This is a genomic window from Nonomuraea indica, from assembly GCF_002850745.1.
GTDB lineage: Bacteria > Actinomycetota > Actinomycetes > Streptosporangiales > Streptosporangiaceae > Nonomuraea > Nonomuraea indica.
On the sequence record NZ_KZ559466.1, the window covers coordinates 100,512 to 155,846 of the forward strand.

The 55,335-nt window shown below is 71.4% G+C and carries 54 protein-coding genes and 1 tRNA gene (1 of these 55 cut by a window edge); 32 read left to right on the forward strand and 23 right to left on the reverse strand.

Features of this window, described 5'->3' with window-relative positions; translation table 11 throughout:
- Positions 1-31 precede the first annotated feature (31 nt).
- The 6 genes from CXR44_RS00465 to CXR44_RS00490 form a co-directional block, all read right to left on the reverse strand.
- Complete coding sequence (locus tag CXR44_RS00465; RefSeq protein WP_101782835.1) at positions 32-754, reverse strand: DUF305 domain-containing protein; 723 nt, start codon at positions 752-754, stop codon at positions 32-34.
- 69 nt (positions 755-823) lie between these two features.
- Positions 824-1,063 (reverse strand): SHOCT domain-containing protein, encoded by a 240-nt coding sequence (locus CXR44_RS00470; protein ID WP_101783441.1) that lies wholly within the window; start codon positions 1,061-1,063, stop codon positions 824-826.
- Between the two features lie 85 nt (positions 1,064-1,148).
- Positions 1,149-1,853 (reverse strand): hypothetical protein, encoded by a 705-nt coding sequence (locus CXR44_RS00475; protein WP_101782836.1) that lies wholly within the window; start codon positions 1,851-1,853, stop codon positions 1,149-1,151.
- A 118-nt stretch (positions 1,854-1,971) separates the two neighbouring features.
- Positions 1,972-2,832 (reverse strand): universal stress protein, encoded by an 861-nt coding sequence (locus tag CXR44_RS00480; RefSeq protein WP_101782837.1) that lies wholly within the window; start codon positions 2,830-2,832, stop codon positions 1,972-1,974.
- A gap of 196 nt (positions 2,833-3,028) precedes the next feature.
- On the reverse strand, positions 3,029-3,556 hold the full coding sequence (locus tag CXR44_RS00485; RefSeq protein WP_180903134.1) for a DUF6448 family protein: 528 nt from the start codon (positions 3,554-3,556) through the stop codon (positions 3,029-3,031).
- Between the two features lie 286 nt (positions 3,557-3,842).
- Entirely contained in the window at positions 3,843-5,015 is a 1,173-nt protein-coding gene (locus tag CXR44_RS00490; protein ID WP_101782838.1) for a serine hydrolase domain-containing protein, read from the reverse strand.
- Positions 5,016-5,278: 263 nt separating this feature from the next.
- Here CXR44_RS00490 and CXR44_RS41505 point away from each other — a divergent pair, with 263 nt between their 5' ends.
- Positions 5,279-6,448: a sensor histidine kinase gene (locus CXR44_RS41505; RefSeq protein WP_180903135.1), complete on the forward strand. Its 1,170-nt coding sequence runs from the start codon at positions 5,279-5,281 to the stop codon at positions 6,446-6,448.
- Positions 6,445-7,098, forward strand: a complete 654-nt coding sequence (locus tag CXR44_RS00500; protein WP_101782840.1) for a response regulator transcription factor — start codon at positions 6,445-6,447, stop codon at positions 7,096-7,098. Before CXR44_RS41505 ends, CXR44_RS00500 begins: the two co-directional genes overlap by 4 nt.
- 50 nt (positions 7,099-7,148) lie before the next feature.
- On the opposite strand, the gene CXR44_RS00505 is transcribed toward CXR44_RS00500, so the two are convergent.
- Together CXR44_RS00505 and CXR44_RS00510 are read right to left on the reverse strand one after the other, a co-directional pair.
- On the reverse strand, positions 7,149-8,309 hold the full coding sequence (locus tag CXR44_RS00505; RefSeq protein ID WP_101782841.1) for a CU044_5270 family protein: 1,161 nt from the start codon (positions 8,307-8,309) through the stop codon (positions 7,149-7,151).
- Positions 8,306-8,857, reverse strand: a complete 552-nt coding sequence (locus CXR44_RS00510; RefSeq protein WP_101782842.1) for an RNA polymerase sigma factor — start codon at positions 8,855-8,857, stop codon at positions 8,306-8,308. Before CXR44_RS00510 ends, CXR44_RS00505 begins: the two co-directional genes overlap by 4 nt.
- Positions 8,858-9,016: 159 nt before the next feature.
- Here CXR44_RS00510 and CXR44_RS00515 point away from each other — a divergent pair, with 159 nt between their 5' ends.
- Positions 9,017-10,192: an acetate/propionate family kinase gene (locus CXR44_RS00515; protein WP_101783443.1), complete on the forward strand. Its 1,176-nt coding sequence runs from the start codon at positions 9,017-9,019 to the stop codon at positions 10,190-10,192.
- A gap of 42 nt (positions 10,193-10,234) precedes the next feature.
- Here CXR44_RS00515 and pta read toward each other — a convergent pair whose 3' ends face one another.
- A complete protein-coding gene (gene pta / locus CXR44_RS00520) occupies positions 10,235-12,310 on the reverse strand; it encodes a phosphate acetyltransferase (RefSeq protein ID WP_101782843.1) in 2,076 nt (691 codons plus the stop codon).
- A gap of 111 nt (positions 12,311-12,421) precedes the next feature.
- Between pta and CXR44_RS00525 the strand changes: the two genes are divergently transcribed.
- Positions 12,422-13,024, forward strand: coding sequence for an NTF2-like N-terminal transpeptidase domain-containing protein (locus CXR44_RS00525; RefSeq protein ID WP_101782844.1), 603 nt, complete (start codon positions 12,422-12,424; stop codon positions 13,022-13,024).
- Between the two features lie 45 nt (positions 13,025-13,069).
- On the opposite strand, the gene CXR44_RS00530 is transcribed toward CXR44_RS00525, so the two are convergent.
- Positions 13,070-13,747 (reverse strand): response regulator transcription factor, encoded by a 678-nt coding sequence (locus CXR44_RS00530; protein WP_101783444.1) that lies wholly within the window; start codon positions 13,745-13,747, stop codon positions 13,070-13,072.
- Positions 13,744-14,793 carry a sensor histidine kinase gene (locus tag CXR44_RS00535; protein ID WP_101782845.1) on the reverse strand — a complete coding sequence of 350 codons (1,050 nt, stop codon included), beginning with the start codon at positions 14,791-14,793 and terminating at the stop codon, positions 13,744-13,746. Before CXR44_RS00535 ends, CXR44_RS00530 begins: the two co-directional genes overlap by 4 nt.
- 87 nt (positions 14,794-14,880) lie before the next feature.
- Between CXR44_RS00535 and CXR44_RS00540 the strand changes: the two genes are divergently transcribed.
- Positions 14,881-15,954, forward strand: coding sequence for a hypothetical protein (locus CXR44_RS00540; protein WP_101782846.1), 1,074 nt, complete (start codon positions 14,881-14,883; stop codon positions 15,952-15,954).
- A 43-nt stretch (positions 15,955-15,997) separates the two neighbouring features.
- On the opposite strand, the gene CXR44_RS00545 is transcribed toward CXR44_RS00540, so the two are convergent.
- Positions 15,998-16,843, reverse strand: a complete 846-nt coding sequence (locus tag CXR44_RS00545; protein WP_101782847.1) for an MBL fold metallo-hydrolase — start codon at positions 16,841-16,843, stop codon at positions 15,998-16,000.
- Between the two features lie 993 nt (positions 16,844-17,836).
- On the opposite strand from CXR44_RS00545, the gene CXR44_RS00560 reads away from it, so the two are divergent.
- From CXR44_RS00560 to CXR44_RS41510, 5 genes are all read left to right on the forward strand, one after another.
- Entirely contained in the window at positions 17,837-18,232 is a 396-nt protein-coding gene (locus CXR44_RS00560) for a DoxX family protein (RefSeq protein ID WP_101782848.1), read from the forward strand.
- 426 nt (positions 18,233-18,658) lie between these two features.
- The gene (locus CXR44_RS00565) at positions 18,659-19,042 is read left to right on the forward strand and encodes a DoxX family protein (protein WP_101782849.1); all 384 of its coding nucleotides are present in this window, start codon (positions 18,659-18,661) and stop codon (positions 19,040-19,042) included.
- 76 nt (positions 19,043-19,118) lie between these two features.
- Entirely contained in the window at positions 19,119-20,051 is a 933-nt protein-coding gene (locus tag CXR44_RS00570; RefSeq protein WP_101783445.1) for an NAD-dependent epimerase/dehydratase family protein, read from the forward strand.
- Positions 20,048-20,971 (forward strand): RNA polymerase sigma-70 factor, encoded by a 924-nt coding sequence (locus CXR44_RS00575; protein ID WP_101782850.1) that lies wholly within the window; start codon positions 20,048-20,050, stop codon positions 20,969-20,971. Before CXR44_RS00570 ends, CXR44_RS00575 begins: the two co-directional genes overlap by 4 nt.
- Before the next feature lie 8 nt (positions 20,972-20,979).
- A complete protein-coding gene (locus CXR44_RS41510; protein ID WP_281260229.1) occupies positions 20,980-21,114 on the forward strand; it encodes a hypothetical protein in 135 nt (44 codons plus the stop codon).
- A 320-nt stretch (positions 21,115-21,434) separates the two neighbouring features.
- Here CXR44_RS41510 and CXR44_RS00585 read toward each other — a convergent pair whose 3' ends face one another.
- Complete coding sequence (locus CXR44_RS00585) at positions 21,435-22,469, reverse strand: helix-turn-helix domain-containing protein (protein ID WP_101782852.1); 1,035 nt, start codon at positions 22,467-22,469, stop codon at positions 21,435-21,437.
- Positions 22,470-22,585: 116 nt separating this feature from the next.
- Here CXR44_RS00585 and CXR44_RS00590 point away from each other — a divergent pair, with 116 nt between their 5' ends.
- From CXR44_RS00590 to CXR44_RS00625, 8 genes are all read left to right on the forward strand, one after another.
- Complete coding sequence (locus CXR44_RS00590) at positions 22,586-23,482, forward strand: alpha/beta hydrolase (RefSeq protein WP_101783446.1); 897 nt, start codon at positions 22,586-22,588, stop codon at positions 23,480-23,482.
- A 49-nt stretch (positions 23,483-23,531) separates the two neighbouring features.
- On the forward strand, positions 23,532-24,809 hold the full coding sequence (locus tag CXR44_RS00595) for a serine hydrolase domain-containing protein (RefSeq protein WP_245898707.1): 1,278 nt from the start codon (positions 23,532-23,534) through the stop codon (positions 24,807-24,809).
- A 42-nt stretch (positions 24,810-24,851) separates the two neighbouring features.
- A complete protein-coding gene (locus CXR44_RS40475; protein WP_245898709.1) occupies positions 24,852-25,463 on the forward strand; it encodes a hypothetical protein in 612 nt (203 codons plus the stop codon).
- Positions 25,460-27,277, forward strand: a complete 1,818-nt coding sequence (locus CXR44_RS00605) for an ABC transporter ATP-binding protein (protein WP_101782854.1) — start codon at positions 25,460-25,462, stop codon at positions 27,275-27,277. Before CXR44_RS40475 ends, CXR44_RS00605 begins: the two co-directional genes overlap by 4 nt.
- The gene (locus CXR44_RS00610) at positions 27,274-29,049 is read left to right on the forward strand and encodes an ABC transporter ATP-binding protein (RefSeq protein ID WP_101782855.1); all 1,776 of its coding nucleotides are present in this window, start codon (positions 27,274-27,276) and stop codon (positions 29,047-29,049) included. Before CXR44_RS00605 ends, CXR44_RS00610 begins: the two co-directional genes overlap by 4 nt.
- A gap of 89 nt (positions 29,050-29,138) precedes the next feature.
- Positions 29,139-29,798, forward strand: a complete 660-nt coding sequence (locus CXR44_RS00615; protein WP_101782856.1) for a TetR/AcrR family transcriptional regulator — start codon at positions 29,139-29,141, stop codon at positions 29,796-29,798.
- A complete protein-coding gene (locus tag CXR44_RS00620; protein WP_101782857.1) occupies positions 29,795-30,682 on the forward strand; it encodes an amidohydrolase family protein in 888 nt (295 codons plus the stop codon). The genes CXR44_RS00615 and CXR44_RS00620 overlap by 4 nt, the downstream gene beginning before the upstream one ends.
- On the forward strand, positions 30,679-32,238 hold the full coding sequence (locus tag CXR44_RS00625; protein ID WP_180903136.1) for an AMP-binding protein: 1,560 nt from the start codon (positions 30,679-30,681) through the stop codon (positions 32,236-32,238). The genes CXR44_RS00620 and CXR44_RS00625 overlap by 4 nt, the downstream gene beginning before the upstream one ends.
- Before the next feature lie 126 nt (positions 32,239-32,364).
- Here CXR44_RS00625 and CXR44_RS00630 read toward each other — a convergent pair whose 3' ends face one another.
- A complete protein-coding gene (locus tag CXR44_RS00630; RefSeq protein ID WP_101782859.1) occupies positions 32,365-33,312 on the reverse strand; it encodes a quinone oxidoreductase family protein in 948 nt (315 codons plus the stop codon).
- Between the two features lie 92 nt (positions 33,313-33,404).
- Between CXR44_RS00630 and CXR44_RS00635 the strand changes: the two genes are divergently transcribed.
- Entirely contained in the window at positions 33,405-33,857 is a 453-nt protein-coding gene (locus CXR44_RS00635) for a MarR family winged helix-turn-helix transcriptional regulator (protein ID WP_101782860.1), read from the forward strand.
- 179 nt (positions 33,858-34,036) lie between these two features.
- On the opposite strand, the gene CXR44_RS00640 is transcribed toward CXR44_RS00635, so the two are convergent.
- Positions 34,037-34,594 carry a TetR/AcrR family transcriptional regulator gene (locus CXR44_RS00640; RefSeq protein WP_101782861.1) on the reverse strand — a complete coding sequence of 186 codons (558 nt, stop codon included), beginning with the start codon at positions 34,592-34,594 and terminating at the stop codon, positions 34,037-34,039.
- Between the two features lie 112 nt (positions 34,595-34,706).
- On the opposite strand from CXR44_RS00640, the gene CXR44_RS00645 reads away from it, so the two are divergent.
- A complete protein-coding gene (locus CXR44_RS00645; RefSeq protein WP_219601619.1) occupies positions 34,707-36,233 on the forward strand; it encodes a carboxylesterase/lipase family protein in 1,527 nt (508 codons plus the stop codon).
- Positions 36,234-36,268: 35 nt separating this feature from the next.
- Here CXR44_RS00645 and CXR44_RS00650 read toward each other — a convergent pair whose 3' ends face one another.
- Complete coding sequence (locus CXR44_RS00650) at positions 36,269-37,471, reverse strand: MFS transporter (protein ID WP_101782862.1); 1,203 nt, start codon at positions 37,469-37,471, stop codon at positions 36,269-36,271.
- 86 nt (positions 37,472-37,557) lie between these two features.
- On the opposite strand from CXR44_RS00650, the gene CXR44_RS00655 reads away from it, so the two are divergent.
- Complete coding sequence (locus CXR44_RS00655; RefSeq protein WP_101782863.1) at positions 37,558-38,016, forward strand: winged helix-turn-helix transcriptional regulator; 459 nt, start codon at positions 37,558-37,560, stop codon at positions 38,014-38,016.
- 162 nt (positions 38,017-38,178) lie between these two features.
- Here the strand turns inward: CXR44_RS00655 and CXR44_RS00660 are convergent, their stop codons facing one another.
- The 3 genes from CXR44_RS00660 to CXR44_RS00670 form a co-directional block, all read right to left on the reverse strand.
- The gene (locus CXR44_RS00660) at positions 38,179-39,741 is read right to left on the reverse strand and encodes an ABC transporter permease (protein ID WP_101782864.1); all 1,563 of its coding nucleotides are present in this window, start codon (positions 39,739-39,741) and stop codon (positions 38,179-38,181) included.
- Complete coding sequence (locus CXR44_RS00665) at positions 39,738-40,634, reverse strand: ABC transporter ATP-binding protein (RefSeq protein WP_101783449.1); 897 nt, start codon at positions 40,632-40,634, stop codon at positions 39,738-39,740. The genes CXR44_RS00660 and CXR44_RS00665 overlap by 4 nt, the downstream gene beginning before the upstream one ends.
- A gap of 87 nt (positions 40,635-40,721) precedes the next feature.
- Positions 40,722-43,382 (reverse strand): helix-turn-helix transcriptional regulator, encoded by a 2,661-nt coding sequence (locus CXR44_RS00670; protein WP_101782865.1) that lies wholly within the window; start codon positions 43,380-43,382, stop codon positions 40,722-40,724.
- An 897-nt stretch (positions 43,383-44,279) separates the two neighbouring features.
- Between CXR44_RS00670 and CXR44_RS38740 the strand changes: the two genes are divergently transcribed.
- Positions 44,280-44,717: a hypothetical protein gene (locus CXR44_RS38740; protein WP_144069824.1), complete on the forward strand. Its 438-nt coding sequence runs from the start codon at positions 44,280-44,282 to the stop codon at positions 44,715-44,717.
- A 911-nt stretch (positions 44,718-45,628) separates the two neighbouring features.
- Positions 45,629-46,246: a tyrosine-type recombinase/integrase gene (locus CXR44_RS00675; protein WP_219601620.1), complete on the forward strand. Its 618-nt coding sequence runs from the start codon at positions 45,629-45,631 to the stop codon at positions 46,244-46,246.
- A gap of 80 nt (positions 46,247-46,326) precedes the next feature.
- Here CXR44_RS00675 and CXR44_RS00680 read toward each other — a convergent pair.
- Positions 46,327-46,400, reverse strand: a tRNA-Pro gene (locus CXR44_RS00680).
- A 95-nt stretch (positions 46,401-46,495) separates the two neighbouring features.
- On the opposite strand from CXR44_RS00680, the gene CXR44_RS00685 reads away from it, so the two are divergent.
- The 4 genes from CXR44_RS00685 (at position 46,496) to CXR44_RS00700 (ending at position 48,564) form a co-directional block, all read left to right on the forward strand.
- A complete protein-coding gene (locus CXR44_RS00685; protein WP_101783450.1) occupies positions 46,496-46,921 on the forward strand; it encodes a helix-turn-helix domain-containing protein in 426 nt (141 codons plus the stop codon).
- Between the two features lie 68 nt (positions 46,922-46,989).
- Positions 46,990-47,538 carry a hypothetical protein gene (locus CXR44_RS00690; protein ID WP_101782866.1) on the forward strand — a complete coding sequence of 183 codons (549 nt, stop codon included), beginning with the start codon at positions 46,990-46,992 and terminating at the stop codon, positions 47,536-47,538.
- Positions 47,539-47,544: 6 nt separating this feature from the next.
- Positions 47,545-48,363 (forward strand): hypothetical protein, encoded by an 819-nt coding sequence (locus tag CXR44_RS00695; RefSeq protein ID WP_101782867.1) that lies wholly within the window; start codon positions 47,545-47,547, stop codon positions 48,361-48,363.
- 6 nt (positions 48,364-48,369) lie between these two features.
- A complete protein-coding gene (locus tag CXR44_RS00700) occupies positions 48,370-48,564 on the forward strand; it encodes a hypothetical protein (protein WP_101782868.1) in 195 nt (64 codons plus the stop codon).
- 202 nt (positions 48,565-48,766) lie between these two features.
- Here CXR44_RS00700 and CXR44_RS00705 read toward each other — a convergent pair whose 3' ends face one another.
- Together CXR44_RS00705 and CXR44_RS00710 are read right to left on the reverse strand one after the other, a co-directional pair.
- Entirely contained in the window at positions 48,767-49,123 is a 357-nt protein-coding gene (locus CXR44_RS00705; protein WP_245898710.1) for an ATP-binding protein, read from the reverse strand.
- A gap of 76 nt (positions 49,124-49,199) precedes the next feature.
- A complete protein-coding gene (locus tag CXR44_RS00710) occupies positions 49,200-49,973 on the reverse strand; it encodes a SigB/SigF/SigG family RNA polymerase sigma factor (protein ID WP_101782870.1) in 774 nt (257 codons plus the stop codon).
- Between the two features lie 177 nt (positions 49,974-50,150).
- Between CXR44_RS00710 and CXR44_RS00715 the strand changes: the two genes are divergently transcribed.
- Positions 50,151-50,507, forward strand: a complete 357-nt coding sequence (locus tag CXR44_RS00715) for an STAS domain-containing protein (protein ID WP_101782871.1) — start codon at positions 50,151-50,153, stop codon at positions 50,505-50,507.
- Between the two features lie 21 nt (positions 50,508-50,528).
- Here CXR44_RS00715 and CXR44_RS00720 read toward each other — a convergent pair whose 3' ends face one another.
- Entirely contained in the window at positions 50,529-51,236 is a 708-nt protein-coding gene (locus CXR44_RS00720) for an ANTAR domain-containing response regulator (RefSeq protein WP_245898712.1), read from the reverse strand.
- Between the two features lie 73 nt (positions 51,237-51,309).
- Between CXR44_RS00720 and CXR44_RS00725 the strand changes: the two genes are divergently transcribed.
- The 4 genes from CXR44_RS00725 to CXR44_RS00740 all read left to right on the forward strand — a co-directional run.
- Positions 51,310-53,142, forward strand: a complete 1,833-nt coding sequence (locus tag CXR44_RS00725; protein ID WP_245898714.1) for a SpoIIE family protein phosphatase — start codon at positions 51,310-51,312, stop codon at positions 53,140-53,142.
- A gap of 124 nt (positions 53,143-53,266) precedes the next feature.
- Complete coding sequence (locus CXR44_RS00730; RefSeq protein WP_101782874.1) at positions 53,267-54,370, forward strand: glycosyltransferase; 1,104 nt, start codon at positions 53,267-53,269, stop codon at positions 54,368-54,370.
- A gap of 62 nt (positions 54,371-54,432) precedes the next feature.
- On the forward strand, positions 54,433-55,026 hold the full coding sequence (locus CXR44_RS00735; protein ID WP_101782875.1) for an FMN-binding negative transcriptional regulator: 594 nt from the start codon (positions 54,433-54,435) through the stop codon (positions 55,024-55,026).
- 223 nt (positions 55,027-55,249) lie between these two features.
- On the forward strand, positions 55,250-55,335 hold the start of the coding sequence (locus CXR44_RS00740) for a hypothetical protein (protein ID WP_101782876.1). 577 nt of this gene lie beyond the right edge of the window; only the first 86 of its 663 coding nucleotides appear in the window; it begins with the start codon at positions 55,250-55,252; its stop codon lies beyond the right edge, outside the window.

The window sequence follows — 55,335 nt, forward strand, 5'->3', positions numbered from 1 at the left end:
GGCCGCGTTGACCTGCCCATGGGCGGCCGGCTCAGCTGCCGGTGGGCGACGGCTCTGGGCTCGTGGGCGACGGCTCAGGGCCCGTGGGCGACGGCCCGCCGGGCATGCCCTGCATACCGTGCATGCCCGGCATGCAGGGCATGCTTCCCCAGCCGTACCACTGGCCCAGCCACTGGCGCATCTGCATGGCCTCGCCGTGCTGGCCGTCGCGCACCGAGCGGGCGAACTCCACGACCTCGGAGTGCTCCGCCTGGCCCCGCATGAGCAGCTGCTGCGACATCATGATCGCCATCATGTGGTGCGGGATCATGTCCTGCAGGAACGCCTTGTCCAGTTCCTCACCGGACAGCCCTTCCAGGTCCCGCATCATCGTGGTGGTCGGGGTCGGCGTGGGACTGGACGGGTACCACCGGGCCAGCCAGCCCTTCATCCGCTCGACCTCGGCGCTCTGCGTCTCCACGATCGTCCGCCCGAGCCGCCGCATCTCCGGCCGGTCCGAACGCTCCAGCTGCCGGGCCGCGGTCACCGCCTCCTCGTGGTGCGGCACCATCTCGCTCAGGTACGCGTACTCGCCCGCGATCGGCCGCATCTGCCCCATGCCCGGACAGGTCGTCGTCCCCGACGGCGTGCCCGTGGGACTGGGCACGGGTGTCGGCGATCGGCCGCTCATGTCCGCGGCGGCGGCCCCCGCCGTCGCCACGGCGGCGAGCAGCGCCCCGGCGGCCACCCCGGTCTTCAGTGAGCGTCGGCTCATGTCTTCCCCCGCTCGTACGTCCTTGCCGGTCAGGGCCCCGGCGGCCCCGTCACCGTGCCCGGCGTCCCGTCACCGTGTCCGGCTGCCCCGTTCGAGGCGTTCCCGGGCCTCGTCGTAGGCCGCCGCGTCGATCTCCCCCTTGGCGAACCGCCGGGCCAGGATGTCCTCCGCGGTGTCCCGGCCGCGGTCCCCGCGCTCCAGCGTCCGCGCGACCCGGAGAGCCGCCCAGACGACCGCCCCGATGAGGACGATCCACACGATGGTCATCAGGATCATCCAGCCCATCCCCGGGCCGTACCCGTACATCATCACGACCACCTCCGCCCTCCACTCTCCGCCGTTCGGCTCGCGGACGACAGGGACCAAGGTCACCAGATGGCCGCGCTGTGGAGGGTCAGTGGGCGAAGACTCCGCGCACCTTGGACCCGCGTTCGACCTCGGGGCGCACGAGCATGGCGACCGAACCGGCTCCGATCCACAGCGCGAAGGCGATGCCCATGGCGTAGGCCAGGCCCATCATCGCCCCGGTCGGGGCCGTGAAGAAGCTGCCGACGCCCACGACCAGCCCGAGGACGGCGACGGCCATCCCGAGCCAGCCGAGCCACGGCCCGGCCAGTTCCCGGCGCACCATGGCGGCGCCGGTGCTCACCGCGAACAGCGCCACCAGCAGGCCGAGCGGCCCGAGGGAGAGCAGGTGGACGGCGTACAGGACGCGCACCGCCTCGACGTCCCCGACCCGTGCGGGCGGGGCGGTCAGCATGGCCAGGGCGGTCATCGGCACCATGGCCAGCGCGCACACCGTGGCCAGGCTCGCCCCGGAGACGAGCACCACCGGGGAGAACGCCTCCGCGCCACCCTCGGCCCGCTGCAGGACGTGCCGCAGATGCGCCACGAACCACAGGAACACCACCGCGGCCAGCGTGGTGAGCATGGACGCCGTGAGGATGGCGGTTCGGCGATCCTCGAGGTAGCGCAGGATCGAGCCGGGGCCGGTGGTCAGCTCCGGCGGGTTCAGGACCATCATGAAGGCGAGGAGCAGCAGCACCGCGGCGGCCAGCCCGCCGGCCGCGCCGAGCCGCTCCCAGGTTCGCTCTTTCATGGCCGCCTCCCGTGGTGGGGAGTCCCGGGACACACCGTCGCCCGGGTCGGATTTCTCGTCCCATATGTACCCATTTGGGGTTTCTCCACTTCTCCCTGGTGACACCCCCGGCGCGCGCTCAGCCACGGACCACGAGGACCGGCGCCCGCGCGTGGTGGAGCACCGCATGAGTGGTGCCGCCCAGGAGCACGGCCCGCGTCGCTCCGTGCGAGGCCGCCACGACGACGACATCGGCCTCCGCCGAGGCCCGGACCAGCGCCTTGGCCGGGTGTTCGTGGACCACCTGCTGGACGACCTCGACGTCCGGGAACCTGTCCCGCCATCCGGCGAGGACCTGCGCGAGCCGCAGCGCCTCGTCCTGCCCCACGACCTCCACGTCGTAGACCACGGGCTCGACGGTCCAGGGCGTGATCGTGCCCGGGTGCGTCCACGCGTGCACGGCGCGCAGCGTGGCACGCCGCAGGGCGGCCTCCTGGAAGGCGAGGTCGAGGAGTGTCTCCTGACCGCTCTGCCCGGTCACGCCCACGACGACGACTCCGTGGCCGACGGCCGGCGGTTGCCGGACGACGGCCACCGGGCACGACGCGCGGGTGGCGACGTGCAGGCTCACCGAGCCGAGCAGGAGCTCGGCGAACCTGCCATGCCCCCGGCTGCCCACCACGATCAGCTGCGCCCCCTCGCCCGCCTGGACGAGCACCTCCCCCGCCGGTCCCGAGACGACGCCGGTGGTGACCTGCGACTGCGGCCTGCCGGCTCGGACGTGGGCCTCGGCCTGCCCGAGCTGCTCCCGTGCGGCGGCCTCCGCGTCGGCGTCCCAGCCGGTGGCCTCCGGGGCGAGGAGGACGTCGGGTGACCACGGCGGCAGCGCGTGGACGATGTGGAGCGGGGCCGCACGGATCGCGGCCTCCTGCCCTGCCCACGTCAGGGCCTGCCGCGAGGACTGTGATCCGTCGAAGCCGACGACGATCGGTTGCGTCATGGTCGTTCTCCTCACAGGCTCCCGTCCCCCCGTGGCACCGGAGCTCTGTCATCGGTATCGCCGTTCCCGGCCGGATTAGGCCGGACCGGCTGACGTCCGCCACGGGTCACGTGCCCGCGCCCGGCTCCGCCGCCGTCCCTTCCGGCCGTCGCGACGCGCGAGGCGGCGCGACGGCGTGCCCCTGCCCGCCCGCCGGTCAGCCCTCCTGGTGCTCGGCGTGCGCGCCGGAGACGAGGGCCCGGTGGAGATGGTGGCAGTAGACCTCGAAGCCCAGCATGGCGGCGACATGGGCGCGGGCGCTCGCGACCGTGCCGTCGCGCTCCCGGGCCAGCCGTACCACCTCGCCCAGGCGATGCTGCAGGGCCTGCCGCAGCTCCGCGTCGAGGAACGCGTGCACCTCGTCGGCGGAGCCGGTCTCGACCGCCTTCTCGGCGAGCGGCAGCACCGGTCCCTCGTCCTCGCCCGCCGGCTTGAGTCCCGTGAAGGGAGCGTGCTCGCCGGCGCGGTGCACCCGGACGACGGTCTCGTAGAACCACTGGTCGGCCAGGTCGGCGGCCTCCGGCCCCAGCGCGCGCATCGGGAGCACGCGGGAGAACGCCCGCCGGACCTCGTCCTCGCCCCCGGCGTGGACGTACGGGAGCACCACGTCGACGTCGCGTGCGGCGAGTGCCTCCTTGGCCGCGGTCACGACGGGGCCGCTCAGGGAATCACAGTGCGGAGGCATCGGACCGCCCTCCTCGGGTGAGGCCCGGCAGGGGCATCGCGTCTCGTCGTGTCTGCCGGGCGGATCACGGGTCACTGTCTTCCATCGCATCGCCGGCTCGGCGAGGCCCGTAGGGTCGAAGGTCCCTCACGCACCGCCATCGGACCCTTCCCGGCCGATCACGTGAGCGGGCGCCACGCCCTACAGGGGCCCGGCGTTCCCGGGCCCCTACGTCATCGCCGGCGGCTTCCCGCCGTCCGGGCCGGCCGGACCTGTTGAGGGGCGGGCCGTCGCCGTCCGCCGGGCCTCAGTCGCCGCACAGCGCCCGGTCGACCATCTCCTTCGCCGCGGCGTCGCTCTTCTCGCTGGTCAGGCCGGTGGCGTACAGCACGGCCTGGCGCCGGGCGTCGCGGGTGAAGCCGACGTAGGTCGCGTAGCCGGGGGTGCTCCCGCCGTGGCCCCAGCTCCTGGCCCCGCAGGAGAGCCGCACCGACTCCAGGCCCAGGCCGTACCCGAGGCCGGGCACGCCCGTCTGCTGGGAGATGTCCACGATGGTGGTCATCTCCTTGAGCTGCTCGGGGGCGAGCAGCTTCCCGCTGAGCAGGGCGGTGAAGAAGCGGCTGACGTCGGCCGTGGTGGAGATCATCTCCCCTGCCGCGCCCGCGAACGAGGGGTTGAACTCGGTGACGTCGACCAGCGCGCCGACCGGCTCGATGGTGCGCGGGAAGTAGCCGCGGGCGTGCACGCCGGGGATCTTGACGGACGTGCCGGGCAGGAACGTGTCCCGCAGCCCGAGCGGCTCGATGATGCGCCGGGGGACCTCCTCGTGGAAGGTGTTCCCGGCGGCCCGCTCGATGATCATCCCGGCGAGGATGTAGTTGGTGTTGGAGTACATCCAGCTCGTTCCGGGCGGGAAGAAGGGCGGGTTCTTGACCGCGAGCCGGACCAGTTCCTCTGGCGTGTAGGTGCGCCGGCCGTCGCGCCGGATGTCGTCGCCGTCCTTCGGCATGCCCTTGGTCCGCAGGTAGTCGAACAGGCCGCTGGTGTGGTTGAGCAGGTGCCGGACGGTGATGCGCGACCCGTCGGTGACCAGGCCGGGCAGCCAGTGCTCGACTGTGTCGTCCAGGGACACCTTTTTCTCGCCGACCAGCTGCAGGACGACCGTGGCGGTGAACGCCTTGGTGGTGCTGCCGATCCGGAAGCGCCCGTCCGCCGGCATGGGCCGGCCGGTGCCGAGCCGCGCCGTGCCGCTCCGGCCGGTCCAGCGACCGCGCTCGTCCCGGACCTCGGCCTGGGCGCCGACCGCGCCCTCCTTGACGATCCTGTCCAGGGTCGTCTTCAGGGCGCCGCGGCCGGCCGCGCCGCTCGTGCCGCCGCCGCTGTCCGCGGCGGCGACCGCCGCCCACGCCGGGACGGCGGAGACGGTCAGCGCGGCCAGGAGGGCGGCGGCGCGCAGACGGCGGGGGCGCGTGGTCGTCATGGGTGTTCCTCTCGGTGGGGCAGGCCGGAACGGCCCGCGGGGATCTCGTCGGCGTGCCGGTCCGGGTCGGAGCGCGGCACGCCGGTCAAGCCTCCGCCGGGCAGGGTGATCCGCAGAAGCGCGGAACGGACCGACCTCGCCCCCTGCGTGTGACGCCGCCGGTGGGCTGCCGGCACCTACGAAAGGAGGGTCCGCCTCCGGCGAAGGTCGGTATTCGGCACACGACAGCAATAACGGGCGTTATGTCCATTACGGTATGGCGCGTGCGTGAAATCGGGTGGCGGACCCTGCTCACCGACGCGCTGCCGGCCCTGGGCGTGGCAGCGGTCGGAAGCTGGACGACCGCCGGTGACATGGGCGGCTTCGGCCTGGTGCCCCACGCCGCCGTGGAGGTGGCCTGCGGGGCGGCGCTGCTCCTGCGCCGGTACCGCCCGGCGCCGGTGACGCTCGGTGTCGCCGCCGCGAGCCTGGCCGGCGGCGTGCCGCTGGCGCTGCCGTTCGCCGTGTACGCCCTCGCCTCCCGCGTCCGCGACCCGCGCCTGCTGTGGGGCGTCGCCGCCCTGACGGTGCTGGCGACCGGGTGGGTCGCGGCGCGATCGGCCCCGTCGTGGGTCACGCCGCCCGAACCGGCCGCCGGGTGGACGGTGGCCGGCTCCGGCCCGGACGGCTCGGTGCTCCAGCACCTGGCCGCGGCGGTGTCGATGGTGGCCGCCCCGCTCCTGCTCGGCCTGTACGTGCGCGCCCGCCGCGACCTCGCCATGCGGGAGAGCGACACGCGGGTGGAGCGGGCCCGGACCGAGGAACGGGCCCGGCTGGCACGCGAGATGCACGACGTGGTGACGCACCGGGTCAGCCTCATGGTGCTCCAGGCGGGGACGCTGCGGCTGCGGGCCCAGGCGGCACGCATCCCGCCGGAGGAGGTCGAGTCGATCGCGGAGCAGATCCGGCAGACCGGCTCACAGGCCCTGGACGAGCTACGGGCCGTGGTGGGGGTGCTGCGCTCGGGGGACGTGCTGGAACGAGTGCCGCTGGCCCCGCCCCCGGCCCTGCCCGACCTGCGCACCCTGGTGGAGGAGAACCGCTCGGCCGGCGTCGAGGTGGACCTCGTGGAGACGGGCGAGCCGGTGGAGACGCCGCCGCCGGTCAGCAGGACCGCCTACCGGATCGTGCAGGAGGCGCTGACGAACGCCCGCAAGCACGCCCCCGGCGCCCCGGTCGCCGTGGAGGTGGAGTCCGGCCCCGAGCGGATCCGCCTGCGCGTCACCAACGGCCCGGCCGCCGACCGGCACGACCCCCTGCCCGGCGGAGGCGCCGGGCTGCTCGGCCTGCGCGAGCGGGTCGCCCTCGTCGGCGGGACCCTGCGGGCGCTGCCCACCCTGCCGGGCGGCTACGAGGTCACCGCGGAGCTGCCCGTCCACGGAGGCGCCTCGTGATCCGCGTCCTGCTCGTCGACGACGAACGCATGGTCTGCGCCCACCTGCGCGCCCTGCTCGCCACCGCGGGGGACGTCGAGGTGGTGGCCGAAGCCTACGACGGCGCGGAGGCGGTGGAGCAGGCGATGACGCACCGGCCGGACGTCGTCCTGCTCGACGTGCGCATGCCCGTCGTGGACGGGCTGGTCGCCGCCGAGCGGCTGACCCGGCTGCCGGACCCGCCGAAGGTCATCATGCTGACCACCTTCGACCTCGACGAGTACGTGTACCGGGCGCTGCGGGCGGGCGCCGTGGGCTTCCTGCTCAAGGACACCCGGCCGGAGGACATCATCACCGTGGTCCGGGTGGTGGCCGCGGGCAACGCCATGCTGGCCCCGTCGGTGACCCGGCGGCTGATCGCCGAGTTCGCCCAGGGCGACGGCGGCGCGCGCGAGCGGGCGCGCCGGGCCGTCGCGGGACTCACCGGGCGGGAGCGGGACGTGCTCGCCGGTCTCGGCGAGGGCCTGTCCAACGCCGAGATCGCGGGCCGGCTGTACCTGGAGGAGACCACGGTCAAGGGATACGTCTCCCAGGTCCTGACCAAGCTCGGCTGCGCCAACCGTACCCAGGCCGCCCTCGTCGCCCACGACGCCGGGCTCACCCGCCGCTGAGGCCCGGCCTTCGCGGGCGCGGGCCCCAGTGCGGCGTCACGGTGAGCGGCTCAGTTCCGACGGGTGGGCAGGTCCGGGCGTTCGTCGGTCCAGCCGGCCGCCTGGAACGAGGTGGTGACGCGGAGCTCCGCCCGCCGCCCGCTCGCGAGTTCGGTCATGTTCGTCCTCACCTCGGCGAGCAGGCCGGCGCCGGGATCGACCACCAGCTGAACCTTGGCGAACAGGCCCGGCTCGATCTCCTCCTGATAGGTGAGCACCTGCCCGCGCCGGCCCAGCGGATCTGTCATCTCCCCCTCGGCCCGTATGCCCGGCAGAGACGCGAGGATCCGGTACGCGGATGCCCGGGTTCCGGGCGAGGCGGGCAGGAAACTGATGAAGTCCACACAGTCTCGGAGCAGGATGTGCGCCTTCGCCTCCTCCACGTCCATCCCGGATCCGGTCAGGTCCAGCCGGCCGATGCGCTCTTCCAGGAAGCTCCGGAGCTTCTCGGGCTCGTCCGGGATGGCGTTCACCTCCTCCCAGGTCATCGATTCCCCGCCCAGGTCACCGGCTGTGCCCTTCCACGTGCTGCGAAGCCGTTCGGCGGTTCGCTCACCCGCCGCCGCCTCCAGCGGTCCGAACGGGACGGCGAACAGGTTCTCCGTCTTCATGTTCTTGGGGTACCGCCAGCTGGTGGGCGCCCCCGCGGCCCGCCAGGCCGCCTCGTCCTGCGCGGTCGCGGGCTTGACGCCGAGATCCTGACGGATGCGCCAGCTCCCCAGGCCCGGCCGCTTGGCCAGCCATTGCTCCACGGACCGCTTCTCCTCGAGCACATAGCTCCGGGTGGGGTCGGTCAGCATCGCCTGGGAGACCGTCCTGACACGCCAGTAGTCGCCATCAGCAGGGGCCTGCTCCACGGCGACGGCGGCCGCGAGCAGGATCTGCCGGGCGGTCGGTTCGGCCGCCACGGACAGCGACGTGGCAGGCCGCGGCCCGGTGGGGGGCGTACCGTCAGGCAGCATCCCGGGGGCGATGACCGCCACCGCGGCGGCGGTCGCGGCAAGGCCGAGCAGAGCGCGGCCGGGAGAGCGCAGGCGCCGCCGCCTGGCCGGGGTGCGCTCCATCGAGACGATCTCCGCCAGCAGCGCGTCCGCCCCCGCGGTGGACGCCCGGCCGGTCAGGTCCTCGTCCAGCGCTCTCGCCCGGTCCTTGAAGATCTGGTCGCTGTTCACCCTGACTCCTTCTCGACGAGCGGCCGTGATACGAATCCAGCGGCCGATGGGCGGGTCTTCTCCAGGGCCTTGGCGAAACGCTTGCGGGCCCGGTGCAGGCGGATACGGGCGGCGTTGCGGGAGCAGTCCAGCACGGTCGCGATCTCGCCGGGGTCGAGCCCCTCCCAGAGGGTCAGGGCCAGCAGCTCACGGTCGCTGTCGGCGAGCATGTCCATGGCCTCGTCCACGCCGTGCTGCTCACCGTGGTGGGAGGGAGCGGCGTAGAGCTGCTCGATCTCGGCGGTGAGTTCGGTGTGCCGGGTGAGCCTGCGCCGCTCGCTACGCCGGTGGTTGGCCAGGACCCGGCGGGCCACCCCGTACAGCCAGAGCCTGCCGGCCTCGCCGTCGGGGAGCTCGGTCATCCGCCGCCAGGCGACCACGTAGGTCTCGGCCACGACGTCGGCGGCGTCCTCAGGTGAGGAGCAGCGCCGCACGGCGTATCCGAGGATCTGCTCATAGGTTCGCCGGTACACCGCCTCGAACCGGGACCGGTCATCTTGTTCACTCACTCGTCATCCTCGTCAGGCCTTCCGAACACTGCGGGCTTTCATCTCCTACGTGTCCGCGGCCGACGGCAGAATTTCACGCCGGGCACGAGCGACCGAACCGACATCCGGAACGGTCGGCCCGCTCATGGCTGATCGCCGCACGGAAATAGGCTCGTGGGCATGAACAGTCCCATCCTCGTCCTGAACACGGGATCCTCCTCCATCAAGTACGAGCTCATCGACCCGCGCACCCGTACGCGATCGGCCAAGGGCCTCATCGAGCGCATCGGGCAGGAGCAGGGGCGGCTGACGCACCGCGGCGCGGATCGGCCGCCGTACGTCAGCGACCGCCGCTTCCCCGGCCACGCCGAGGGGCTGGACGCGATGATGGAGGCGTTCACCGCCGCGGGGCCGGAGCTGGCTCCGGTCGCGGTCGGGCACCGGGTGGTGCACGGCGGCACGAGGTTCGCCGAGGCCGTGCTCATCGACGACGAGGTCATCGCCGCCATCGAGGAACTGGCCCCGCTCGCGCCCCTGCACAATCCGGTCAACCTGACCGGCATCCGACTGGCGCGCAAGGTGTTTCCCGAGGTGCCGCAGGTGGCCGTGTTCGACACCGCGTTCCACCGGACGCTGCCGCCCGAGGCGTACACGTACGCGGTGCCGCGCGAGTGGCGTGAGCTGGGCGTGCGGCGCTTCGGCTTCCACGGCACCTCCTGCGCCTACGTCACCCGCCGCGCGGCCGCGCTGCTCGGGCGCGACCTCGCGGGGCTGAACCTGATCGTGCTGCACCTGGGCAACGGCGCCAGCGCCACCGCGGTCTCCGGCGGGCGGAGCGTGGACACCTCCATGGGCATGACACCGCTGGAGGGGCTGGTCATGGGCACCCGTTCCGGCGACGTGGACCCCGCTCTCGCCGGTTACCTCGCCCGGGCGAGCGATCTGGACGCCCAGCAGGTGGAGCACGCGCTCAGCCACCGGGCCGGTCTGCTCGCGCTGACCGGGTCCCGGGACATGCGTGAGGTGCGCGCCCGCGACGACGACGAGGCCAGGCTGGCCCTGCAGATCTACACCCGGCGCATCCGCAAGTACGTCGGCGCCTACTACGCGCTGCTCGGGCGGGTGGACGGGATCGTGTTCACCGGCGGGGTGGGCGAGCACGACGCCGGCACCCGCGCCGAATGCCTCGCCGGGCTCGACCGGCTCGGCATCGCCGTCGACGCCGCGCTGAACCGGACGGAGTCGGGCGAGGAGCGCGAAGTGTCACTTCCCGGAGCCGAGGTGCCCGTCCTGGTCATCCCCACCGACGAGGAGGGGGAGATCGCCGGCCAGACCCTCGCGCGCCTGGCGTCCTGACCCCCGTCGGCAGGCCGTCCTCGATCCGGCGGGTCCGCCCTCTCAGCGGCGGGTCGCCGCCTCCGGCAGCTCGTCCTCGTGAGGAGCCCGCTCGTCGCGCGCCTGCGCGGCCGTGACGGCGACGGTGGTGACGATGTCGGCGACGGTGGCGCCGCGCGACAGGTCGTTGACCGGCTTGCGCAACCCCTGCAGCACCGGTCCCACCGCGACCGCCCCCGCGCTGCGCTGGACGGCCTTGTACAGGTTGTTGCCGGTGTTGAGGTCGGGCACCACGAAGACGGTGGCGCGTCCGGCCACCTGACTCTCGGGCATCTTGGTCCGCGCCACGGCGGGATCCACCGCGGCGTCGTACTGGATCGGCCCCTCCACCTGGAGGTCGGGGCGGCGCTCGCGGACCAGCTCGGTGGCGGCGCGGACCTTGTCGACGTCGGCGCCGGCGCCCGAGGTGCCCGTCGAGTACGACAACATCGCGATTCTCGGCTCGACGCCGAACAGCGCCGCGGTACGAGCCGAGGAGATCGCGATGTCGGCGAGCTGCTCGGCGGTCGGATGGGGGTTCACCGCGCAGTCGCCGTACACCAGCACCCGGTCGGCCAGGCACATGAAGAACACGCTGGAGACCAGCCCCAGGCGCAGGATCTCGAACGCCGGCCTGATCGTGTGCGCGGTGGTGTGCGCCGAGCCCGAGACCATGCCGTCGGCCATGCCGGTGTGGACCATGAGGGTGCCGAAGTAGGAGACGTCGGTCACGGTGTCGCGGGCCAGCTCGACGGTCATCCCTCGGTGCGCCCGGACGGCGGCGTACTCGCGGGCGAACCGCTCGCGCAGCTCCGCGTCGAACGGGCTGATCACGGCGGCCCCGGTCAGGTCGAGGCCGAGCTGGGCGGCCTGGAACCTGATGCGTTCCTCGTCGCCGAGCAGGGTCAGCTCGGCCACTCCCCGGCGCAGCAGGATGTCGGCCGCGCGCAGGATGCGCGGCTCCTCGCCCTCCGGCAGCACGATGTGGCGGCGCCGGGCGCGCGCCCGGTCCAGCAGCTCGTACTCGAACATCAGCGGCGTCACGACGTCGGTCTTGGCGATCGCCAGCCGTTCCAGCAGCAGCCTGCCGTCCACGTGCTCGGAGAACAGCCGCAGCGCCGTGTCGATCTTCCCGCCGGCCTCGGGCGTGAACCGGCCCTCCACCGCCGACAGGCGGGCCGCGGTGTCGAAGGTGTCGTGCTCGGTGGTGATCACCGGCAGCGGGGTCGCCATGCCGCTCAACAGCCGGTCCACCGGGGCCGGCAGATCCGTGCCGCCGGTCATCACCACCGCCGACAGGGCGGGGAAGCCCGGCGCCGTGTGCGCCGCGATCAGCCCGGGCAGCAGCGCGGCGGCCCGATCGGAGGGGATGATCACCGCGGCGCCTTCGGTGAGGCGGTCCAGGATGCCGGGCAGTGACATGGCGCCCACCATCAACGCGCTCACCTCCCGGCCGAGCCCGTCGCGTTCGCCCAGGAAGAGCCGGCCGTCGCAGGCGTCCAGCAGGTCGGCGACCGTGGGCGCGCGCAGGGAGGAATTCTCCGGCAGCACGAACACCGGGGTCGGGTGCGAGGTCGCCGGCAACCCCTCCGCCGCACGGGTGACCACGACCGCGAGCTCACCGGCGTGATGGTGCGCCAGCTCCCTGGACGACAGCTCGACCGCGGCGGCGACCTGCGCGGGCGTCCTGCCCCTGGCGTTCACCACGTTGATCACCGGCGTGCCCAGGTCGGCGGCCAGCCTGGCGTTGAAGCCGAACTCCGTCGGCGCGCCCACGTCGGTGTAGTCGGTGCCGATCACCACCACCGCGTCACACTGCCTGGCCAGTGCACGATAGCGGGCCACGACGTCCCCCGCCGCGCGTTCCACGTCAGCGTGCACCTCGCCGTAGGTGACACCCGCGCACGCGTCGTAGGGCAGGGCGAGCTGGAACCTGCTGCGGATGGTGTTGATCAGGGCGTCCTCGCGCCCCTCCCGCACCACCGGACGGAACACCCCCACGCTCTCCACCTGCCGGGAGAGCAGCTCGACCAGGCCCAGGGCGACGGTTCCCTTGTTGCTTTCCGCCTCGCCCGCCGCTACGTACACCGCACGTGTCATGTTCCCATTGTCGTGGCCCCCCGCCCGCCCCCCTTCGCCGGGCTCAGGGAGCCGGTGGTCGCGCGGCCGGGACTCGGCACGGCCGATTCCGACCGATAGGGTAAGCCCGATATGTCGGCATATCCTCCACCCTGGCGACGGGCAGGGGTCGTCATCGCGGTGGCCCTGGCTGCGATCCTCGGCCTGGGCGCCGCCGTCCACCTGTCGACGCGCACCGAAGGCTCGCCCCTGCAGACGGCGACCGCGTTCCTGACGGCCTGGCAACGCGGCGACCTGTCCGCCATGAAGGCCCAGGTGCTCGAACCGCCGCGCGACTTCGACGAGGTCTACGCCGCCTTCACCGAGGGGTCCCGGGCCAGGAAGATCACCGTCGGCGACATCCGCGTCCGGCCCCAGAGCGACCGGGACTTCGGACAGGCCGCCACCTACAACGCCCTGTTCTCCGTCACCCTCGACGGTCCTGTCCCCTACTCCTACGACGGGCGCCTGCAGATCATCGATGTCGACCGCGCCTGGAGAGTCCACTGGACCCCGACGGTGATCCATCCCGACCTGCAGGGCAGCGGCTCCGGCGAGGTGCGGCGGATCCGCGTCGTCCCCCGGCCTGACGGCTCCTCCAGCCTGGTGCTGCTGGAGACGCGCGAGGAAGGAGAGCAGGCGGGATCCCTCTTCGCCGACGAAGGCCTCAAACTGGTCGCGGTCCTGGCCGGCTGACGCGCGGCGCCGAGCCGGCCGATGACGGCACACGACGCGGCGAAGTCACAGGCGCTTTCTCGATGCCGGCGGCTCCTGGCCCGCCTCCGCCACGCCGGTGCTGACCAGCCCGAGCTCGTAGGCGAGAACGGCCGCCTGGGTGCGGTCGCGGGCGCCGAGCTTGTCCAGGATGTTGCCGACGTGCGTCTTGACCGTCTCCCTGGTGACGTGCAGCGCCGAGGCGATCTCCGCGTTGTTCCGCCCGAGCGCGACGTGCCGCAGGACCTCCAGCTCGCGCGGGGTCGGCTCGACCGGCAGGCGCTGCCGAGCGGTGCCGACGTACGGCGAGGCGATGCGGCGCAGCGCGTCGGGGAACAGCACCGCGTCGCGCCGGTGCACCAGGCGGACCGCCTCCACCAGCTCACCGGCGGGCGAGCGTTTGAGCACGTAGCCGGCGGCGCCCGCGCGCAGGGCTCCCCAGACGAGCTGGTCGCTCTCGAACGTGGTGACCATGATGACGCGCGTCTTCGGGGAGCGCCGGGCGAGCTCACGGGTCGCGGCCAGACCGTCCATGCCGGGCATGCGGATGTCCATCAATACGACGTCCGCGCCGACGCCGGCCGCGACCGCCGCGCGGCCGTCGGCGGCCTCGGCCGTCACCTCGATGTCGGGGTGGAGGGAGAGCATGGTCGCCCAACCCGAGCGGATCAGCTTCTCGTCGTCGGCCAGGACGACCCGGATCACAGCGGCAGGCTCGCCCGGACGCGCCACGTTCCCCCCACCTCCTCCCAGGTGCACGTCCCGCCCGCGAGCCGGGCCCGCATGCGCATGCCGGTCAGGCCGCGCCCCGGCTCCCCGGGCGTGCTCAGGGTCGCGTTGTCCACGGTCAGGGTCAGGTCGGCGCCGACGGCGACGCGGAGCGTGACCGGGCCGTGCCCGTGACGCAGGGCGTTGGTGAGCGCCTCCCTGGCGATCGCGAACGCGGCCCGCGACGTCGCGGGCCGTACCTTGCCGAGGTGGTCGACGCTGACCCGGACGTCGAGGCCGCGGGTGAGGGTGCCGAGCGCGTCCAACGTGGGCGTCTCGCCCGCCACGCCGTCGTCCAGCACGCTGAGCAGCACGTCGAGCTGCTGTTGAGCGTCGCGGGCGGTGGTCGTCAGGTGCCCGAGCGACTGCGTGGCCAGCGCGGGGGCGGCGCGCTGCAGCGCCGCCTCGGCCGCCATGGCCTGCACCAGGACGACGCTGAGGGCGTGGCCGACGGAGTCGTGCAGCTCCAGGGCGAGTGACTGGCGGCGGCCGAGCTCGTCGATCAGGCGGGACGGCTCGGAGCGCAGCAACCGGCGCGCGACCCAGCGCTGGCCGAACCCCGTGGCGACCATCGCGGCCAGCACGACGGCGGCGAGCAGCAGCACCTCGGCGACCTCGCCGGGCGCCACGCGCCACGCCCTCGGGAGCAGTCCGGGGGACAGCGCCAGCACGGCCGCGCTGAGCGTCGCGCCGACGTACAGGTGCAGGCCGGTCAGAGCCACCAGGTAGAGGCGGTCGCCGCGCTCGGGCACGTCGACGTCGAGCAGGTACGACAGCGCGGTCACCTCCAGGCGCCGCGTCAGCGGCATCATCGCGAGCAGCACCGAGGCGGGCAGGCACGCCGCCCACAGCACCAGCAGGCGTTCCGGCGTCGGCTCCTGCAGGATCGGCAGGCCGAGCGCCACGGCGACCGGAGCCAGCAGCGCAGCGCCCAGGAGCTGGTAGACCGCGGCCCGCAGGGCCCGGACGAGAAGGCGCTTCACGGGAGACGACGTTAGCCGACGTCTCGCGGGGCGCACTCCCCCGCCGGAGGGAGGTGGCGCGGCCCGGTCGTTCCTAGCGTGACCCGTATGACCAGAACCATCCGGATGTTCGGCGCGCTCCTGTCGATCGCCGTGACCGCTGTGGGGATCTTGTGGTGGACGAATCCCGCAAGTTACCCGTTCGGGGCGGCCGACCGCGTCAAAGTGTCGCTGACACACCTGCTCGAGCACGACGTGACCGGCCCGATGACCGTGGCCGCCGGAATCGTGGGCCTCGCGGTGATCTTCGGGCCGGGGCCGCTCGTGCGTGCCGGCGCGGTCGCCGAGCTGCTGTTCTTCGGCGTGGTGCTCTCCGACGCCGGCATCATGTCCGTCTTCGCCTACGGCCTGGCGATCCTGGGGCCCGTGGCCCTGCTCGGCGTCGTGGTCATCGCGGCCGCGCGCGGGAAGGCGTTCGGCCTGGCGGGCATCGCCGCGCTGGCCGTCCTGGCGGTGGCGGACGTGGTCACCGGGGCCGGTGCGCTGAGCCTGGTGGGACGCTATCTGGGCAACATCGCGAGGGATTTCGCCGCGTTCGGCGGACGGCTCGGCTGGACCCTGGCCAACGCCGCCGCCTGCGCGGTGTGGGCGGTGATCGCGATGAAGGCGTTCAGGACCGGGGAGCCGCCGCGCTGGATCAGGCCCGAGTCCGCCGGCAGGTGGGGACGCGTCGCCACGATCGGGGCGGCGCTGTGCCCGCTTCCGTACGCGCTGTACCGGCTGACCTGGCTGACCCCGTGGCCCACCGACTCCGACGTCACCGGGCCGCTCAGGGCCGACACACGGCTGCAGGGTCTGCTTCTCGCGTTCGCCGCGTTGGCGGGCGCCGTGCTGACCCTCGGGCTGATCAGCAGGTGGGGCGAGGTGTTCCCGCGCTGGGTGCCGATCTTCCACGGGCGTCCCGTCCCGGTGCGGCTGCCGGTCGTCGCCGGAGGCGCGGTCGCGGGCATCTGCTGCCTGGCCTCGCCGGGGCTCGTGATCGACTCCGTCGTGCGCGGCCAGCCGGGCGCTCTGCTGCTCTGGCCGTACCCCCTGTGGGGCGCGCTGCTCGCCGCCGCCGTCCTGGCCTACTGGCTGCGTCACCGCTCCGCACCAGGAAGATCCCGTGCCGGGCTCTCCTGACCCACGGCACCGCGACATCGACGCCGGCTGCCACCGGCCACGATCACACCGAGATGAACGGCTCCGTCAGATGCGGCGTCGCCAGGTGCAGCGTGGTCCCGGTCTCGCGGTCGAACAGGCGCTTCCTCGAGCGCCTGGCCGCCTCGGGGTCGAGCTCGTGCGCGTAGGCGAGCTCCGGGTGGAGCAGCTGGAGCGCGTGCACCAGGAGGTCTCCGGTGATGAGCGCCTGCTCGCGCCCGTCCGCGACCAGCACGCTCTGGTGCCCGGGCGTGTGACCGGGCGTGGCGACCGTCCGCCCGGCGCGCAGCGGGGTGTCCCCGTCGAGCAGCCGGAGCCGTCCGGCCGCCCGGAGCGGATCGGTCAGGGTCTCGCGGAGCTGCGGGTTCAGCCTGTCGAGGGCGTCGAACTCGGCCCGCTGGAGCAGGTATTCGGCGTTCGGGAAGTAGGGGCGGCGGTCGCCGGGTGAGGCGTCGCCGTCCGCCGACGGGACGGCCGCCTCGGTCACGACCGCCCATCCGACGTGGTCGGTGTGCAGATGCGTGAGTACCACGGTGTCGACCTCGGCCGGGTCGATGCCCGCGGCGGCGAGCGACTCGGGGAGCACGCCGGGCACGGGCGCCCACGAGCGGGCCGGGCTGTCCGCGGGGCCGATGCCGGCGTCCACGACGGTGACGCCCTTGTCGCCGCGGATCGCGTACGCGCGGAACTGCAGCCGCCAGCGGCCCTCCGCGTCGACCGCGCCCGGGTCGTAGCGGTCGGCCTCGGCCCACTGGGCGGCCGTGGCCTCGGGAAACGCCTCGGCACGCGGGGAGAAGAACGGGCCCTCGCCGTCGGCGAGGGCGATGATCTCGGTCGAGCCGAGCCGGAGGCGGGGGACGCTGAGGGACATGACCGCGATCCTGCCATGCCGCGTCCACAGGTGGCGGCATGCCCCGCCACCGGCTCCTGAGACGATCGCGCACCGAAGGTGATGTCCACCGCTCGTCGCAATGCCAGGCAGGACGTCCGGCGCACCGAGAGACCCCGGGAGGTCACACGGGTGAGGACGGGGCGGGACACTTCCGGCACCGTAGGCGCGAGGGGGCGTACGGCGGCGGAAGTACGGCGGACCGTCTCCTGCCGTACGACGACGACGGCGGGCACGAGCGGCACGATCGAGACCGCGCATAGCCCACCACCCGTCGGAGGCCACGATTTGCCGCGGTCTCGTACAGCATTCGCCACAGCGTCTTCTCGCGCAGCGGGATGTCGCGGCGTTGCAAGCCGATGGATGGTGGTCTTGGCGACCGCGCGGGTCTCGTCGGCGCTCTCCTTGCGGCGTCCGGCCTCAGCCGGGACCGAGGGGGTGGCCCAGTGTTTCTTGGTCTGGCACCAGGTCAGCCAGGAGGTGACGGCGGCGCGGTCGCGGTTCCAGGTCGCCGGCGCGCAGCGGCCCCACAGCCCGGCGAGCGCCTGGCCGATCTCGGCGTCGGCGATCTCGGCGTCGGCGATCTCGGCGAGCGGCCGGTCGGGGCCAACCCGCTCGATGGTGCGGTCGATTCGCGGAGGCGTAGGCGCGGTGGGCGTCGGTCACCGACTCGTCCGAGGTCACGTCCAGCGGGGCCATGACCACGTTCGCGCCGCCGTCGCTCAGCTTGTCGGCAGCCGCCCGTCCTCGCCTTTCGTCGCGCGAGCCGAGAAAGATCGTCCAGCCCGCTGGTACCGGCGGCAGCTTTGTCCATCGGCCGGACGGTCACCAGATCAGGGTCGCTGCGATGGACACGACTCGCGGCCCCGCCGGGGATCCCGCTGAGGACAGGACGCGCGAGTGTTCGGAGATGTCACTGGCGGGGTCGCTGTCTCGTCTTGGGGGTGCAGGCAATCCTCGATCAAGGAGTAGACGATGAACCTCGCATTGTGGATCGCTGCCGGGTTCCTGGCCGTGCTAGCGCTGAGCAGCGGCATCCAAAAGACGTTCGTGCCCAAGGACAAGCTGGCTGCCTTCCATCAGAGGGCGCTTGCTTATGGATGGACCGCAGACGCCAGTGTCGGCTTCCTCAAGACCCTGGGTGTTCTTGAGCTCCTGGCCGCGGTGGGCTTGATCCTGCCCGCCGCGCTCGGCATCGCGCCGGTTCTGGTGCCGGTGACCGCGGTCTGCTGGATCCTGCTGATGGTCGGCGCCGTGATCACCCACGTTCGACGTCGCGAGTCCGTGTTCGTGCTGGTGTGCGTGATCTATCTCGCGGTTGCGGCGTTCATCGTGTGGGGCCGCTTCGTGCTCGAGCCCTTCATCGGCTGACGGGCGGCGACCCACAGTTCCCGATCTTCTGGCCCATGACCATGCGAGTGTTCGTGGCAGGTGGGAGCGGGGGTTCTGGGGCGGCGGCTGGTCTCGCAGCTCGTGGCGCGAGGCCACCAGGTGACGGCCACGACGACTGAGGCAAGGCTGGGGCTGCTGGCGGAGCTGGGCGCGACTCCCCCAGGACGTGTTCGCGAACAGGTGCGGGAGCCGGTGTGCCGCGTTGTCCGCCAGCGCGCCGCCGCGCCTGGTGTGACAGGCCGTCTGGCCAGTGGTTGTGATGGCCCGGTGGCGGGGTGCGGGCCACGGGTAGTGCCGCGGCGACGGCCTGGGGGGCCGCAGGGTTGCCAAGGCTGGGAGATGTCACTGCGGGGGTCGCTGTCTCGTCTAGGGGGTGCAGGACAATCCTCGATCAAGGAGTGGACGATGAACCTAGCGTTGTGGATCGCTGCCGGACTGCTGGCGGTGGTCGCCTTGAGCGGCGGCATCAGCAAGGCGTTCGTGCCCAAGGAGAAACTGGCTGCGGTCCATGGTGGAGGATGGACCGCAGACGCCAGCGTCGGCTTCCTCAAGACCCTGGGTGTTCTTGAGCTCCTGGCCGCGGTGGGCTTGATCCTGCCCGGCGCGCTCGGCATCGCGCCGGTTCTGGTGCCGGTGACCGCAGTGTGCTGGATCCTGCTGATGGCCGGCGCCATGATCACCCACGGTCGACGCGGCGAATCCGCGTTCGTGGTGCTGAACCTGGTCTACCTCGCGGTTGCGGCGTTCATCGCGTGGGGCCGCTACGTCCTTGAGCCCTTCACCGGTTGACGGGCGGCGACACCCAGTTCCGATCATCTGGCCCCCTCCGCGGAGGGATCGTGGCCGACCATGGAGAGTGATGACCATGCGAGTGTTCGTGGCGGGCGGGAGTGGGGTTCTGGGGCAGCGGCTGGTCTCGCAGCTCGTGGCGCGAGGCCACCAGGTGACGGCCACGACGACGACTGAGGCAAAGCTGGGGCTGCTGGCGGAGTTGGGCGCGCAGGGGTTGGTGATGGACGGCCTGGATGCGATGTCGGTCGGTGAGGTGGTGGCGACCGCTCAGCCGGACGCGATCGTGCACCAGATGAGCGCGATGTCGATGACGCGCGCGGGAAAGCCCGACATCAAGCACCTCCACCGGTGGCTCACCCGGACCAGCCGGCTGCGCACGGAGGGGACGGACCACCTGCTGGCCGCCGCCGAGGCCACCGGGGTCTCCCACCTCGTCGCGCAGAGCCACGCTTCATGGAACGGCATCCGGCAGGGCGGATGGGTGAAAACCGAGGAGGACCCGCTGGACCCGGAGAAGGATACGGTGGCACACGCCGGGGCGGCGGCGATCCGCCATGTCGAGGAGGTGATCGTCAAGGCCGGCGGTGCAGCCTTACGTTATGGCGGGCTGTACGGGCACGGGGCCATGGATGACCAGGTCGAACTCATCCGCCAGCGGCAGTTTCCGCTGGTGGGGGGCGGTACCGGTTACTCCTCCTGGGTGCACGTGGACGACGCGGCGAGTGCCACGGTCCTGGCGGTGGAGCAGAAGGCCAGAGGGGTGTTCGACATCGTGGACGACGAACCGGCCCCGGCCGTCGAATGGCTGCCGTATCTGGCGGAGTGCGTGGGAGCGAAGCGGCCGAAGCGGGTGCCCACATGGCTGGCCCAGCTGCTGGCCGGACAGGTGGCGATGACGATGATGACCGAGAGGCGCGGCTTCTCCAACGCCAAGGCCAAGCGGGAGCTCGGCTGGCAGCTGCGCTACCCGTCGTGGCGGCAGGGTTTCACGGAGGAGCTGGCATGAGCAGGACCAAGGAGTTTCAGGAGCTGCGGCCGCTGTTGTTCTCGATCGCCTACCGGATTCTGGGCAGCGTGAGCGAGGCCGAGGACGCGGTGCAGGAGACCTGGCTGCGCTTCGAAGCGGCCCCGACCGAGCTCAGGTCGGTCAAGGCGTTCCTGTCGGCCACGGTGACCCGGATCTCGATCGACGTGTTGCGCTCGGCCCGTGTCCGGCGGGAGACGTACGCCGGCCCGTGGTTGCCCGAGCCGCTGCTCGCCGATCCCTACCAGGACCCGGAGCGGTCGGCGGAGCTGGCGGACTCGTTGTCGATGGCGGCCCTGGTACTGCTGGAGCGGCTGTCCCCGCTTGAGCGGGCGGTGTTCGTGCTGCGGGAGGTGTTCGGCTTCGGCTTTCCCGAGGTCTCGTCGGCGGTGGGTCGTTCGGAGGCGGCGTGCCGCCAGCTGGCGGTGCGGGCGCGGCGCCATATGGCCGCGGGCCGGCCCCGCTTTCGGGCGGGCCGCAAGGAGCGGGAAGAACTGGCGTCGCGGTTCTTCGACGCCCTGCGTGAAGGCGACGTGGCCGGCTTGCAGAATCTGCTGGCCGCCGACGTGTCGATGGTGGGTGACGGCGGCGGCAAGGCCCCGCAACTGGCCAAGGCCGTTTTCGGCGCCCAGAACGTGGCCCGGCTGCTCGCCTCGGTCTTCCCTCAAATGGCCCTGATCGGCGTGACGGGCGAGCCGGTCGAGGTCAACGGCCAGCCGGGCGCGATCTTCCGCGACCGGGACGGCAAGGTGCTCCACACCCTGGCGCTCGACATCCTCGACGGGCAGATCCAGACGATCCGCACGGTGATCAACCCCGACAAGCTCGGGCACGTAGGCCCAGTGGCGGACGCCTGGGCCATCAACCGCGAAGTAAGGCAGGCACTCCGCCCCCCGCAATAGCCGCGCGGATGCGTGCCGAGGACCTCGCCCGGGTCCCCCTGTCCTTTCCGACCTACGCCGCGATCGTGGGTCGTGCCGCCTACGTCGCCGTCCGGCGGCTGGGCATGGAGAAGGGGGGACCGCCGTACGAGCCGCCCGGCTGAAACTCGTTGCAGAAGCGGTGTAAACGTGCACTGAGGCTACAAGCTCCCACATATCACCTCATTGAGGGACGAGTACACCGAAGACGCCATCGCGCTGTTCACCCGGGCGGGAGTGAGCACGGTCTTCGAGAACCTCGAGGGCTTCCCCGAGGACTGGAAGACCAATCCGGAGGCGTTCATCAGATTCGTTCGTGAGCACCACCGCACAGCGCGTCGACCAGGCCGGTTTCCACACTCCGCCGGACGAGCGGCGCCCGCTCGAACAGGTCCCTCGATGCCGTGGCCGGGGTAGCGGTCGAGTCGGCCCCTGACGTCCTGCCTCAGTCGTTGAGTAGTCGCCATGCGGTCAGGGCGAGCCTGGCCCGTGTCAGTCCGGTGGGCTCGGTGAGGTCGATGCCCATGGTCTTTCCGAGCTGTTCGAGTCGGCGAGCGACGCTGCTGTGGTGCAGGTGGAGAAGGTCGGCGGCTCGGCGTAGGGAGCCGGTGGCGCAGTAGGCGTCCAGCGTCTCCAGATCCTCCGGGTTGCCGGCCATGCGGGCGATCGCGGCCACGTCGGCGTTGTCTCGTGCGGCGTCCTCGGGCACCTGTGCGAGCAGCGCTATCGCCCCCAGGTCGTCGTAGGGGACGACCGGCTGGCGGGGGGTGGTGAAGCGCAGGGCGGTGCGAGCCTGTAGCCAGGATCGGTCAGGGCTTTCGGCGGCGCCGATGCCCGCGCGCACACCCGCTGGAAACCGGGCAGGGTCCACGGTGGTGGCGAGGATGACGCCCACATCGGCGAGCGGTGCCGCCTTCACCGGGCGCGCCGGGCAGATCAGGCCGGCGACCCGGTCGAGCGGAAGCTGCGACCGTACGGCGACGACGCGGACCGGCAAGTCGGCGGCGAAGCCCAGCAGCCGTAGCGCCCTGGCTCTGGCCGCCTCGTCGCTGCCGGAGCTGATCACCAGTTCGACGAGGGCGGGGTCGGCCATGGTGGTGCGGGCCGGGCCGTACCTCTCGACGATCGCCGCGACGGCGATGGCGAGCCGTTCCAGCAGCACCTCGTCGAGCGGACTCGGCGGGCCGGGACGTTCCAGCCACGCCGTGCCGATCTCCTCCTCATCGAGCGTGATCGGCGCCGTGGTAGACGCCGGTGGTGGCGGGTCGGAGGCCTGCCCGCCGTCAGGCGAGACGCGGATCACCCGCCCCGTACCGTGCAGCCGAATCCCGGCCACGCACTCGGCCAGGCCCGCCGAGGCCCGGGCGAGCGCCGGCAGTTCCACCCGTCGGCGCATCAGCGTGTCGTAGAACGCGATGACGCGGATCGCGCCTTCGACGTGCGAATCCAGGTGCGACAACCGTTCGGCCAGTGCCTCCATGGCAGGAGGATAGGGCCTCCTTGGCCAGAAAACGGCGCCGATCGGTGCGGGAATCGGGCGAGATGTGCGACGGATGGCGGGTGATCTCAGGGGTGACGGTCGAGAGGATGGTCGACATGGATCCCGAACTTGAAGTATTCATCCCATTTCTCCCCAAGGACGACTGGACCGACCCAGTCGCCGCGCGCAAGAGCTACGCGGAGCTGGCCGCCGCGAGGCAGGCGCCGGACACCGCGGGCATGGAGATCGAGGACCGTACGGTGCCCGCCGATCCGGACGTGCCGGTGCGCATCTATCGCCCGCACCAGGCGCAGGGCGCCGTCGTCTGGCTGCACGGCGGCGGATGGGTCATGGGCAATCTGGACACCGAGCATCCGTGGGCCGCGCGGCTCGCGGCCGGCTCCGGCGCGGTGGTGATCTCGGTGGACTACCGTCTGTCCCCCGAGCATCCGTTCCCGGCCGCCCTGGACGACGCCTACGCCGTACTGACCTGGACGGCCGAGCACGCGGCCGAGCTCGCCATCGACCCGGCCCGGATCGCGGTCGGAGGTCACAGCGCCGGCGCGGGACTCGCGGCCGCGGTGGCGTTGCGGGCGCGTGACCAGCAGGGGCCGCCGATCCGCTTCCAACTGCTCAACGAGGCCGGGCTGGACGACCGGCAGGAGACCTGGTCGGCGCGGAACTTCACCGATACGCCGTGGATGTATCGCGACAAGATCTCCGCGTCGTGGCGGCATTACCTGGGCTCCGCGCCCGCCTCGCCGTACGCCGCCCCCGCCCGGGCGGCCGATCTGTCCGGACTGCCACCGGCCTACATCGCCACCGCCGAGTTCGACCCGAACCGCGACGAAGACATCGCCTACGCGCTGCGCCTGCTGCAGGCGGGCGTGTCGGTCGAGCTGCACCAGTGGCCCGGCACCTTCCACGGGTCCCAGGCGATCCTGTCCGCCGAGGTGTCGCAGCGGCAGGGCGCCGAACTGGTCGCAGCCCTGCGCCGTGCCCTGGCCGAGTGAGGCTGCGATGCCCGAGACCGCAAGTGTTGATCGTGAGAGGACGGTTGTCATGAAGTTCCGACTGGTGGCGTGTGCGAGCGTGGCCCTGCTGAGTGTCGGCGCGGGCATGCCGGCGGCTGCTGCCGCGCCCGCACAGACGAAGGTCGTGCCGGCCGGCGGTACGAGCCGGGTGACCGGCTTCGATCCTGCCGGGCTGACGTCCGCGCTGGACGATGTCCACCGCGCGGGGATGCCGGGTGTCTTCGCCGAGGTGCGCGATGGCGGCCGGGTATGGCGCGGCGCTTCCGGTGTGGCCGATGTCGAGACCGGCCGTCCCGTCACGCCCGGCATGCGGCAGCGGGTCGGCAGCCTCGCCAAGACCTTCATCGCCGCCGCAGTCCTGCTGGAGGTCGAGAAGGGGCGAATCGAGCTCGACGCGCCGATCAGCCGCTATCTGCCGAAGCTGGTGCCGGGGGAGCGTGGCAAGAAGATCACGGTTCGGATGCTGCTCAACCACACCAGCGGCATCGCCGAATACATCGGCTATGCGTTCCCATCACTGCAGAAGTTTCCTTCTCTGCCGGATATGTCATCCAAGAGCCTGGACGACAACCGGTTCAGGCGATTTGCCCCGGCTGAGCTGATCAAGATGGGGCTCGACGCGCCCGCTGTCGGCAAGCCCGGAGGCTCGCCCGCGGTCTACGCCAACACCAATTACCTGATCCTCGGCGAGCTCCTGGAGCAGGTGACCGGTGCCACGGCCGAGCAGTACATCACCCGGAATGTCATCAAGCGCGCCGGGCTCCGGCACACCATGTTCCCGACCGGGCCGCGGGTCAAGGGGCCGCACCCGCGGATGTACGAGGCGTTCTTCGGCGTGATCGACCCGCCGCGCGACTACAGCGTCTATGACATGTCCTGGACAGGGGCAGGGGCCTCCCTGGTGTCGACCATGGAGGACCTCAACCTCTTCTACAGCAGGCTGCTGCACGGCAAGATCATCAAGCCGTCATCGCTGGCGCAGATGCAGCGTGCCAACGCGGCCATCAGCCAGTCCGGGCAGAAGATCTCCTATGGCCTCGGCCTGCATGAGCTCAAGATCCCAGGTTGCGGCACCTTCTGGGGCAACCACGGGACGGTCTGGGGGGCCGAAACGCTGTCGTGGATCCGCGCCGACGGCAAGCGGCAGATGTCCGTCACGATGAACCTCACGCGATGGAACAAGATTGACTCCTCGGGTAAGCCGCAGCCCCACCCCATCGATGACGCGCTCTCGACCTTCACGCGGCAAGCGCTGTGCGGGAACGCGGACGTCCCTGTCGACAATGCTGCCGGCTCCCAGGACTGAGTGGCGTTCACCAGCACACGATCCGCCGGCTGGCGCCGGGCCATGTTCGTGAACGTGCCGATGGCCGCCCGCGCGTTGGTCATGGTCTGGCGGGTTGCCGCCGCCCACCATCTGGTGCGCGGCGGCCGTCCGGATGCCGGCGGTGCCGTTCTGGCCGCACCGATCACCGTGACGACCCCGACGCTCAGCGCCAGCTCACATCACAGGGATCCACCCCAGGCCGCAACCCCACTCGTTGACACATCACCGCAGGAAGGTCATGTCGGCATGACTGTTACCCCGATCGATCTGTTCGCGCCGGCTATCTGCCTCGGCCACGGCGGCATGATCCACGGCGGGAAAGGAACGACGGACTTCGACCAGGACGGCCGGCGGCTGCCGGCCTTGCATGCCGAGACCGGCGCCGACGTCCACGCCGACCACGGGGAGGTCCACCCCGAGGGCGAGGAGATCATGTCCTGCCCGATCGGCAATAGACGCAGGCTGAGGGCCGGGACCGCTGCCATCGTCCCGCGCGGGCGATGGCACCGCACCCAGGTGGACATCCCCGGCGAGATGAGGGCCGTCACTCTGCCACGCCGTAGCCGCCTGGAGAAACGAACCGAAGCCGAGAGCGGAGGCGGGATGGCCATGGAAGGTCACAGGGCACGATGAAGACGGAACAGGCGAGACCTTCGGCTGCCTTAGGTCTCGGGGAGTTGCTGCGCCCCGTCCGGCCGCGGCTGGGCACCGCGATCGGCCTGCAGGCCGTCGCGGCGGTGGTCGCCGTGGTGCCGTTCGCCGCCGTGGCCGAGCTGGCCAGGGTGCTGCTGGCGGTCGGCCCGGTCGACCGGGGCCGGGCCTGGACGGTGGCCGCGATCGCGGCGGGTGCGCTGGTGGTGTGGCTGCTGCTGACCACCGTGGCGGCAGCCCTCGCACATCACGCGGATCTGGATTTCCAGTTGTCGGTGCGGCGGCGTCTGATCGACCGGCTGGGCCGCGTTCCCCTGGGATGGTTCACCGATCGGGGCGCGGGCGGTGTCGGAAAGGCGGTCCAGCACGATGTGGACGCGATGCACCACCTGGTCGCGCATTCACTGCTGAACCTCACCGCGAGCGCGGTGACACCGCTGGCGACTCTGGTCTACCTGTTCTGGGTGGACTGGCGGATGGCGCTGATCCTGCTGATCCCGATCGTGATCGGAGTCGCGCTGTTCATCCGGATGATGGTGAGGCTTGACGCCGGGACGGCAGCCTACGACGAGGCCCAGCAGCGCATCGTCAGCAGCGTGATCGAGTTCGTCGAGGGCATCGCGGTGGTGAAGATGTTCGGGCAGGCCAAGCGCGCCCATCGGCGGTACACGCAGGCCGCCGACGATTTCGCGACGTTCTTCATCGCGTGGATCTCGAGAGGTTACCGGGCAACGGCGGCCTCGGCTCTGGTACTGAGCCCGATCACCGTTCTGCTCACGGTGCTGGCGGGCGGCACGGCGTTGGTCTCCGCCGGGCACCTGGACGCGCTCGATCTGCTGCCGTTCGCGATCGTCGGGCTGGGCCTGGCCGCGCCCTTGCAGGCGCTGGACTACCACGGCCACGACATGGAGCTGGCCAGTGCGGCGGCCAAGCGGGTCGGTGCACTGCTCGCGGCGCCCGAACTGGCGGTGCCCGCCGAGCCGCGGCAGCCGGAGAGCGGCGAGGGCATCCGGGTGGAGTTCTCCGGGGTGGGGTTCGCCTACGACGCGGATCGGCCGGTGCTGAGCGATATCGATCTGGTGCTCGAGCCGGGCACCGTGACAGCGCTGGTCGGGACGTCGGGTTCGGGTAAGACAACCCTGGCGAAGCTGTTGCCGCGCTTCTTCGACCCGACCGCGGGCACCGTCGCGATCGGCGGTGTCGACCTTCGGGATGTCGCGCCGGACCAGCTGTACCGGCTGGTGTCGTTCGTCCTGCAGGACGTTCAGCTGCTGAACGCCAGCGTGCGCGACAACATCCGCCTCGCCGATCCCGGCGCGGACGAGGAGACCGTGCGCCGCGCCGCGCGGGCGGCGGCCATCGATGAGCGCATCAGCTCACTGCCGCGCGGCTACGACTCGGTGGTCGGCCGAGATGTTCGCTTCTCCGGCGGTGAGGCGCAGCGGCTGTCCATCGCGCGGGCGATCCTGGCGGACACCCCGATCGTGGTGCTCGACGAGGCGACCGCACATGCCGATCCCGAATCGGAGGCGAAGGTCCAGGACGCGCTGTCGGAGCTGGCGGCCGGGCGGACCGTGCTCGTCATCGCGCACCGGCTGGCCTCGGTGGTCGGCGTCGATCGGATCGTGGTGCTCGAACACGGCCGGATGGTCGAGCAGGGCACACACGAGGAGTTGCTTGCCGCCGATGGCCGGTATGCGCAGATGTGGCGGCTGCAGGAGCAGGCCGGACTCGGGGACGACGCCGACGATCGTGACACCCACACGGAGCTCGGCGCGGCGAAGGAGGGACGATGATCCGTCGACTGTTCAGGGCGCTCGGCTCGGAGTACGACCGTGCGCTGCGCCGGCTGCTGGGCTGGTTCACCGTCGCTGCGCTCCTGCAGGGAACGGCGTTCGTCCTGCTGGTTCCGGTCCTGCGCGAACTGCTCGGCGGCGAGCCGGATCGGGCCTGGCCGTGGGTGATCGCGCTCGCGGCACTATGGACCGGCTATGCGGCGGTGAACTATCCGGCGACGCTGGCCGGTTACCGGACCGGTGCGGATCTGAGCCGCTCCCTGCACCACCGGATCGGGGACAAGGTCGCGCAGCTGCCGCTGGCGTGGTTCACCCCCGACCGCGTCGGCGGACTCGGGCGCCTTGCCTCACAGCGCGTGGTCGACATCATGGGGGTGCCCGCACACCTGCTGCGGCAGTTGGTCGACACCTTCGTCACACCGCTGGTCGTGGTGCTGGCCATGTTCCTGTTCGACTGGCGGCTGGCCGTCTCGATGGCCGTCGCCGCGGTGGCGGTGGCGGTGGCGTACCGGGCGGTGGGCCGTGGCATGCAGGCCGCCGACCGAAACGCGGATCGCATCCACGCCGACGCCGCCGGGCGGATCGTGGAATTCGCCCGCGCTCAGCCGGTTCTGCGAGCCTTCGGCCGCACGGTGGACGGGCATGCCGCACTCGATGAAGCGCTCACCGCCCAGCATGCGGCCGGTCGCGGGATGCTGCGCGCCGGTATGCCCGCCCTCGTCGGGCTCGGCTTCATCGCGCAGGCGTCGTTCATCGTCCTGCTGGCTCTGGGCACCTACCTGGCGCTCGACGGCTCGCTGGGGACGGCCGAACTCATCGGGTTGCTGGTGCTGGCAGCCCGGTTCGTCGAACCGGTCATGCTCACCGCCGAGCTCGGAGGCGCGATCCGGGTCGCCGAGAACGCGTTGACCGAGATCAACACCCTGCTCGTCACCGAAACACTGCCGGAACCACAGGCGACGCGGCGGGCGGACGGCGCCGACATCGAACTCGACGGTGTGCGCTTCGGCTACGACGGCGACGACGGCGACGCGGTGCTGAAAGGACTGTCGATGCGGGTGCCGCAGGGCCGGATGACCGCACTGGTGGGTCCGTCCGGCGCGGGCAAGACAACCGTGATCAAGCTGATCGCGCGGTTCTTCGATCCCGATGCCGGCACTGTGCGGGTGGGCGGTGTGGACGTCCGCGAGATGCGGGCCGAGGACCTGACGTCGGTCATCTCGGTGGTCTTCCAGGACGTCTACCTCTTCGACGGCACCATTCTCGACAACGTGCGCGTCGGCAGACCCGACGCCACCGACGAGGAGGTCTACGCCGCCGCCCGCACGGCCAGGGTCGACGACATCGCCGGACGCCTCCCGGGTGGCTGGGAGGCCCCGGTCGGAGAGGGCGGCAGCCGCCTGTCCGGCGGAGAGCGGCAACGCATCTCGATCGCACGCGCTCTGCTGAAGGACACTCCGATCGTGCTGCTGGACGAGGCCACCGCCGCGCTGGACGCCCACAACGAGCACGCCCTGCAACAAGCCGTCGCGGCGCTGGCCAGGGAACGCACCGTCCTGATGATCGCGCACCGCCTGCAGACCATCCGCGACGCCGACCAGATCGTGGTGCTGGCCGACGGCGCCGCCGCCGAGACCGGAACCCACGACGAACTCCTGGCCACGGGCGGCCACTACGCCCGGTACTGGCGGGAACGCAGCCGGGCGGCCGGCTGGCGCCTCACCCGCCGCGACACCTTTCTCCGCCAGAGCTCGCCGACCGGCACCGCATAGGCGACGCCACCGCCCCAACCGATCGATTGACTTCGCCAAGTAGTAGGAGATAAAAAGGCAGAATCTGTCAATCGATCGGTTGGGAATCGATGTCAAGCTTGATCGAGATCCACCGGGCGGCGGTGCGGCTGTTCGCGCGTCAGGGCTACGCGGGCACCGGTATCCGCGACCTCGGCAAGGAGGCGGGGATCAACTCCGCGACGCTCTACCACTACGCCGGCGGCAAGGAGGAGATCCTGGTCGCGATCATGGCGGCCTGCCTGGAGGGCCTGCTGGACGGAGGCCGCCGCGCCCTCGATCACAGCGCCGACCCCGCGGTCCAGCTCGTCCGGCTGGTCAGGCTGCACGTGGCCATGGAAGCGGTCAATCCGCTGACCTCGTACGTGACGGACCGGGAGGTGCGTGCGCTGTCGGCGGCCAACCGCGCGCGCGTCCTCGGTCTGCGCGACGACTACGAGTCGATGTTCCAGCGGGTCCTGGAACGGGGCAAGCGAACCGGCCGGTTCCAGATCGACGATCTGCCGACCACCCGGATGGCGCTCCTGGAGATGTGCAACGGGGTCTCGAACTGGTACCGCCCCGGCGGACGGCTGTCGGTGCCCGAGATCCAGGACCGGTTCGCCGACCTCGCGACCCGGCTCGTCGGCTGCCCGCCGGTGCCGCCGGCGGAGTCCGGCACGGGTCTACGGGTGGCCCGGCTCGACTCCGAGCCACTCGACCAGCACGCCGACGAGGAGGCCCTGGCATGACGACGATCATCGATGCCCGGGTGCGACTGCCGCAGGAGCTCCGGGTCCGGCCCAGCTACGAGGTCCCGCCCCGGCAGGCCGAACAGTACGACCGGGTGCTCGACCTCGGCAGGAAGATCAACGAGGGCACCCTGCACGACCTGCTGACGACCATGGACGGCGAAGGGATCGGCCATGCCGTCGTCCACGCCGAGTCCGAAGGCGGGGAGTCCGCGCAGGCGTTGAACGACGCGCTGCTCGCCCTGCTGGCCGCGCACCCCGGCCGGTTCAGCGGTGTCGGCGCGGTCGACCTGCACCCCCTGTGGCCGACGCGGATCGCCACGCAGGTCGCCGCGGCGTCCGCGTCCGGCCTGCTGGGCATCTCCGTGCAGCCCGCCTTCTTCGGCCTCGACATCGACGATCGCGCGCTCTACCCGATGTACTCGCGGGCCGAGGAACTCGGCCTGGTCGTCGCCCTGCACACCGGAGTGACCTATTCGCGGATGCACCCCATGCGTCACGAACGGCCCGAACTCCTCGACCAGGTCGCCTGCGACTTCCCCGACCTCAAGCTCGTCGCCTGCCACGCCGGATGGCCGTGGGTCACCGAACTGTGCGCCGTCGCCCGCCGCCACCCCACCGTGTACCTGGAGTTCGGCGGCCTGGCTCCCAAGTACGTGGCCAGGGCGGGCACCGGCTGGGACGCGCTGTTCACGATGATGCCGAACGTGCTGCGCGAGCAGGTCCTGTACGGCAGCGACTGGCCCGTCATGCATCCCCACCGCGCGCTGACCGAGTGGCGGCAGTCCGGCCTGCCCACGGCGGCGCTCCAGGCGCTGTTCGCGGGCAACGCGGCCCGGCTGTTCGGCCTCAAGATCGAGGCGTTCCCCGGAGACTCCCCGTGATCGTCGAGTTGCTCCGTACGCAGGCGCGGCGCTCTCCCGGCAAGGTGTTCCTGCGGACCGAGCAAGGCGACCACACCTACGCCGAGGTCCATCGGCGAGCCGGAGCGCTGGCCGCCGACCTCGCGCGGCACGGGATCGAACCGGGCGAGCCGGTGGTCGCGCTCATGGGCAACAGCCCGGAGCTGGTGTTCACCTGGTTCGCCGTGAACTGGCTGGGCGGCGTCCACGTCCCGCTCAACACCGCCCTGATCGGCCGGGGCCTGGCGCACGCCTTCCAGGTGACCGGGGCACGAGTCGCCGTCGTCGACGCCGATCTGCTGCCGAACCTCCTGGCGGTCGCTCCGGAACTTCCCCGGCTGACGACCGTCGTCGTCCACGGCACGCCCCAGCCGCCCGCGAACCGCGCGGACCTGCCGGTCCTCGCCGCATTCCCCGAATCCCTCATCAGCACCCGCCATCCCGCCCCCTTGCCCATGGACGACCTCTCCCCCGCCACGATGTTGTTCACCTCGGGGACCACCGGGCCGTCCAAGGCCTGCGTGCTCTCCCACCGCTACGTCGTCAGGCAAGGTCAGCTGCACGCGCAGAACCTGGGCTTCACCGCCGATGACGTCCTCTATTGCCCCTTCCCCCTCTTCCACGTCGACGCGGCGACCCTGACCGTCGTGGCCGCCCTCGCCACCGGCGCGACGGCGGCGATCGGCCGCCGCTACAGCACCTCCGGCTTCTGGGCGGACGTCCGCCGCTTCGACGCCACCGTCATGAACTTCATGGGCGCGACCCTGGCGATGCTCTGGAAACAACCGGCTGCCGCCGGCGACCGCGACCACCGGATCCGGCTGGGCTGGGGCGTTCCGATGCCCGACTGGAAGGCCGGCTGGGAAGAGCGGTTCGGTTTCCCCCTCTACGAGATCTACGGCCTGACCGACGGCGGGATCTGCGTCTACGACCCGCTCGACGCCCCCAAACGCCCCGGATCCTGCGGCCGCCCCATCCCCGAGTACGAACTGGCCATCGCCGACCAGAACGGCTGCCACCTCCCCCCTGGCGAGATCGGCGAGATCCTCATCAGAGCACGCGAACCCGGCCTGATCATGTCCGGCTACCACGCCATGCCGGAAGCCACCGCCGCGGCCTTCCACGGCGACTGGCTGCGCACCGGTGACCTGGGCCGCCAGGACGCCGACGGTTTCCTGTACTTCATCGGCAGGGTCAAGGACGCGATCCGCCGTCGTGGCGAGAACATCTCCGCCTACGAGGTGGAGCAGATCATCGAAGGCCACCCCGCCGTCCTGGAGGCCGCGGCCATCGGCGTCCCCAGCGAACTCAGCGAGGAGGACGTCATGGCGTGTGTCGTCCTACGCCCCGGCGCGAGGGTCACCCCGGAGGAACTCGCCGATCACTGCGCCCGTACCGGCGCCAGGCACATGGTCCCCCGCTACGTGGAATTCCTCCCCTTCCTTCCCAAGACGCCGACCCAGAAAGTCGAGAAACTCCGCCTCAAGCAGCGCGGCCTCACCCCGCAGACGCACGACCTGCAAAGGGACCGGGCGTAGGCACGATGCCGCCCGGTGTCAGCTGATGGCCCCGCGGCGACCGGGCTGCCGACAGCCGGGCGATCAGGCGGCCGGCTCGACGCCGGCGAAGCCGGCCTCCCTGCCCGGGGCGGACTCCGACCGGCGTCATCCGATCCGGATGACGCTCTTGCCGTGCGTCGCTCCGCCGGCGAGATCGGCGATGGCCTTCTCGACGTCGGCCGGCTCGTATTCGGCGGTGATCTCGATGCCGACCTTGCCGTTCGCCACCAGTTCCACCGCGCGGCGTGCGCTGTCGGCGAGCCGCTCGGGATGGGTCCGGCTGAGCAGGTTGCTGTTGTAGGTCAGCATCGAGGCGCCCTGCATCAGCAGATCGTTGGCCGAGACCGAGACCGGCTCGAAGGTGGCGATGTTGCCGTAGACCACGATCCGGCCGTGCGGTGCCAGGCGTCCCAGGTTGGCCAGCCGGGTCTGGCCGCCGATGGGGTCGAGAATCACATCGAAGTGCTCCCCGTCCAGCGCCTGGGGGAACTCCTCGCGGCTGAGCGCCTGGTCATAACCGACCTTCCGCGCGTGGTCGGCCTGCCCCGGATCGCCCACGACGCCCACGACCCGCCCCGCGCCGGCGGCCCTGGCGAACTGCCCCGCGAGCGTGCCGACCCCGCCCGCTGCCGCGTGGATCAGGACACTCTGGCCCGGCCGGACCCCCGCGACGGTGTTGATCAGGTCGTAGGCGGTGGGGGTGACCCAGCCGAACGCGGCGGCGGTCCGCGGGTCCACGGTGGGCGCCGCGATCGCCAGCACCGAGGAGACGACGGCGACTTCCGCGAAGGCGCCCGAACCGGTCAGCGCGATGACCTGCTCACCGACGCGTGCCGGATCGACACCCTCGCCGACCGCGATGATCTCCCCGGATGCCTCGAAGCCGGGTACGAAGGGGCGAGGAGTCGGGAAGTGACCGTCGCGGATCAGCACATCCCCCCACTGAACACCCGCGTAGGCGACACGGATCGCCACCTCCCCATGCCCCGGGGTGGGCTCGGCGATCTCGGTCACACGGAACCGGTCGTCGGCGCCGAGTACGACAGCCTGCATAGTTCACAACCTTCTTGGTCGACTCAGTATCCTGATACTCGAACGCTAGCGAGTCTCAGGATGCTGAGTCAAATGAGGAAGCTGTGACAGCCATGACCGACGTGCCCGCCGAGGAACACCTGTGCACGAGGATCCGCCGCGCCGAACAGGCCCTGATGGCCCACCACGAAGCCGTCCTGCGCACCTACGGGTTGACCATGACCCAGTACACGGTGCTGCTCACCCTCGCCCGCGATGACGGCATGTCCGGCGCCCAGCTGGCCCGCGCCTGCGGTGTCACCCAGCAGAGCATGGCCACGGTCCTCACCGGCATGCAGGCCAAAGGCCTCATCGACCGGCGGCCGTCACCCGTGCACGCCAAGGTCATGATCGCCACCCTCACCGACACCGGCCGGCGACACCTCGACGAGGCCTACCAGGAAGTCAACGTGCTCGAAAAAGCTTTCGTCGACAAGTTCACCCCGGCCGAGCACAAGCAGTTCTGCGACCTCCTCGATCGAGCCACCGATACCCTGATCGAACAGACCCCTCGACCCGCCAAGTAGGCGCCCCTCCCCCTCCCCTCGACCCGAGTCGAGCCGGGGAGAACAGCTGTCCGCGGCACGGCCCCCGACCGCCGGGCGCGAACTGCTTGTTCATGCACACCGCGGCGCCGCCTGCCAGGATCGCGACATGACGGGCGATGCCCTGACGCCGTTCCGCCGACTGCGACCGCGGTCCGGCGTCACTTCTCGGCGAGGGTCGCCAGGGCTCGCAGGCCCTCCAGCACCTCGGCCGCCGTGGGAGCGCTGTCCGGGTCGCTGAGGCACTGGATCATCAGGCCGGACATCAGGGCCATCTGCACCATGCCGACAGTGCGAACGGCCCGCTCCGGCACCGCGTCCTCAGGCGTGTTCTCCAGGATCGCGGCCATGCCGCGGCGGCCCTCCCGCGTGCCCTGGGCGAGCTGCTCGCGGAGGTCGGGGCGGCGCTGGGCCTGCAGGAAGAGCTCAACGGAGGCCAGCCAGAGGGCGTGGTTGTCGGCGAACTGCCCGAGCAGGTTCTCCCACATGCCGACGAGGCCGACGTCCGGGTCGAGCGCCCGGCCCATCGTGTCGCCCCACTCGTCGAGCAGCGCGAACAGGGCCTGGTTGAGCAGCTTCTCCCGCGACCCGTAGTGGTAGCCGATGGCCGCCATGTTCACCCCGGCGGCCGAGGCGATGTCGCGGACGCTGGAGCGGTCGTAGCCCTTCTCCAGCAGGCAGCGCTTCGCGGCGGCGAAGAGATCTTCCCGGTTCCCCATGCCCCCGAGCGTAGCAGACGATTTATTCATGCGAACGCATTATGCGATCGCATAAAAACGGGTGTACGGTCAGCCGGACAGCGGGATGAGTCGTCGGAACGAGGAGAGATCCGTGCGCAAGCAGATGATCGTGATGTTGGGGCTCGTCGGCGGGCTGGTGACGGCCGCGCCCGCGGTCGCCGCGCCCGTCCAGGAGGCCGCCGCGGTGGTCAGGACCGCGGACGGCATGGTGAGAGGAGTGGCCGGAGCGCGGGTGCGCAGCTTCCAGGGCATCCCGTACGCGGCACCGCCCGTGGGCGAGCGGCGCTGGACCTCACCCGCGCCGGTCACCCCGTGGAGCGGCGTGCGCGACGCCACATCTCCCGGCGGGGCATGCGCCCAGCCGGTGGGTTACCCGATCGGCGTCCCCAGCGACAACGAGGACTGTCTGTACCTCAACGTCACCGCTCCCGCCCGCGCGACGGGCCGGCTGCCGGTGATCGTCTGGATCCACGGCGGCAGCATGATGTACGGCACGGGCGACATGTACGGCCCGCGACGGCTGGCAGCTGGCGGTGCCGTCGTCGTGTCCATGAACTACCGCCTGGGCATCATGGGGTTCCTCGCGAACGACGCCGTCGGCGGCGGGGCGAGCTTCGGCCTGGAGGACCAGCAGGCGGCCCTGCGCTGGGTCCGCAAGAACATCGCGGCCTTCGGCGGCGACCCCCGGAGCGTCACCATCGCCGGCCAGTCCGGCGGCGGTTACGCGGTCTGCGGCCACCTGGCGTCCCCGCGCTCGGCCGGGCTCTTCACCCGGGCGATCGTCCAGAGCGCGCCGTGCGCCACCGGCGGCTCCCGCACCATGGCCGAGGCGAAGGCCGACAGCGACCGCGTGGTCAAGGCGGTCGGCTGCGACGGGGAGGCGGACGTGGCGGCGTGCCTGCGCCGTGTCCCGAGCGCGTCCCTGCTGAAGGCGTACGGCCCCTTCAACGAGCCCCGGCCCGTCTCCGGGACCCCCGTCCTGCCGCTCAGTCCCGCCGAGGCCCTGCGCACCGGCCGGTTCAACCGCGTGCCCGTCCTGGTCGGCGTCAACCACGACGAGGAGAACGGCATGGTCCTCGGCCTGGAGCTCGCCCCGGACGGGACGCCCATGAAGGACGAGGAGTACGAGCCGGCCGTCCGGAAGCAGTTCGGCGACCGCGCCGACGAGGTGCTCCGGCGCTACCCGTTGAGCAGGTACGACTCCGCCGGCCAGGCGCTGGCCGCACTCCGCACCGACTCGGCGTGGTCGGTCCCGTCGTTCGACACCGCCGCCATGCTGGCCCGCTGGACGCCCACGCGGATGTACGAGTTCGCCGAGCGTGACACGCCGTGGTTCGCCGGCTACCCCGCTCCGAGCTTCCCCGCCCGTGCCCAGCACATGGCCGAACTGCCCTACATCTTCGACATGAAGCTGTTCGATGCGCTGACGCCCGCGCAGGCCCGGCTCGGTGACCGGCTGATCGGCGTGTGGACCGGCTTCGCCGGCGACGGCCGGACGGGCTGGCCCTCGTTCCGCGACGGACGGTACGTGCAGTCGCTGACCTCGGGAACCTGGCGCCGCACCGCGTTCGCCGCGGACCACAACCACCGCTTCTGGAAGAGCCTGCCCGCCGCGTGAAGCCGCCGCCGCCCCAGCCCGGGTCGCACGCCCGATCACCGACACGATGGCCGTGCCGCGGCGTCCGGGGAACACCCGGGCTGCGGACGACCAGCGGCGTGGGCACTGAACGACCAGGTGGCGAGTGCGCAGAGCGCGAGCGTCGCGCCGAGGACGGTCGGGCCGATCCAGCCGGCGGCGTCGAACAGGGCCGTGGTCGCGGCTGCTCCCAGGGCGGAACCGAGGGCGTAGAAGACCATGTAGGCGCCGATGGTGGTGCTGGTGCGGTCGGGGAAGGCGGCGGTGACCGTGTGCTGGTTGCTCACATGTACGGCTTGAACGGCGAAGTCGAGCAGGACCACGCCGAGGACCAGCAGCGGCAGCGACCACGGGAGCTGCCCGATCGCGAGCCAGGAGGCGAGCAGGAGTCCGAGCGCGAGGCCGGTGACCCGGCGCGTGTGCCCGGCATCGCCCCAGCGTCCGGACCGGGCGGCACCGAGGGCTCCGGCAAGCCCGGCGACGCCGAGGAGCCCGATCTGCGCTTCGCTGAGGTGCCACGGGGCACCTGCCAGCGGCAGGGCCATGCCGCTCCACAGGGTGCCGAACGAGGCGAACAGGAAGAACGCGATCAGCCCGCGGCCGAGGAACACCGGTTGGGCGAACAGCCCGCCGAAGGACCGGAGGACCTGCCCGTACCGTGCCGGGGCCGGGCGGACGTCGGCGGGCAGCAGGGTGAGGGTGAGCACCGCGAGGACGGCGGCGAGGAGCGCGAGAGCCAGGTAGACGCTCCGCCACCCCCACAGGTCGGCGAGGACCCCCGCGATCACGCGTACGCCGAGGATGCCGATCACCACGCCGGAGGTCACGATGCCGAGGTTGCGCCCGCGCTCGGCGGGCGGGGAGATCGATGCCGTGTACGCGACGGCGGTCTGCACCACCACCGCGAACACACCCGCCGCGGCCAGTCCGGAGAATGCCGCCCACGCCACCGGGGCGGCCGCGGTGATCGCCGTTCCCGCGGCCACCAGGGCGAGGTGCGCGGCGATCAGGCGCCTGCGGTCGAGCAGATCGCCCAACGGCACCAGCAGCACCAGCCCAGCCAGGTAGCCGAGCTGTCCGGCGGCCACGAACCAGCCGAGCGAGCCGGCCGGAACGCCCAGGTCGTGCCCCATCGGGCCCAGCACCGGTTGTCCGGCGTAGACGCTCGCCACCGCGACCCCGCACACCACCGCCAACAGCAGCCTCGTCCTCCCGTTCACGGACGCGCCCCCCAATTTGGTTTCGTTTTGCAACTGATTGGAGGGTAGGCCAGAATAGTTTCAATACGCAACTCACTGGAGGGGTGATGGCAGCCGACGACACCGACCGGCAGGGCCCCGCGTGGACGGATCCGAGCTGCCCGGTCGCCCGCACGGTCGACCTGGTCGGCGACCGGTGGAGCCTGCTCATCATCCGCGACGCGATGGACGGCGCCCGCTCGTTCACCGACTTCCAGCAGCGCACCGGCATCGCCCGCAACATCCTCACCGACCGGCTCCGCAGGCTCACCCAGCACGGCCTGCTCGCCCAGGTCGACGCCCCTTCGGGCAAACGCAGGCGGTACGCGCTCACCGAGGCGGGCAAGGACCTCTTCCCCGTGATCGTCACGCTGCGACAGTGGGGCGAACGCCACGCCTTCGACGCGGGCGAGCCGCATTCGGTCCTGGTCGACGGTGACGGCGCCCGCGTGCCCGACCTCCTGCCCGTGGCAGCGAACGGATCGCCACTGACGAGCGATACGACCTCGGTACGACGGCACACCTGATCCCCGTGTCAGCACCGCCGGCCCGGGTCGGACGGCCGTCAACCGCTCTCAACGTGGAACAGGCGACGGCCGTCATCCGGGCCTCGTTCTCCACTCCCTCAAGGCGTACGTCATCGCTCGCCGTACGGGTGAAGGGAGACCCCAACAAGTCACGGCCGGTACTCAGATGAGCGCCCTGCGCCTGACGGCGGCGAGGCCGGTCACGGTGAGGGCGGCGGCGAGGCCCGTCATGCTGAGGACGGCGGTCGCGGTGAAGGGCTCGCCGGAGACGACCATGGGCAGGTTGGGGTAGGGCACGGCGTACTTGGCGATCCAGTAGTCGATGCCGAGGATCGGGCCGAGCATCTCGCCGAAGAGGTTGACGAACAGGAAGGCCGCCCAGGAGATCGCGACCGCGGCGCGGGGAAGCAGGCCGAAGGCCAGGACGCCGATCCCCGCCAGGACCCAGGTGGCGGGCACCTGCACCAGGGCGCCGGCGAGGACCTTGCCTGGCGCCCCGGCCGCCAGGCCCATGGTCAGCCCGGCGGCGGCGAGGACGAGGATGCTTCCCGCCAGGGCGAACAACAGGTGGCCCGCGACCCAGCGTACGCGGGAGACCGGGGCGGACAGGAGTAGCTCGGCGCGGCCGGAGGTCTCCTCGTTGCGCAGCCGCAGCAGGGCCAGCAGCGGGTAGAGCGCCGAGACGTAGCCGAGGCTGAGCACGATCAGCCACAGGTAGGCGTCGGTCATGGTGGCCTCCGGCGAGGCGGTGTAGCGGCGGAAGAACTCCTCCACGGCGGCGCCCTGCCGGGCGACCTCCTCGATCGAGGTGGCAAGCGCGCCGAGGACCAGCCCGGCGATCGCGTACCCGGCGATCCACCCGCCGAGCAGGCCCTTCTGCAGGCGCCACGCCAGGCTCAGCGGGCTGGTCAACCGATCGGAGGCCGCCGGACCCGAACGTTCGGGGATCAGGCCGTGGCCCAGGTCGCGCCGGACGAGCAGCCGGTAGGCCAGCGCGAGGGCCGCGGCGGTGAAGGCGAGGCTGAGCAGCAGCACGGCCACGTTGTCGTCCCCGTACGGCCGTACCAGGTGCGACCAGCCCTGTGGTGAAAGCCACTTCAGCGCGGTCACGCCACTGCCGTCGGCGAGGAAGCGCAGGACGTAGCTGACGCCGAGGCCGAGTGCGGCGACGCCGATGGCGGTGCGGGCGGTCTGGGTGAGCTGGGCGGCCACCGCACCCATCCCGGCGAAGACCAGGCCGGCGGCGGTGATCGCGGCGCCGAAGGCCAGCGATCCGGCCGCGTCCGCGCCGACAGCGGTCATGGCGGCGGCGGTGAGCAGCCCGGCCAGCACGGCCGAACCGCAGGTGACGGAGAGCGCGGCCGTCAATGGCGCCAGGCGGCCGACCACGCCGGCGCCGGCCAGTTCGGCGCGGCCGGACTCCTCCTCGCCCCGGCTGTGCCGGACGACGGTGAGAATCATGATCAGTCCGAGGATGGTGTAGATGGCGTCGGCGTTCTTCCAGACCGCCATGCCTGCCAGGGTGGCGGAGTGCACCTCGCCCGCGAACGCGGTCAGCGCCCGGTTCGCGGCCATCTCGCGGGCGAACGCGGCCATGTCGGGGATGCCGGTGGCGTACCGCTGGACCTGCCCTGCCGCGAGCGCGACGAGCAGCAGCAACCAGAGCGGGACGACAAGGCGTTCACGCTTGAGTACGAGCTTGGTCAGGGTCCAGGTGCCGTTCATCGCTCCGCCTTCGCGCTCTCGTAGTGGCGCAGGAACAGGTCCTCCAGCGAGGGCGGGGCGCAGGTCAGGTCGCGGACGCCGACCCTGATCAGCTCGGCCAGCGCCGCGTCCAGCCGGGTGCGGTCCACCTCGAAGGAGATCCGGTTGCCGTCGACCTTCACCCCGTGCAGGTCCGGCATCCGGGTCAGGCCGTTCGGTGGCGAGGCCAGCTCGGCGGTGACCCGGCTGCGGGCCAGGCCGCGCAGCTGGGACAGAGGGCCGGTCTCGACCGTGCTGCCCCGGCGGATGATCGTGACGCGGTCGCACAGCGCCTCTACCTCCGACAAGATGTGGCTGGACAGCAGCACGGTCCGGCCGCGCTCCTTCTCCTCGGCCACGCACTGTTGGAAGACGGCCTCCATCAGCGGGTCCAGGCCGGAGGTGGGCTCGTCCAGAATGAGCAGCTCGGCGTCGGAGGCGAACGCCGCGACCAGCGCGACCTTCTGCCGGTTGCCCTTGGAGTAGGTCCTGGCCTTCTTGCGCGGGTCCAGCTCGAAGCGCTCCAGCAGCTCTGCCCGCCGGGCCCGGTCCAGGCCGCCGCGCAGCCGGCCGAGCAGGTCGATCACCTCGCCGCCGGTCAGGCCGGGCCACAGGCTCACGTCGCCCGGCACGTACGCCAGCCGCCGGTGCAGGTCCACCGCCTCACGCCAGGGGTCGCCGCCCAGGAGTACGGTCCGGCCGGAGTCGGCTCGCAGCAGGCCCAGCAGGGTCCTGATGGTGGTCGACTTGCCGGCCCCGTTCGGGCCGAGGAAGCCGTGCACCTCCCCGGTGCGGACGCTCAGGTCCAGACCGTCCAGGGCCCGGACCCGGCCGAAGGATTTGACCAGCCCCTCCACTTCGATGGCCAGTTCCATGGCCGCCACGCTCCTCGTCTCGTTCCTTTTCTGTGCTGGTCAAGACGGTAGAAGCGACGATCATCCGACGGTATCGGGCATCTTCCCCTATTCGAGGCTCAGGCGGGCCAGCTCCGTGCGGGTGGAGACGCCCAGCTTGGGGAAGGCGCGGTAGAGGTGGTGGCCGACGGTCTTGGGGCTGAGGAACAGCCGCGCGGCGATCTCCTTGTTCGTCGCACCGGTCGCCGCGAGCCGTACCACCTGCAGTTCCTGCGGAGTGAGCTGGGCCACCGCGTCCGCCGCCGTGGGGGCGGAGCTCTCACCGGCCGCGCGCAGCTCGGCGCGGGCGTGCTCGGCCCAGGGGGCCGCGCCGAGCCGTTCGAACCGCTCCAGTGCCTCGCGCAGGTGCGTGCGGGCCTCGGCCTTGTGCCGCTCGCGGCGCAGCCATTCGCCGTACAGCAGCTCGGTGCGGGCCCGCTCGAACGGCCGGGCCTCGCCCTGCAGCTCCAGCGCCCGCGCGTACAGGGAGCCGTCCCCGGTCGTCAGCGCGCGGCAACGCAGTACGAGCCCGTCCTCCCAGGGCAGGCGGACGGCGGCGGCCCACTGCTCCAGCCGGGCCAGCGGCTCGGCGGCGCGCTCAGGGCGGCCGAGCCGGACCGCCGCCTCCACCTGGTCGGCCGCGAAGTGCACACCGGGGCCCACGTGCCGGACCGGGCCGCGGGTGGCCGTCACCAGCCGGTCCAGCGCCGCTTCATACCGGCCTCGGCCCAGGTCGAGCAGCGCCAGCGCCCACTCGCACCACGCGGCGACCAGCGCGTTGGCGTGCGCGGGGAAACGCCGCAGGCTCTGTTCGGCGGGACGCGTACCGTGCTCGTCGCCGCGGATGGCGGCCACGTACGCCAGCAGCGCCTCGGCATGGGCCACGCGGCTGGGCTGGCCGGTGTCCTCGGCGATGCGCAGGGCCTCGCTCGCGGACTGGACCGCGTCGCGATGGCGGCCGAGGTTGATCTCGGCGGTCGCCAGCGTGCACAACACCATCGGCAGCCAGCCGACGGCCCCGTTCGCGCGGCTTTCCTCCGCCAGGTCCACCATGATCTCGCGGGTGTCGTCGTAGTCGCCGGTCAGCAGTGCCTGCGAGGCCACGTTGAGCCGCAGCCCCGGTGGTCCGCTCCTCCCCTGCGCGATGTGCTCACGCAGCAGCGCCACCCCGTAGGCCGCCTCGGCCGGGTCGGCGGCGTACAGCTTCAGCGCCCCGCCGATGGAGGCGACGAGCTTGTCCCTGACCGGGTCCGGCGGCAGCGTTTCGAGCATCCGGTGGGCCTGCGCCACCCGTACGGGTTCGCCGGCCGACCAGGACGCCCGCGCCGCGTCCGCCAGCATCGACGCGGCGCTGTCCGGATCGAGTGGCGCCACTCGGCGGGCCGCCGCGACCAGCACCTCGTGCACCGTGCGCAACGAGCCGTGCTCGAACTCCACCCGGGCCCGCACGGTGGCGACGCGCGCCAGCACGCGAGCGTCCTCGGTCAACCGGAGCGCCTGCCCGGCCAGGTGCCGGGCACGGTCGGGCAACCCCGCGTCCACGGCGATCTCCGCGGCCAGTGCCAGCCGCCGCGCCCGTTCCTCCTCCTCGGCGGTGAGCCGGACGGCCCGTTCCATCGCCGCGACGGCTGTGGCGTGCCCGGATCGCCGGCGGGCACGCAGGGCAGCTGCCTCCAGGGCCGCCGCCACCTCCTCGTCCGGTCCGGTGGCCGCCGCCGCCCGGTGCCAGGCCGCCCGGTCGGGGTCGCCGGCCAGCGCGTCCGCGAGCGCGTCGTGCGCAGCCAGCCGGTCGGTGAAGGACGCGCCCCGGTAGGCGGCCGTACGGATGAGCGGGTGCCGGAAGACGACCTGCTGATCTTCTACGGTGATCAGCCCCTCGGCCTCGGCCGCCGCCAGCGCGTCCGCCGCCAGCCCGAGACCCGCCATGGCCCGCAACGTGGCCGCCAGCGCCCCGCTCTCCTCCGCCGCCGCGACCAGCAGGGCGTTACGGGCCTGCGCGGGCAGCTCGGCGATGCGCCGCTGGTAGGCAGCCTGCAGGCGATGCGGCAGCGGGAGGTGCCGCGGGTCGCCGTCCGCGGTCTTGGGCAGTTCGAGCAGGGCCAGCGGGTTGCCGTCGGCCTCGGCCAGCACCCGGTCGCGTACGGGGGCGGGCAGGTCGGGGGCGTGCTCGGCCAGCAGCGCCCGCGCGGCCACCGGACCCAGCCGCTCGAGCGCCAGCTCCGGCACCCCCAGACTCGCTCCCTCCCGCGCCGCGAACAACAGGAACACCTTCTCGGCCGCCAGCCGGCGGGCGGCGAACGCCAGTGCCTCGGCCGACGGCCGGTCCAGCCACTGGGCGTCGTCCACCAGGCACAACACGGGCGCGTCCGCGGCCAGCTCCGCCAGCAGCGACACCGTGGCCAGCCCTACCAAGAACCGGTTCTCCCCACCCGGCGCGGCCAGCCCCAGCGCCGTCCGCAACGCCTCCGCCTGAGGGCGGGGGATGCCGGACAGGTGCCCCATTGCTGGCGACAGCAGGGACTGCAGCGCCGCGAACGGCAGCTCCGCCTCGCTCTCCACCCCCGTACAGCTCGCCACCTGAAACCCCTGGGCCGAGCCCGCCCATTGCAGCAACACCGACTTGCCGCCGCCCGGCTCGCCCAGGATCACGAGGGCGCCGCCGCGGCCGGAGGCGGCCTCCGCCAGGAGCCGGCCGAGCTCCCGCTGCTCCCGCTCCCGTCCGTACAGCATCGCGTGCTCCTTGCCTGGCAGGCCCGACGGTGTTGACGCCGGGCAGCATACGCCCGCCTGCGGTCGGCTCAACTCCGCGCGTGCCGGTCAGTGGTGCAGGGCTTGGCAGACCGTCGAGGTTACATCGCGAGAACCCGGAACCTACCCGCACGCCGACGCCATCACCTGGCCCGGTCCCGCCATCACCCAGCCCGTCAAGCCCGGTTCAGCAGATCACAGATGCGTCCGTCATCGGCATGGACTGGTGCCCGCGCGAACTGCGGCACAGCCTCGTCTGACTGCTGTCCGCGCATGATGTCGCCATAGAGAAGATCTCACGTCTCGTCGGCCACTCGTCGACGAACGCCCCGAGACCGTCTACCGCCAGTGGATCCACCCCGCCCTGACCAAGGGCGCCGAGGCCATGGACAAGATCTTCAAGGCCAGGACGGCATGACGGAGTGGCTTCCCAGAACTGAAAAAGGGTGCCACCCTTTCGAGTGACACCCTGCTCGACCAGCGAGAACTGGTCGGGACGACAGGATTTGAACCTGCGACCCCTTGACCCCCAGGACGTTGGAGTAGGTGTCTCAGCAGCTCAGCGGCGTTTAGAGGAGTGAGAGGGAAGTTCGCTGGCATGCTGGTTGTTCGGGGGCGTGCACAGCGTGTGGTCCCCAGGTGGTCTCCGGTGGAATAGAGACGGAACGGTTGTGACCCCTCGCTTGTAAGAGTAGCTATTCGATCACGGGAGCTGGCGTCTTCGCTGCTCAGGTCTACGTTTGGTGTGCGCTCATGTGCATGGCCGGGTTGTAGTGGGCGTCCCTGATGTCACTCAGTTTGTCACTCAATCTCTCCAGGCTTCTCCGCGAGATCGGCCCTGATCTAGCGTCCGGTTCGCCTCCGTGCCACACTTCTAGAGTGCGCAAACCAACCCAAAAAGGCGAAGACGCCTTCGAATCTAAGAAAATGTTAAAGCGATGGACTGAGGCCACCTTCTTCACGATAGGTGCAGTGGTGCTGGTATGGGGCGCAGCTCATAGACGTGGCGTCGAAATGGCCATCCTTGCCGCACTGGTCTTTGGATTCTTTCCCCTAACATACTGGATCCCTCGGAGCCGGCTGCCACGCTGGTGTCAAGAACCTGCTTTCATCTACAGCAACGTGCTTCTTCTTATGTTCTGCGTGCTCGCTGTGGTCACGACCCCGCTGTCTCTCGAAGTCTGCCTAGGGCTTTCCGCATTCATGGTGATACTTCTTAACACCATTCATCGACGCAGAATCGACCGAGAAGTCGCAGAAGCCGCCGAAGTGAGAGTTTTAGAATCTCAGTGGGTGAACGATCACGACGATCGTTGACGCACGTCAGACAGTGGAAGCAGCAAGATGCAGCAACCGTATCCTCCGCACATATCCCTTCAGCTTTACAAAGCTTCCGCGATAGGACTCGAACCAGAATTTCAAGGTTTTGATCAGTTCACGCTGGTTCGGGTTCGAGGTCAGACCGGTCAATCGCGTCCAGACCCGTTCACACTCGTTCACCCTGTGCGGCTCCCAACCTGGCCCCCTTTGGGCTCTCAGCCAATCACGCCTCTAGGAACGGCCGAACTCGGCGCCATGCGCCCCGGGACCATCCCGACATCCGGCGCGATGGTCGCCGGTCGCCGCTTGATCTGCGTGAGGGTGGTTGGGCAAGATGATCCAAAGACTGGCTTACCTACGGAATCGAGGAGCTGGCCTAGTGGAATTCGCAGTCTTGTGGGCAATCATGTTAGGACTTGGGTGTGTTCAAGCCGCGTCCGCGATATACACGCTGGCAACTAATCGACTTCCCTGGCTGGCACTCGGCAAGCGTTGGATAAAGGAGTCTCGCCATTACGGTTTTGGCCAACTATTCATAGGTTTCTTCGGCGTTTTCCTGGCTCTGTCTAATATGGTGATGGGCTGGTCACACGCATTGTCCCTGGCGCTGATCTTTTTGGCGCTCGGATGCTTATTGGCCGGTTCATTCTTCGAGTCAACGACTTAACTGCCCCACGAGGAAGCGCATCATTCCTCAACAAGGGGGCGCGCCTGGCCAGCCCGTCTGCCGTCGTCCCACCCACAGGGTAGCGGGCCAGCCGCGGGGCTGCCCCGGCCGCGCGCCCGGCGTCAGGGCCGTGACGGAGCGTAGGCGGCCCCCCCCGGCTGGTCTGCTAGGGCTTGCCCTGGGACGGCGGCAGGACGAGCTCGATGACCCTCGCTCGCTGGCGCTGCCTGACTGGGACACCTTGACCCGGCTCGCCGCCGCACTGGTGGAGCGCTCGGCCGACAAGTACGTGGGCTGGGGCGAGGTGGTCATCTTCGCGGCCTGTACTGCTGCCCGCATCGGTGAGGTCTCCGGGGTGCGTGCCGGCGACATCGATCGTGACGCGTGGACCTGGACGGTACGTCGGCAAACCACCCCCGGCCCCGGTGGCGTCGTCGACAAGGGCACGAAGGGCAAGCGAGCGCGTACCGTGCCGTTAATCGCGGAGGTTCGCGACCTGGTCGCTCGACGGCTGGACGCGGTGGGCTCGAACCCGGGCACGCGTCTGTTCACCGGTCCCCGTGGTGGACGCATCACCACCGCGGTTCTCCGGGACGCCACGCACTGGGACGAGGTGGTGACGAGCCTCGGTTACGAGCATCTGCGCCGCCATGACCTGCGGCACACCGGGCTGACCTGGATGGCCGATGCCGGCGTCCCCGTCCATGTCCTGCGCAAGATCGCTGGTCACGGCTCGCTGACCACCACGCAGCGGTATCTCCATCCGGACGCCCGTTCCATCGCCGATGCCGGGGAGGCGCTGAGTGCTCACCTCGCGGCCCGCCGGTCCCCAGATGGTCCCCGTCTGCGGGTCGTCTAGCTCATCGCCCGTAGCGGGCACACATACAAAAAGGTCTGTTGATCTGGGCTTTCAACCCGACCAACAGACCTTTCGACCTGTCGGGACGACAGGATTTGAACCTGCGACCCCTTGACCCCCAGTCAAGTGCGCTACCAAGCTGCGCTACGTCCCGGTTTTGCGACCGCCCCCTGCGGGGCGGGACGTCATAACCTTAGCGCACATCGGAGGTGCGCGCGCACATCGTGGGCGGGAGCGGAGGTGGGCCGGGTGGGGCGGAGGCCGACGATCGACCGGGACGAGCTGGCGAGGCTCGTGGGTGCGGGGTTGAGCGTGCAGGCGCTGGCCGCGCACTTCGGGGTGAGCGAGTCCGGGGTGTTGCAGGCCAAGCGGGCCGCCGGGCTGGCCAAGCCGATGCTGGACCACAGCCGGGCCGTGCCGTGGAAGGTGGCCAGGGCGCACATCCAGTCGGGGCCGGCGACCAACCTGCGCAACCTGTCCGCCGCCGCGCAGGGCAGGCCGCCCGCGCCCGAGCGGTTGAACACGGCGCTGCGGTGGGCGCAGCGGCTCGTGGACGCGGGACTGGATGTGGCCTACGACCCCGTCGAGGGGTTCGGGGAGGTCCCGGCGGCGCCGGGGGGCTCGCATGTCGCGGCGGTGCTCGCGGCGGCCCGGGAGGCACTGGAAGGTCGCTGAGGGGCGCGTTTCGACAGGGCGTTCGGGGGCAGTCGCCGGTCTCTACACAGAGACCGGAGGCGAACATCATGACCACCTTCATCTGGGTGGCCGTCGTCGTGGTCGCGGTGGTGGCGGTCGTCGCAGTCGGGTACGTGATGCTCCAGCATCAGAAGCGCCGCAGCCGCCTCCGCACACGTTTCGGCCCTGAGTACGAGCGTGTGGTTGCCGAGCACGACAACAGGCGGGAAGCGGAGGAGGAACTCCTGGCCCGGGAGCAGCGGCACGCGGAGCTGGACATCCGGCCGCTGGCGCAGGAGTCGCGTGACACCTATGCGAAGCGGTGGCGGGACGTGCAGGAGCGCTTCGTCGACGCGCCGATGTTCGCGGTGACCGAGGCGGACCAGCTCGTCGCGGCCGTGATGGCCGAGCGCGGATATCCGACCGAGGGTTTCGAGGAGCGGCTGGCCTACCTGTCCGTGGGGCACGCGGCCACGCTGGACCACTACCGCAAGGCGCACGAGATCAGCGGGCGCGCGGCCCGGAAGGAGGCCTCCACGGAGGATCTCCGCCAGGCGATGGTGCACTATCGCGCGCTGTTCGAGGAGCTGCTGGAAGAGACGACGCGAGGACGGTGATCCGAGATGGCCGATGAGCTGAAAGTTCCGGCACAGAAGCCGGCCGGCGGGCCTGGTGGCGACGACGACCTCCGGGTCGTGGTGGCCAAGGACGACGCCCCGGCGCACGGTTCCGGCCACGGCGATGCCCGGGACCCCTCCCGGGCCGAGGCGGTGCGCGACCGGTCGGAGGCCGGCATGCACGGAGGTGCGCACGACCGGCCGGAGGCCGGCGCGGCGGGAAGCACGCAGGACCGGCCGGAGGCGGGCGTGGCGGGGGGTGCGCACGCCGACGTGCGCGGGCCGTCGCGGGACGCGGACGACGAGCGGGCCCGTGACCCGCACGCCAAGGACTACAAGGACCCCTACACGGCGCCGGCGGAGGACGTTGCCGTGTCCGCCGGCCCGGGGCCGATGGTGCGCGGTCAGGAGACCGGCGCGGCCGGTGGGATGCCGTCGCACGCCGCGCCCCAGGAGACGGCGTTGTTCGACCGGGACCCGGCGGACGTGCAGGCGCGCTGGCGCGACCTGCAGGCGGGGTTCGTGGACGATCCGGGCGATGCCGTCAAACGGGCCGACGGGCTGGTCGGCGAGGTCGTGGAGTCCCTCACCAGCGCGCTGAACCAGCGGACCAGCGAGCTGCGCGGCCGGTGGCAGGGCGCCGGCGGCCACGACACCGAGCAGCTCCGCCAGGCGCTGCGCGAGTACCGGGGCGTGCTGGAGCGGCTGCTGGCGGTGTCGGCCGCCGGAAAGGGCCCGGATTCCACCACGAGCACGAGCACGAGGACCGACACGAGCGCGAACACGACGCAGGCGGGCTCTCCGGTGAGCCCGGGAATGAGGTGAGGTGCCATGCTGGCGATCGTCGCGGCGATCATCTTCGGTTTAGGTTTTCTGCTCGATCTGCTGGGCGCGCGCATCGCGGCCGGGATCAGCGGCACGACGTTCATGCTGCTCGGGCTGACGCTCCTGGCGCTGCACCAGGGAGGCATCGGTACGGCCGGCGTCCGCGGCAACGGCGGCTGGCGTACCCGGACCCGGCGGTAACGGCCGGGGAAGCGTGGGCCAGACCATGGACCGAACCACGGACCAGGTCATGGATCGGGTGCTGACGACGCCCGGCCGTCCGTGCGAGAGAGCTTCTCGTACGGACGGCCGGGCGTCGTCGTCCGGGAGGCGGGCGGGCGGGTTCTTCGTCGGACGTCGGTGGCACCACGACGCGGAGACGTCGTGCGCGGAAGAAGAGAGCTCAGCCCTTGCCGGGGAAGCGCATGACGACCGTGCTGCCGTGGTCGCCGACCCGCAGGCTGAGGTCGAGGGCCAGCATGCGGGCCACCCACAGCCCCATCCCGCCCACGGAGCCCGGCATGGGGCCCGGCTTCCAGGTGCCGTCGTCGTGCACCTCGACCACGATCTCGCCGCCGTCGACCCAGAGGCGCACCCGGCCGTCGCTGGTGCCGTGGGTGACGGCGTTGGTGGCGATCTCGTTGACCGCGATGACGAAGTCGGGGATGGCGTCCTCCGGCATCCCGGCCCCGCGCGCCTCCTCCTCGACGAACTGCCGGACCTGGGGCAGGTCCGGCAGCCGGAAGCGGAGCGTCTTCACGGGCGTGCCGGGTGGCGGGCTGGTGGCACCCGCTTCCTGAGGATGGTGGTCCCCGTTCACCCGGCTATCCGCCCTCTCAGCCGACGAGCAACTCCGTGCGGAGCTGGTCGAGGACTTTACGCAGAATCCTGGACACGTGCATCTGCGAGATGCCGAACTCAGCCGCTATCTCGGCCTGCGTCATGTTGCCGAAGAACCGCAGCAACAGGATGTGCTTCTCGCGCGACGGCAACGCGTCGATCAGTGGCTTGACGGCTTCGCGGTCCACCATCGTACTCAGGGTGTCGTCGTCCTCGGGAATCACGTCACCGAGCGACGCGGCGTCGTCGTCGGCGCCGAGCGGCGCGTCGAGCGACAGCGTGCTGTAGGCGGCCGAGGCGTCGAGGGTGAGAAGAACGTCCTCCTCGGAGATGTTCATCTTGGCGGCCAGCTCCGCGACCGTCGGGGAGCGGCCGAGGGTCTGGCTGAGGTCGGCGACGAGCCGGTTGAGCTCGGAGCGGCGTTCCTGGTAGAGGCGGGGCACCCGGATGGCCCAGGTCCGGTCGCGGAAGTGGCGCTTGACCTCGCCGGTCATCGTCACGACGGCGTAGCCGCGGAAAGCGTGGCCGAGGGTCGGGTCGAAGCCGTTGACGGCCTTCATCAGGCCGACGTACGCCGCCTGCAGGAGGTCCTCCAGCGGCTCGCCGCGGTAGCGGTAGCGCCTGGCGATCTCCATGGCCAGCGGCCGGTGCATCTCGACGATGCGCTCGCGCAGCCGTTCCCGCACGCTGTCGGGAGTGTCCTCCCTGACCATCTCGGCCAGGAGCTCTTCGGCGGTCATCTCCTCGAGGACGTATTCCTGCACAGCCATCGCTGCTCCTCATATGGGTCGCAGGGGTGGCCTCCACCAACCGAAAAAGCCCAGGCAGAGGCACACCTCGCGTCAAGTACGAGACGGAAGCCCTCTGCTGGACTTCGCCACAAGTATCCCCCATTCGGGGGAATGTATTCACCTCCACCGCGGTAACAGTAGGGTTGCTCCGTGACAATGCCGGAGAACGGTGAGAGCTCAGCCGCCGCCCTGAGCCTGACCTCGTCGACAGCGGGCGAGATAACCGTCGTCAAGGTTGACGGCGTGCTCGACGCCACGACGCGCGAGCAGTTCGCCGACTATCTGTCCCTCGCCGGGCCGGGGCTGATCCTGGACCTCGCGGGCGTGACCTTCATGGACTCGCGGGCGCTGGGGCTGATCGTGCATCACTGGCAGACCAGCCTGACCTCGGGATCGAAGTTCGCGCTGGTCGGCGTCGAGTACTCGAAGTCCAAGGTGATGTGGATCACCGGGCTGGCGCAGCGGCTGCCGCTGTACGACACGCTCGACGACGCCCTGGCCGCCATCGGCTGACCGTGGCCCCCGGCCTCTCGGTCAGGGCCTGCGACGGGTCTTGCGCTGGTGCTCGTCGACCAGCAGCCGGGCCAGGTCGGCCACCTTGACCTGATGGTGCTGGGAGATCCGGCGCAACTCCTCGAAGGCGGCCTCGGCCGTGCAGCCGCTGGTCTGCATGATGATGCCCTTGGCCTGGTCGATGACGGCCCGGCCGGCGAGGGCCTCCTGGAGCTGCGCGGCGTCGGTGCGCACCTCCTCGAAGTCCCACATGTTGGCCATCGCCACGCCGACCTGCTCGGTCAGCATGTCGGCCAGCGCGTGGGCGCCGAGCGGGGAGAACGCGCCGGGCCGTACGGAGTAGAGGCCGACGACCAGCGTCGCGGGAGACACGTCGATCGGCAGGGCCAGCACCGAGCGGACCCCCCAGCGCGTGGCGAGCGCGGCGTATCCGGGCCAGCGTCCGTCGGCGAGCACATCGCCGACGACGACGCGGCCGCCGGTCTTGCGCGCCTCGGTGGAGGGGCCCTCGCCGAGGCTCCGCTCGGTCTCGACCAGCATGATCAGCTCGCTGTGCGAGCCCGACACCAGGACCCGGTGGTCGCGCCAGTGCTCGGCCGAGCCGCCGGAGCAGCCGGGCACGCCGGCCGCCAGCGCCGTGGTGAGTCCGCGCAACACGCTCTCGGTGGAGGTGTCGGCGCCGAGCCGGCCGAGTCCGGCCAGGTCACGGGCCAGCGCAGGCGTGATCATCGCGGTGGATTCCATAGTCACAAGCCCCTACCCCTTATGGCTAGCATTATCCCATGTGGCGTAGCGTCGGAGCATGACTGTGCCGGACCTCGAACACGCTCTGGACGCGCTGACGGCGCGCGTCTCCTCGCTGCGTGAGGCGAGGACGGCTTACCCGTCCGAGCTCGCGCCCACGCTGGACGCCGCGCTCGCCGAGCTCGACACGGCCGCCGAGCTGCTGGCCGAGGCCCGCGTGGAGCTCGACAAGTCCGCGCGGCGGCAGAACGGCCGCAAGGACGGACCGCAGCGCGAGCTGAAGCTGCTGCGGCAGGTGTTCAGGGCGTTCCCGGTGCCGGTGATCGTGCTCGACGGGGGCGGGGTCGTCAGGAGGATCAACCCGGAGACCTCGCGGGTGCTCGGCAGCCCCGACGGCTACCTGGTGGGCCGGTCGTTCCCGCTGCTGGTGGACGTGTCGCGGCGGGCGGCGTTCCGTTCGCATCTGACGTCGGTGCTGCAGACCGGGCAGCCGGCGGCGTTCGAGACCCGGCTGGCGCACCAGGGGCGCACCCACACCGTGCAGCTGGCGCTGACCAGGCTGACGATGCCGGGCGAGCCGCAGCAGATGGTGGCGGCGGTGGCGTTGCCGACCGACGTCCAGCTCCCGGGACCGCGCGCGGAGCGTCCGGAGCAGTCCGACGGCGCGCTGCTCATGGCCGCCGCCCGGCGGCAGGACCTGCTGGCCCGCATGGGGGCGCTGCTGCTCGACGAGGAGGCGCTGCGCCAGCCGGTGGCGCTGTCGAGGGCCGCGCGGCTGCTGGCGGCCGGGTGGGCCGACTGGGTGATCGCCGACATGGTGCGCGACGGGCTGCCCCGCCGGCAGGTCGTGGTGGCGCCCAAGGACCACCCGCTGGGCGGCCTGGTGCGCCAGGTCGAGAAGGCCTCGCCGGCCATGAGCCAGGTGGTGGCGCAGGTGCTCGACCGCGGCACCGGCACGGTGCACGAGATGGTGGACGACGAGACGCTGCTCGGGTTCTGCGCGGACGGGCCGCTGCTGACGGTGATGGGCGCCGGGTCGCTGCTGTGCGTGCCGATCGGCTCGTCCGACGGTGCTCTGACGCTGGTCAGGGAGCACGACCGGCCGCCGTTCACGCTGGCCGACCTCGCCGTCATGCAGGAGGTGGGACTGCAGCTCGGGCTCGCCGTCCGGGCGCAGAGCAGCTTCCAGAGCCGGTCGCAGGCGGCCGACGCGCTGTCGGCGAGCGTCGCCCCGCGCAGGCTGCCGGACGTCCCCGGCTACGAGGCGAGCGCGATCTACCATCCCGGCGCGTCGGTGGGCGCCGAGTTCTACGACGTCTTCCCGGTGTCGGGCGGCTGGGGGTTCGCCCTGGGCGGGGCGGCCGGCAAGGGCGAGGAGGCGGCCTCGGTCAGCGCGATGGTGCGGGGCGGGCTGCGGGTGCTGTCCACCTGGGAGAGCGACCCCGACGTGGTCGTGGGCAAGGTGAACGAGGCGCTGGTCAAACAGGGCACCGGCATGTTCGTCATGGCCGCGGCGGGCTTCGTCAAGGGGCGTACGATCCGGCTGTCGTCGGCGGGCCACCATCCGGCGGCGCTGGTGCAGCCCGACGGGAGCGTGCGCTTCGCCGCGGGCGGCGGTGTGCCGCTGGGCATCTCCCCCGTGGCCGAGACGAGCGTGGAGGAGCTCAGCATCGGGGTGGGCGAGACGCTGGTGCTCTACTCGGAGGGGCTGATCTCCTCCAGGAACGACCGCGGCGAGCCGTACGGTGAGGAGCGGCTGGCCGACGTGCTGGGCAGGTGCGCAGGTCAGGCGCCTGCCACGGTGGTCAAGGCGGTCGAGGCCGACCGGCACGCGTTCTCGGCCGGGCAGGTGTGGGACGAGATCGTCATCCTGGCGCTCCGCGGAGTCTGAGCAATAAGCCCCAAATGTCGGGGTTTGCGTTTGGCTCGGTTATGGGTAAAGTCTTGAGCACAGATACCCGTGCCTAAGACGCAGGCACACCTTGAAGGCTGTTTCCACGCTGCTGAGGTGTGCCATGAATATTGCGATCGTCGCTTCCGTCTCCGGCAACAAGCGCCACCACCTCCACTCGGTAGCCCGCGAGCTGGGGCGCGAGCACAACGTCACGATCTACTCCCGCCGTGACAGCACCGAGGGCAAGCCCAGGACGCGGGTGGCCCCGGGGGTCATGGTGGAGCACATCGACGTGGGCCCGGCGCGCAGCCTGTCCCCCGACGACGTGGTGCCGTACCTCAACGACGTCGGCCTGCACCTGTCGAAGCGGTGGCACGAGGAGCGGCCGGACGTCATCCACGCCTACTCCTGGACCGGCGGGCTCGCCGCCGTCGCCGGCGCCAAGGACATGAACGTCCCGGTGACGCAGACGTTCACGACGGTCGACACGGCGCACATGAAGCTGGAGCGGGCCCTCGGCCGCCGCGCCAACGCGGTCATCGCTGGCTCGAACGACGAGGGGTCCACCCTCATCCGGCTCGGCGTGCCGCGCAACAACATCGCCATCGTCCCGCCGGGCGTCGACACCGAGCGCTTCCACCGTCAGGGTCCGGCCGCCACCCGCGGCTCGCGCCGGCGACTGCTGCACGTCGGTCCCCTCTCCCCCGACCGCGGCGCCCACACGATCGTCCGCGCCCTGCAGGGCCTGTCGGACGTCGAACTCGTCATCGCGGGCGGCCCCGACGCCGACCAGCTCGCCGAGGACAGGGAGGCGCGGCGCCTGCGCACCCTGGCCGAGCAGCTCGGCGTGGCCGACCGGGTGACCCTGCTCGGACAGGTGAAGCGGACCGCGGTGCCGAAGCTCATGCGCGGCGCCGACGTCGTCGTGACGCTGCCGCGCGAGGCCTCGACGGGCACCGTCGCGCTGGAGGCGATGGCCTGCGGCGTCCCGGTGATCGCCTCTGCCGTCGGCGCGCACCTCGACTCCGTCATCGACGGCGTCACCGGCCTGCTGGTCCCGCCGGACCGCCCCGCCACCACCGCGCGGCTGACGCGCGAGCTGCTGTCCGACACGACGCTGCGCACCGCGCTCGGCTACGCCGGCGCCGACCGGGCCCGCTCGCGCTACTCGTGGGAGCGCGTCAGCCAGGAGCTGCTGCGCGTGTACGAGGCCGCCTGCGCCTGACCCCGAACCCCGGTGAGGGCCTGTCCCCGACCGGCGGACCGCGTGGACATAGGATCGAGCGCGTGCTGATCCATCCCTGGGACGCCGCCGGCGAGGAACAGGCCCTCGCCCATGTCCGGGCCCACTCGTTCGGGGAGCTCATCGCCTCCGGACGCGGGCGGGACGTGCCGGTGGTGGTGCCCACCCAGTTCCTCCTGGCCGACGACCGGACCGTGCTGCTCCACCTGGCCAGGCCCAACCCGGTGTGGGCGGCCGTCGAGGAGAACCCCAAGGTGCTGCTGTCGGTGGCCGGCCCGTGGGCGTACGTCCCCGGCGCGTGGCGGGCCGAGCCCGGCACCAACCCCGGGCTGGGCGTGCCGACCACCTACTACTCCTCCGTCCAGCTCGTGTGCCACGCCGAGATCGTCGGCGACGCCGACGGCAAGCTGGAGATCCTGCGCGCCCAGCTCGCCGACCTCGAACCCGGGGCTGGCGATCCGGCGCGGATGCCGCGGCTGCTGTCCGGCATCCGGGGGCTGCGCCTCGCCGTCGAGGAGGTCCGCGGCAAGTTCAAGTACGACGGGCACAAGGACGCCGGGCACCGCGCGCGGGTCGCCCGGAGCCTGGCGGCCCGGGGCGGGCCCGGCGACGAGGCCGCCCTGCGCCACCTGACCTGAGCCCCTCGGGTGAGGCGGCCGCCTCCCGGGCGCGAACTCGCGCGTGTCCTGCCCGTGCTCGACCGGCGACCCCCGCGTTGGCGTCCGTGCCCGGGGGCGCCTAAGATCCACCCACGGCACCTACCTCGTCGAGGCACTGACACCGCTCCGAGGACGCGGCCCGCTCGCGGGAGGCAGAGGGCGCAGGGCACGGTAGACGGATGACGGGACGACAGGCGGTCCGATGGCACAAGACACGACGCCGCGCCAGGCGGCCGACCCACGGGTGCACCGCTGGCTGATGATCGTCGGGGCGCTCCTCACCGCCGT

Bases quoted from the DNA above. Each gene is read 5' to 3' on its own strand.
- CXR44_RS00690 (WP_101782866.1), top strand. From the start codon at position 46,990: ATGACCACCTTCATCTGGGTGGCCGTCGTCGTGGTCGCGGTGGTGGCG.
- CXR44_RS00570 (WP_101783445.1), top strand. From the start codon at position 19,119: ATGCGAGTGTTCGTGGCGGGCGGGAGTGGGGTTCTGGGGCAGCGGCTG.
- CXR44_RS00640 (WP_101782861.1), bottom strand. From the start codon at position 34,594: ATGGGGAACCGGGAAGATCTCTTCGCCGCCGCGAAGCGCTGCCTGCTG.
- CXR44_RS00480 (WP_101782837.1), bottom strand. From the start codon at position 2,832: ATGACGCAACCGATCGTCGTCGGCTTCGACGGATCACAGTCCTCGCGG.
- CXR44_RS41510 (WP_281260229.1), top strand. From the start codon at position 20,980: ATGCGTGCCGAGGACCTCGCCCGGGTCCCCCTGTCCTTTCCGACCTAC.
- CXR44_RS00665 (WP_101783449.1), bottom strand. From the start codon at position 40,634: ATGGAACTGGCCATCGAAGTGGAGGGGCTGGTCAAATCCTTCGGCCGG.
- CXR44_RS00615 (WP_101782856.1), top strand. From the start codon at position 29,139: ATGTCAAGCTTGATCGAGATCCACCGGGCGGCGGTGCGGCTGTTCGCG.
- CXR44_RS00660 (WP_101782864.1), bottom strand. From the start codon at position 39,741: ATGAACGGCACCTGGACCCTGACCAAGCTCGTACTCAAGCGTGAACGC.
- CXR44_RS00730 (WP_101782874.1), top strand. From the start codon at position 53,267: ATGAATATTGCGATCGTCGCTTCCGTCTCCGGCAACAAGCGCCACCAC.
- CXR44_RS00715 (WP_101782871.1), top strand. From the start codon at position 50,151: ATGCCGGAGAACGGTGAGAGCTCAGCCGCCGCCCTGAGCCTGACCTCG.
- CXR44_RS00655 (WP_101782863.1), top strand. From the start codon at position 37,558: ATGGCAGCCGACGACACCGACCGGCAGGGCCCCGCGTGGACGGATCCG.
- CXR44_RS00620 (WP_101782857.1), top strand. From the start codon at position 29,795: ATGACGACGATCATCGATGCCCGGGTGCGACTGCCGCAGGAGCTCCGG.
- CXR44_RS00465 (WP_101782835.1), bottom strand. From the start codon at position 754: ATGAGCCGACGCTCACTGAAGACCGGGGTGGCCGCCGGGGCGCTGCTC.
- CXR44_RS00545 (WP_101782847.1), bottom strand. From the start codon at position 16,843: ATGTCCCTCAGCGTCCCCCGCCTCCGGCTCGGCTCGACCGAGATCATC.
- CXR44_RS00630 (WP_101782859.1), bottom strand. From the start codon at position 33,312: ATGCAGGCTGTCGTACTCGGCGCCGACGACCGGTTCCGTGTGACCGAG.
- CXR44_RS00635 (WP_101782860.1), top strand. From the start codon at position 33,405: ATGACCGACGTGCCCGCCGAGGAACACCTGTGCACGAGGATCCGCCGC.
- CXR44_RS00485 (WP_180903134.1), bottom strand. From the start codon at position 3,556: ATGCCTCCGCACTGTGATTCCCTGAGCGGCCCCGTCGTGACCGCGGCC.
- CXR44_RS00525 (WP_101782844.1), top strand. From the start codon at position 12,422: ATGTCGGCATATCCTCCACCCTGGCGACGGGCAGGGGTCGTCATCGCG.
- CXR44_RS00590 (WP_101783446.1), top strand. From the start codon at position 22,586: ATGGATCCCGAACTTGAAGTATTCATCCCATTTCTCCCCAAGGACGAC.
- CXR44_RS00725 (WP_245898714.1), top strand. From the start codon at position 51,310: ATGACTGTGCCGGACCTCGAACACGCTCTGGACGCGCTGACGGCGCGC.
- CXR44_RS00610 (WP_101782855.1), top strand. From the start codon at position 27,274: ATGATCCGTCGACTGTTCAGGGCGCTCGGCTCGGAGTACGACCGTGCG.
- CXR44_RS00515 (WP_101783443.1), top strand. From the start codon at position 9,017: ATGAACAGTCCCATCCTCGTCCTGAACACGGGATCCTCCTCCATCAAG.
- CXR44_RS00540 (WP_101782846.1), top strand. From the start codon at position 14,881: ATGACCAGAACCATCCGGATGTTCGGCGCGCTCCTGTCGATCGCCGTG.
- CXR44_RS00565 (WP_101782849.1), top strand. From the start codon at position 18,659: ATGAACCTAGCGTTGTGGATCGCTGCCGGACTGCTGGCGGTGGTCGCC.
- CXR44_RS00700 (WP_101782868.1), top strand. From the start codon at position 48,370: ATGCTGGCGATCGTCGCGGCGATCATCTTCGGTTTAGGTTTTCTGCTC.
- CXR44_RS40475 (WP_245898709.1), top strand. From the start codon at position 24,852: ATGTTCGTGAACGTGCCGATGGCCGCCCGCGCGTTGGTCATGGTCTGG.
- CXR44_RS00720 (WP_245898712.1), bottom strand. From the start codon at position 51,236: ATGATCACGCCTGCGCTGGCCCGTGACCTGGCCGGACTCGGCCGGCTC.
- CXR44_RS00595 (WP_245898707.1), top strand. From the start codon at position 23,532: ATGAAGTTCCGACTGGTGGCGTGTGCGAGCGTGGCCCTGCTGAGTGTC.
- CXR44_RS00670 (WP_101782865.1), bottom strand. From the start codon at position 43,382: ATGCTGTACGGACGGGAGCGGGAGCAGCGGGAGCTCGGCCGGCTCCTG.
- pta (WP_101782843.1), bottom strand. From the start codon at position 12,310: ATGACACGTGCGGTGTACGTAGCGGCGGGCGAGGCGGAAAGCAACAAG.
- CXR44_RS00575 (WP_101782850.1), top strand. From the start codon at position 20,048: ATGAGCAGGACCAAGGAGTTTCAGGAGCTGCGGCCGCTGTTGTTCTCG.
- CXR44_RS00710 (WP_101782870.1), bottom strand. From the start codon at position 49,973: ATGGCTGTGCAGGAATACGTCCTCGAGGAGATGACCGCCGAAGAGCTC.
- CXR44_RS00695 (WP_101782867.1), top strand. From the start codon at position 47,545: ATGGCCGATGAGCTGAAAGTTCCGGCACAGAAGCCGGCCGGCGGGCCT.
- CXR44_RS00475 (WP_101782836.1), bottom strand. From the start codon at position 1,853: ATGAAAGAGCGAACCTGGGAGCGGCTCGGCGCGGCCGGCGGGCTGGCC.
- CXR44_RS00470 (WP_101783441.1), bottom strand. From the start codon at position 1,063: ATGATGTACGGGTACGGCCCGGGGATGGGCTGGATGATCCTGATGACC.
- CXR44_RS00605 (WP_101782854.1), top strand. From the start codon at position 25,460: ATGAAGACGGAACAGGCGAGACCTTCGGCTGCCTTAGGTCTCGGGGAG.
- CXR44_RS00490 (WP_101782838.1), bottom strand. From the start codon at position 5,015: ATGACGACCACGCGCCCCCGCCGTCTGCGCGCCGCCGCCCTCCTGGCC.
- CXR44_RS00560 (WP_101782848.1), top strand. From the start codon at position 17,837: ATGAACCTCGCATTGTGGATCGCTGCCGGGTTCCTGGCCGTGCTAGCG.
- CXR44_RS00585 (WP_101782852.1), bottom strand. From the start codon at position 22,469: ATGGAGGCACTGGCCGAACGGTTGTCGCACCTGGATTCGCACGTCGAA.